We start from the raw sequence: 51,189 nt of genomic DNA, 5'->3' as shown, positions 1-51,189 counted from the left end.
GCGCAGGCGCCGCCTTTCCCGCGTCCGGAGCTGGGCACGTCGCCCAGGACAGTCACTGTTCAGGGCGCCTCCGGCGGGGGGGGGGGGGCGGGGGGGCGCCCCCCCCCCCGGGGGGGGGGGGGCCCCCCCCCCCCCCGGGGGGGGGGGGGGGCGCGGCGCCCCCCCCGGGGCTCGGCCCGGCTCGCGGCGCTGCGCGCCGCCTCGCCCGGGGCGCGAGCGCGGCTTTCGTTGCGCCCGGCGGAGCGAACGCGACTCTCGTCCCGCCAAGCGAGCGAGTGGCGCGGTGGGCCGGCCTCGTCGGGCGAGAGCGCCACTCGCTCAACTCGAGCAGCAGCGGACCGGCGGGCGAGTGGCGCGGCGCGCCGCCCTCGTTGGGCGAGTCATCCGGTCACCCACCGGACCGCAGGAAGGGGATCCGGCGCAGCTCGGAGCGGGTGAGCGCGAGCTGGTGGGCGACCTCGGCCGCGATCAGCTCGGCGTGCAGGTCGGCCGGCTCGGACGAGGCCAGCGACCGGTGCCGGGCGACGATCGACTCGAGGGCGTCGAGCAGTCGGTCGCCGATGGCGTCGCGGCGCTCCGACCTGGTCGGTCGGGAAGGGGTCGACGAGACGGGTGTGGGCAGGGTCGTCACGGGAGGGCTCCAGGAGGCGAGGGGCGGACGGGGTGGGCTGGACGCGGTGCGTCAGCGACAGGCCTCGTCGAACGCGCTCTCCCGGCGGGACGGCCAGAAGCGCTCCAGGTGCGAGCGCAGGGCGGCCATGTCCCGATGATGACGAGCCGATCCGGCGATGGCAACGTGGTTGCGGTCCGACCGTCGCGCTCCCGACCTGCTCGACGATCAACTCCGGGCGGTGCAGGACGTGGTGCTTGGTGTACCGGACGACTCGCCACCCCTGGTCGAGCAGCGCGGTGTGCCGTCCGATGTCCCGCAGCACCGAAGCCGGGTCGGCGTGCACCGCACCGTCGTACTCGATGCCGATCCGGTGCGAGGGGTAGGCGAGGCCAACCAGACGGCGGTGCGGGCCCGCTCGTCCTGGACCACCCACCGGACCTCGGGGACCGGCAACCCGGCCCGCACGACGACCAGCCGCAACCGCGTCCCCACCGGAGAACCCGCCCGCGCATCGGCGTACGCCAGTGCCGCGGCCACCCCGGCGTTGCCGCGCGCTCCGCGGTACCACGCGGCGAAGTTCAGCAGCGGGTCCGGGGCGGAGCGGTGGGCGTTGGCCAGCGCGTCCACGGCCACGACGCGGTCCTCCAACTCGCCGCGACGAGCGAGGTCGAACGCGGTCCGCAGGGGAGATGTCGTCCGGACGCCGTCCACCTCGACGATCTCGCCGGGGTCGAGGCGATCGCGCCACACCAGGAGTCCGGGGTGCCAGGGCGTCGGGGGTGACCACGCCGGCGGCGATCGCCGCCGAGCCGCGGAACGCCTCGGGCCAGCCCGTCGCACCCGTCACCCCGACGAGCTTCCCGGACGGTGGGCCGTCGCGAGGGCGTTCCGCGCAACTCGCGCTCGAACGGCACGTGAGCGGGGTCCAGCAGTGCCTCGGCCCCGCTCACGTGCCGTTCGACCGCTACCCGAGCGCCTGGTAGATCGCCGCGGTGTAGGCCGCGCTGCGGGTCGAGCCGATGATCCCCGGGCCCATGCCGTTCATCATGTAGGAGATCGTCACGCGCCGGTCCAGGTCCATGATGATCATCGAGCCGCCCCAGCCGCCCCAGAAGCAGATCCGGCCGTCGGGGATCCAGGGCAGGGTGTCGGCCTGCGGCAGTCCGTAGCCGATGCCCCAGCGCAGCGGGATGCCGAGCACCAGGTCGACGCCGTGGGCCTGCTCGTCGAAGATCAGGTCGATGGTGTCGGGGCCGAGCAGCCGCACGCCGTCGACCTCGCCGCCGAGGGCGAGCGCGGACAGCACCCGGGCCACCGAGCGGGCGTTGCCGTGGCCGTTGAGCCCGCCCATGTCGGCCTGGCGCCACGCCGGGGTGTTGGCGTACTCGGCGGTCACCGCCGGGCCGGTGAAGGTCTTGTAGACCGGGCTGTCCTTGCCCGCGGCCTCCAGGTCGAACGGGGCCGGCGGCGGCGGGACGACCTCGGCGACGCGGCCCCAGTCGGCCTCGACCGCGCCGATCTGGAAGTCCGCGCCCAGCGGACCGGCGATCTCCTCGGCGACGAACCGCCTCAGCGACTTCCCGGACACCCGCCGGACGACCTCGCCGATCAGGTGGCCGAAGTTGGCGGCGTGGTAGCCCGACGCGGTGCCCGGCTCCCACCACGGCGCCTGCGCGGCGTAGCGGGCGGTCGACTTGTCCCAGTCGTAGAGGTCCTCGACCGCGGCGGGAGCCTCCATGCCCGAGACCCCGGAGGTGTGCGACAGCAGGTGCCGCACCAGGACGCCCTCCTTGCCCGCGGCCGCGAACTCCGGCCAGTACCGGGCGACGGGCGCGTGCACGTCCAGCTGCCCGCGGTCGACCAGCATCAGCGCGGCCAGGCTGGTGACGGCCTTGGTCGAGGACCAGACGTTGGTGATCGTGTGCTCGTCCCAGGCGACGGTGCGCGCGGGGTCGCGGTAGCCGCCCCACAGGTCGACCACGACCTCGCCGTCGATGTCCAGCACCAGCGAGGCGCCCAGCTCCTCACCGGAGTCGATGTTGTCCTGCAGCACCGCGCGCACTGCGCGGAAGCGGTCGTCGCAGGTGCCCTGCAGCTCGGCCATGATCGGTCCTCCTCGTCGGGTGGTGCGCGGTCGGGACATCAGGCGCGTTCGGATCCGCGCAGCAGCGCGGCGATGGCCAGCTCGGCCTTCGCCGCGTCGGGCTGGTCGCCGGTGATGAGGTCGGCGTAGATGAACGACTCGGCGATCCGCACCACCAGGTAGGCCAGGTCGTGCAGGTCCAGCGCCGGGTCGAGGTGGCCGCGGTCGCGCTCCTGCTCCAGCAGCCGCTCGAAGGAGGCGACCACGTGCTGCTGCAGCGGGCTGGCCTTCGTCGTGATCAGCCGCAGGGCGCGTTCGGTGTCCCGGCGCAGGAACGCCCGGTAGTACGGGGCGTCGATGAGCGCCTGCGAGAACAGCCGCACGATCCGGCCGATCCGCTCCGGGCCGGTGCCGCCCGCGGCCGCCGCGGCGTCGCGCAGGGTGGGGTCGGCCAGCGAGGTCAGCACCGAGACGAGCAGCTGGTCGCGGTTGCCGACCCAGCGGAAGAGCGTGGTGCGGTCGACGCCGAGGGTCGCGGCGAGGCTCTGCGCGTCGATGCGCTCGCCGGCCATGAAGGTGCGCCGGGCGAGGCGGAGGGCGGTGGCGGCGCACGGGCGGGCGTCCGCATCGGTGTGAGCGGTCCCACTCATGTCGTGCACCATATGCACTGAGTGTTGCAACGAACAAGAGAAACGTTGCGTTGTCGATCGTGGACGCGCCGTAGGCGCGATCACACGTTCAGTCCACCGCTGGTTGACAGAGCGCAGTCGAGCACCACTTCCGGTGCAGTAGTACACCCGATCGGATTACGTTGTCGTCACGACACGGTAACGACCACCCGGAAGAATCAACGGGTGCCGTTCCTGCTCACCCCCCGCGGGCTCGCCCTGCTCACCACCATCGCCGGCGTGCTCTCGGCCTGGGCGCTGGTCGAGCAGTCGCAGGTGGCGATCCCGTTGAGCGTGGCGTTCGTGCTCGCCGCGTTCGGCTGGAGCCTGTCGCGGAACCACCCGGTGGCGGCCGCGCCCCCGACCCCCACCACCGGGCTGTGCACGGGCTGCCGCGCCGGCTGCGTCGAGTGCCGCGAGCGCATCGACTCACCGGCCTGACGCAGCGCCCGTTCCGAAACCTCCACGACCCCGTCCCGCCCGCCCGGCAGGATGATCGGATGGACGAGAGGAACGTTCCCGCCGAGACCGACGTGGTGGTGGTGGGCTCGGGCGCGGCCGGCCTCAGCGCGGCCCTGGCGGCCGCGGTCGGCGGTCTGCGGGTGGTGCTGCTGGAGGCCCAGGACCGCTGGGGCGGCACCACCGGGGTGTCCGGTGGGCAGGCCTGGGTGCCCGGCCACCACCGCGGTCCCGCCGAGGACCCCGAGGACGTGCTGGCCTACCTGCTGGCCCACACCAGCGGCCGCGACCCCGAGGTGCTGCGCGCGTTCGTCTTCGCCGCGCCGCGGATGGCGGCGTTCGTCGAGCGGCACTCCCCCGTCCGCTGGCAGGTGATGGACGCGGCCGACTCCTTCGCCGACGGGCGCGGCGGGCGGAACATCGACGTCGCCCCGGTCGCCACCGGTGAGCTGGGCAGCTGGGCGGAGATCGGGTGGCCGCCGCCGTACCCGCCGCTGCTGACTAACGCCGAGGTCGAGCGCCTCGGGCTGATGATCGGCGGCGAGCTGCCCGTCGACCTGCTGGCCGAGCGGGCGGCCGCCGGGCAGGTGGCGCTGGGCGCGGGGCTCGTCGTCGGGCTGCTGCACGGCTGCCGCGCGGCCGGCGCCTCGCTGCACCGCGGCCGACGCGTCACCGGTCTGCTCCCCCGCCCGGACGGCGGCGTGGGCGGGGTGCGCACCGCCGAGGGCGACGTCCGGGCGACCCGGGGCGTGGTCCTGGCCTGCGGCGGCTTCGAGCACGACCCGCGGCTGCGCCCCGATCTGCTCGGCGCCGCGCTCACCCACCCGGTGTCCCCGCCGGTCAACCACGGCGACGCGCTGCGCCTCGCCGCGTCCGCCGGGGCGGCCCCGGCGCACCTGGGCGAGAGCTGGTCGTGGCCCGTGCTCGCCGACCCCTACGCGCACTGGCCCGGCAGCGACGTCCCGCGCCCGCAGCTGGTGATCGCCGAGCGGATGCTGCCCCGGGCGATCTGGGTCAACCGCGACGGGCGCCGGTTCGTCGACGAGTCCAGCCACAACTGCGCGCTCGCCCTCACCGGGACCGACCCGGCCACCGGCGCCCCGCGCAACCTGCCCGCCTGGGCGGTCGTGGACGCGGGCTACCGCGAGCGCTACCCGCTGGCCGGCGCCGCTCCGGGCGCGCCGCTGCCGCCCTGGGTGCGCACCGCCGACACCCTGGCCGAGCTCGCCGAGCTGGCCGGCATCGACCCCGACGGCCTGGTCGCGACCGTCGCCCGGTTCAACGCGGCCGCGGCCGCCGGCGTCGACCCCGAGTTCGGCCGCGGCACCACCCCCTACGACCGCCTCGGCGGCGACCCGACCGCGCCGCACCCCAACCTCGGCCCGCTCGACCGCGGCCCGTTCCACGCCGTGCTCGTGCACGCCGGGCTGGTCGGGACCAAGGGCGGCCCGCGCACCGACGCCGCGGCGCGTGTACTCGACTGGGACGACCAACCGGTGCCCGGGCTCTACGCCGCGGGCAACGCCATGGCCGCGGTCATCGGCCCGGGCACGGTCTCCCCCGGCGCCACCATCGGCTCCGCCCTCACCTGGGGGTGGGTGGCCGGCACCGACCTGGCGGGCTGACCGCGTGATCAGGGCGGGCCACTAGCCGTGGTAGTCGACGACGACCACGCGGTCGGCGCAGCCCTGGCCCATCCGCGCCGACAGGATGTCGGCCAGCGCGCGGCGCATCCCCGCCGCGTCCCGCTCGGTGCGGATGCGGGTGCCGTCGAAGCGCTCCATCAGCACCGCCCGCTCGGCGCCGTGCACCATGACCGCGAACGGGACGGCCGCGTCCGGCACGTCGGCGATGCGCACCAGCACGTCGAGCGCGTCCAGCACGTCGCCGTGGTGGCGGGGCCACTCGGTGGGCCAGGCGGGCATCTCGCCGCGGCCGTCGCAGCCGTTGCAGGTGAACGCGGGGTCGGCCGCCCGCCGCTCGCGCCCGACGTCGTCGTCGCGGTGGCCGGTGCCCGCGCACCAGCGGCAGGTGCGCATGAGCTCCGGGTCGTCCTCGGGCCGGTAGCCCGACAGCACGCCGGTCCAGCGCCCGCCGATCTGGAACCAGTCCCACAGCCCGTCCGGGTTGTACCAGTGCGCCTCGCCGTCCGCGCCGGTGTGCAGCTCGACCTCGCGGCGGACGTCGTAGGGCGCGAGGGCCTCGGCCACCAGCCGGTCGACGTCGCCGTCGCGCGGGATGACCGCCAGCGCGTAGAAGTGCATGCCGATGCCGCCGACCGGTTCAGTCCGCCACAGCCAGCAGGCCGGTGCGCGGGTGGCAGTCGACGTACTCGAACCACTGCTCGTCCGGGTTGGCCACGGCCACCTCGTGGTAGAGCCGCAGCTCCAGCCCGTCGCGGCGGGCCGCGGCCAGCCTGCCGAACGCGCTGAAGATCGCCAGGTGCGTCGGGTGGGACTCCGACCAGCGCTCCAGGTCGGCCAGGCTGCGCCACCAGCCCACGCCGTAGCTGCGGTCGGTCGGTCGCCCGGCCGCGTCGACCACCCGCAGGTAGCGGTTGGCCAGGCAGCCGACGCCGCGGCCGCGGTCGCGCAGGAACTCCATGCCCTCGCGCAGCGCGGGCTCGATCTCCCCCAGGTAGGCCCGGCGCTCCTGGCCGCCGCTGTCGGTCCAGTCCTGCCCGGAGCGGATCAGGCAGACGCTGCCCCGCGGGCGGACGCGGACCCGGTCGCCGCGCCGCTCGACGTCCACGGGCCCGGGGTCGTGCAACGGGTCGACCTGCGAGGCGGGCATCCGGTCGCGCATGCCGCCCCAGTAGCCGTGCTCGCGCACCGGCCCGCTGAACCCGGCGGCCAGCACGGCCACCCCCTCCGGCCGGCTGCGCCTGCCGAAGATCGTCTCGTAGCGCTCGATCGCCGGGCGGACCACCTCGACCCAGCGCCCGTCGCCCGCTCCCCCGGACAGCCAGGCCTCGCGGTGGCGGGTGAACCAGCGGTCGAAGGCCGCGGTGTCGTCCCAGTAGCCGACGGCCACGACGTCGCGCGGGCCGCCCGGCTCGGGCCATGCGGGCACGGCGCGGTCGTGGTGGCGCGGGCCGTCCGGGGCGTTCATCGCCGCGTCGAGCCAGGCGGGCGAGCGGCCCTCCTGGGTGCCCAGGTACGCCATGACCAGCCGTCTGACCGAGGTGCGGTGTCGAGCCACGAACGAGGGGAACCTCGGTTCGTAGTCGTCGGGCACCCGCGGGTGCCGGACGCGCGGCACGCTCAGCTGCGGGGGGATGGCGGACTCCACGGGACCTCCAGCGGTGCTCGGGCAGGGGGCTGACTGCCGGCACGGACGCCGAGACTGCCACCCCTCCCGCGGCGGCGCGAGAGGGGTGGCGGGACGGACGAACGCCGGTGGGCCGGTCAGACCCCCAGTCGGTCGGCGAGCCGGGCCCGGTGCGACGACGGCGGGCCGAGCAGCAGCTGCGCGCTCTTGGCCCGCTTGTAGAACAGGTGCGCGTCGTGCTCCCAGGTGTAGCCGATGCCGCCGTGGTACTGGACCATGGCGACGGCCGCATCGAAGCAGGCCGGTCCGACGTAGGTCTGGGCCAGCGCCGCGGCCAGCGGCAGCTCGGCGCGGTCGTGGTCGGCGGTCCACGCGGCGTAGCGCAGCACCGAGACCGAGTGCTCCCACGCCGAGTAGACGTCGGCCAGCCCGTGCTTGACGGCCTGGTAGGAGCCGATCGGCCGGCCGAACTGCACCCGCACCTTCGCGTAGTCGACGGTCAGCTCCAGCGCCCGCGCCATGACGCCGACCTGCTCGGCGGCCAGCGCGACGGCGGCGAGGTCGGCGACCAGGTCGAGCGCGGCCGCCGGGTCGCTCGCGGCCAACCGCCGGGCCGGGGTGCCGGCGAAGGTCAGCCGGGCCATCGGGCGGGTGGGGTCGAGGGTGGTCAGCGCGGTGCGGGTGAACCCGTCGGCCCCGGCGTCGACGGCGAACCATCCGGGACCGTCGGATGTGCTCGCGTAGACCAGGACGACGTCGGCGACCGCACCGGCCGGCACGGGGGCCTTGGTGCCGTCGAGCCGCCAACCGCCGTCGCGCTCGGTCGCCGTGGTGGCGCCGCCCGACCGGTCCCACGCGGCGCCGCCCTCGGCCACGGCCACCGTCGCCACCCGCTCGCCACCGGCCAGCGCGGGCAGCAGCTCGGCCCGCGCGGCGGCGTCGTCGACAGCCAGCAGGGCGTCGGTGGCCAGCACGGCCGAGGCCAGGAACGGGGTCGGGGTGAGCGCCCGGCCCAGCTCCTCGAGCACCACCGAGCGCTCGACGTGCCCGCCACCCGCGCCGCCCAGGTCCTCGGGCACCACGAGCCCGAGCAGGCCGAGGTCGGCCAGCGACTTCCACAGCCCCGGGTCGTCGCCGCGCTCGGAGGCCATCACCTCGCGCACGGCCGCCGGGGACGAGCGGTCGGCCAGCAGCCTGCGGACCGCGGCCCGCAGGTCCTCCTGCTCGGCCTCGAGCACCAGCCTCATCGCGCGCCCCCCTGCGTGCCGACCCTCAGCTGCCGGAACGGGACGTCCCGGTCGACCTGCGGCTCCTTGGGCAGCCCGAGGATCCGCTCGCCGATGATGTTGTGCTGCACCTCGTTGGTGCCCCCGGCGATGCTGGACGCCGGGGCGGAGTTGATGCCCCGCGCGAGATCGGCTCCGTGGCCGTCCTCGGGGTCCCATGCCACGACGTCGGCCCCGGCCAGCTCGCCGGCCACGGCGATGGCCCGGCGCAGCTGCACCGCCGCGGCCAGCTTGGCCACCGAGCCGCGGGCGCCGGGCGGGTGCCCGGCCTGGGTCTCCTGGCGCATGCGGGCGTTGAGCAGCTCCAGGGCGCGCTCGTGGGCGTAGAGCTCGGCGAGCCGCTCGCGCTGGGCGGGGTCGGCGGTGGCGCCCTCGCGGCGGGCGAGCGCGAGCACGGCCTCGAAGCCCAGCGCGCTGCTGCGCGAGGGGCGCGACGCCCCGATCGACACGCGCTCGTGGCCGAGCATGGTCACCGCGGCCTGCCAGCCCCGGCCCACCTCGCCGATCACCGCGTCGGCCGGCAGGTGCACGTCGTCGAGGTAGACCTCGTTGAACGGAGACTTGCCCGACATGTCGCGCAGCGGGCGCACCGTCACGCCCGGCGCGTGCATGTCGAGGATGAACATCGTGATGCCGGCGTGCTTCACCTGGTCAGGGTCGGTGCGGGCGAGCACCGCGCCGTAGTCGGCCCACTGGGCGTTGGTCGTCCAGACCTTCTGGCCGTTGAGCACCCAACCGTCGTCGGTGCGCTCGGCCCTGGTCTGCAGGCTGGCGACGTCGGAGCCGGCGCCCGGCTCGGAGAACAGCTGGCACCACACCTCGTCGCCGCGCAGCAGCGGGGGCAGGTAGCGCTGCTTCTGCTCGGGGGTGCCCAGGTCGACCAGGGTGGGCCCGCACATGCCCATGCCGATCAGCAGCGGGTAGGTGGGCAGGTCGAGCTCGGCGGCCTCCTCGGCGAACACCTGCTGCTCGGCCGGCCCGAGACCCTGCCCGCCCACCTCCTTCGGCCAGGTGATGCCGGCGAACCCGGCCGCGAACAGCGCCGCCTGGTACTCCTTGGCCACCCGCAGGTAGTCCGCGGGCGGCAGGCCCGCGGTCGGGGGCGGCACGTTCGCGGCCAACCACTCCCGCACCCGGCTGCGGTACTCGCCGGAGCCCTTCTCCTCGACGACGGTCATGCGCGACGTCCTCCCACGATGTCGAGCGGCAACCCGGGCTCCGAATCTACTGATCGATCGTCCGGTAGGCGAGGGGTCGGCGTCAGGTCTGCAGGTCGCCCACCGCCGCGGCCAACGCGGCCAGCTCGTCGTCCCAGGTGCCGCGGGCGTCGACCGGGCGCAGCACGAACTTGGAGATGCCCCGCTCGACGAACGCCTCGACCCGCCCGCGCACCGCGTCGAGCCCGACCGGCAGCAGCTCGCGCGGGTCGACCCCGCGCGCCTTCGCGCGAGCCGCGGTCGCCGCGAGGCGCGCGTCGTCGGGTTCGGCGTGGGCGTAGCCGATGCTCATCCCGAAGTGCTCGGGGTCGACCTCCCGGCCGGCCGCGGCGGCCGCCTCGTCGATCAGCCGCTTGGCCTCGACGGCCTCGTCGACCGTGCAGAACGCACCCAGCCAGCCGTCGCCCAGGCGCCCGCAGCGACGCAGCGACGCCGGCGCGATCCCGGCCAGCCACGGCTCCAACGGCTGCTGCACCGGGCGCGGCTCGACCCGGACGCCGTCGACCTCCTCGCCGGCCCACCACCGCCGCAGCGCGGGCAGCGCCTCGTCCATCGCCCGCCCGCGCTCGGCGACCGGGACGCCGATCGCGTCGCGCTCGACGCCGTGCGCGAGGCCGGGCACGAACGTGAGCAGCAGCCGACCGCCGACCATGTGGTCGAGGGTCGCCAGCGACTTGGCCAGCCGCACGGGGTTGCGCCCCGGCAGCACCAGCGTCGCCCCCAGCCGTCGCCTCGGGTACCGGCCGGCCAGGGACGCCAGCGTGAGCAGCGGGTCGGGGGCGGGCGAGGTGAGCACCTCGGAGACCCACAGCGAGTCGAACCCGTGGCGGTCGACGGCGGCCAGCGCCGCCTCCGCGCCCTCGTCGGACGACTGGCCCAGACCGATGCCGATGCGAACCTTCACGGCCCCATCGTGCCCCGGCCCGCCGCGATCTCAGAGCGTGCCGCGGACCTGCTGGGCCAGCTCGATCGCCGTGGCCTCGTCCTCGCTGCCGCCCAGGTCCTCGGTGACGACCTGGAGGAAGCAGTCGCGGTCGCCGGCCACGAACTGGACTCCCCCACCGGGGCCCTCGCGCATGCCGTCCCCCAGCGAGCGCTCCTCGCCCACGGTCGCATCCCACGGCGGCAGCTGCCCGCCCGCCGCGGTACCGGGCCGGCCGATCTCCAGCGTGACCGAGTTGTAGGTGTCCGGGTTCTCCCACGCGCAGACGTTGCCGTTGATGCCGTCGTTCGGGACGCCGGTGACGCCCGGACCGAGGAGCGCCTCGACCTCCGCGGCGGGCAGCAGCGCGCAGACGTCCAGGCTCTCCTGCGGCGCACCGCCCTCGATGATGTCCTCGGCCTGCTGCTGGGCCTCGGCGAGATCGCCGGGGACCGACGGGCCACCGCCCTCGGGGGCCGCCGATCCGGTGACGGTCGAGCTGCAGCCCGCGAGCAGCAGCGCGGCCAGCGCCACCGGGACGAACACCCTGGACAGGGTCGAGCGCATGGGTCCTCCTGCGGACGGGCCGCCCGGCCGAGCGGTGCGGTCGGAGGATCACTCGCTCGACCCCACCACTTCGCAACACCCCGCGGCGAACCGGTGGCCGCGGGCTTCCGCGGCGCCGCGCCCTCCTCGCAGACCCAGGCGTGCCGCGCAGCCTCGGTGGGGTCGGCGCAGCCCGCCGGCGCGCCGCGACGACCGAGCCCGCGCTGCGAGACCCACCCAGCGCTGCGCCGTCCCCTCCCGGTCTCGGGCCCGTCGTCGCAGACCCAGGCGTGCTGCGCAGCGTTGGCTGGGTTGGCGCAGCCCGCCGGCGCGCTGCGAGGCCCCATCAGGGGCTGCGACGACGGGCGAGTTGGCGGAAGCGGCCACGGGGTCGTGCCGACGTCGGAAAGCTGACCGGATGCTGATCGTGCGACGCGGAGAACTGATCGCGGCCGGGTACGAGCCCGACGAGATCCGGCAACGGCTGCGGTCCGGAGAGCTGGTCAAGGTACGACCCGGGGCCTACGTGGGCGACGCCCTGCCCAGAGCACCCGAGCAGCGACATCGGCTGACGGTGCGGGCCGCGGTACCCGACCTGGCCGCGGAGACGGTGATCAGCCACGTCTCGGCCGCGGTGATGTGGAACGTGCCGACGTGGGGCATCGCGCTGGACCGGGTGCACGGCACGCGGCCCAGGCGGTCGGGTGCGCGGCGGGGGCGGGCCGTCCACCTGCACGCCGCACCACTCGAACCGCACGAGGTCGCCGTCGTCGACGGGATCGCCGTCACCTCACCCGCGCGCACGGTCGTCGACATCGCCCGCTCGGTGCCGTTCGAGCAGGCCGTCGTCCTGGCCGACCGCGCCTTGCACAGCGGTCTGGTGCACGCCGACGACCTCGCCGCCGCGCTCGCGAGCGCGGCGCACCGGCCCGGGAGCCCCGCCGCGCGCAGGGCCCTGCACTTCGCCGACGGTCGCAGCGAGAGCGTCGGCGAATCCCGCAGCCGGACTGCGATCGCCGCTGCCGGGCTGCCGGTGCCCGTCCTGCAGTGGGACGTCCGCACGCAGGCGGGCACCTGGCTCGGTCGTGCCGACTTCGGCTGGCCGGAGCGGGGTGCGGTGGGCGAGTTCGACGGTCGGATCAAGTACAGCCGCGAGCTGCACCCGCACGTCGAGGCGGGGGACGTCGTGTTCGCCGAGAAGCGCCGCGAGGACGCGCTGCGCGACGCCGGCCTGCGGGTCGTGCGCTGGATCTGGTCGGACCTCGACGACTTCACCTCGACCGCCGACCGCCTGCGCCGAGCCCTCGGCATCCCGACGTCCGGAGCCCGGACGCCGAGGTGACCACCTCGCAGCGCAGGGTGGGTCGTCGCAGACCGCAGGCGCGCTGCGACGACCCACCCAAGGCTGCGCAGCACACGTGGGTCTGCGAGGACGCGCCCGAAGCCGGGCCGCGAGCTCGCAGCGCAGGGTGGGTCACGCAGCGCAGGGTGGGTCGTCGCAGACCGCCGGCGGGCTGCGAGGTCCCAGCCGGATCTGCTACGCCGTCGCAGGGCTGCGCGGTCAGACGACTGAGAGCAGTCGGACGAGCAGGGAGGCGATCGTGCCGACGACGTAGGTCAGCGCGGTGTAGGTGGTGAAGGGGAACCGCCGGTACCGGCCCCGCACCGGGACCAGGAACCCCAGCGCCACCACCGCCATCACCACGGCGAACACGAGCCCGACGACCACCCGGTCGAACGCCGCGTACGCCAGCACGGCCAGCGCGAAGACCAGCGCGTTCACCACCAGGACGGCCAGCGCCCCGCGCCCCATCGGCTCCGCCGGGTTGCGGCGCTCCACCACCAGGACGGCGAGGTTCATCAGCAGCGCTCCGGCGAAGAACATGGTGTTGCCGGTGTAGAAGTCGTTGATGAACAGGCCCGCGCACAGGTCGCCGGTGGGCTCGTCGAAGTCGCAGTGGGTCTGCAGGGTGAACGAGCCGAGCTCGTGCACGCCGTTGCCGGTCGCGTAGAAGTAGGCGCCGACCACGAACAGCAGGAACGGTCCCAGCGACAGCGCTCGGAACCGGCGCGAGACCTCGTGGAGCATCAGGGCGAGCACCGCGGCGGTGATCGGGATGATCACGGTCATCTGCACCAGCTCGTGCAGCCGCAGGAAGCGCGCCGGCTCCAGGAACACCTCGGTGGTGAACGAGAACCGCTCCACCGACACCAGCACGACGGCCAGCGACGCGGCCGTGAACAGCCGGTTCATCCTGGTCATGACGGCGGTGCGGGACGGCATGGCGATCATGCTGGCAGCCCGTCCGGCGCGGGCCCCGAGCACGACGGCGACGGCGGCCGGACGGTGCAGCGGCGGCGGCCGAAAGCCGGCGTTGACCTCGACCGGACCTCAGCTCCTGGCGTCGGTCGCGACGGGATGGAGATCGGCATGGCGGATGTGCGGACAGTCGTGGTCACCGGGGCGACGGGGACGGTCGGCGGGCGGGTGCCGGCCCAGCTGGCCACCCAGATCGTGCGGGGCCAGCTGGCGATGGCCGAGTCGCCGGAGCCGATGAGCGCCGACGTGGCGCGGATCCCCGGCCGCCCCGCCCTCCCGTACGCGCGGTGGGCCCGCGACCACGCCGCCGACTTCCGGTGACCCCCGGTCGTCGGTGGGGTCGTCAGGACGCAGGCGACGGCGCCCCGAACACCGCGAGCGTGTTCTGGCCGCGGTCGGCGACCTGCACCGTCGCCCGCAGCACGACGTGGCGCAGCGGACCGCCCTCCCCCTCGATCCGCTCGTGGGCCAGCCGGGCGGCGGCCCGGCCCATCTCCCGGGTGGGCAGCCGGGCCGAGGCCACCGCCAGCGGCGAGACGTCCTCGGGCAGCGACTGGTCCATGCTGGCCAGCTCGATCGGGCCGGGGAACCCGCTGGCCATCGCCAGCAGGTCGGCGGCGGTCTGGGTCAGGGTGGGGCCGTTGCCGCAGATCAGCGCGGTGGGCGGGTCGGGGGCGTCGAGCAGCGAGCGCAGCCGGTGGCGGCGCACGGCGGCCTCGAGCCCGACGTACTCGCGCAGCGCGGAGCGCTCCGGCAGCTCGGGCAGGCCGCGCTCGCGCAGCGCGCGGTAGTGGCCGGAGAGGCGGTCGCGCACGCTGGTCACGTCGGCCTCGCTCCACAGCAGGGCGACGCTGTGGTGGCCGCGGTCGAGCATGGCCGCGGTGATGTCGTAGCCGACGGCGAAGTCGTCGAAGAGCACGGCGTCGGTGGGCAGGCCGGGGAAGTACCGGTCGACGACCACGACCGCGACGCCGGTCCGGCGCAGCTCCTCGACGGCCCCGGCGGCGGTGGACCGGTCGCGCGGGAACAGCACGACGCCGCGGCTGGTGCCCTCGGCGCTGCGCCGCAGCACCTCCTCCTCGTGGGCGATGCCGCGGGTGTGCTCGATGGCCAGCGCGTAGCCCAGTGCCGCGGTCTCCGCGGCCAGCCCGGACAGCAGGCCCGCCTCGTGCGCGCTGGACGAGTCGGGCCCGATGTAGGTGATCTCGCGGCGGCGCGACGGGGGCGAGGTCGCCGGGCGCTCGGCCACGAACGTGCCCCTCCCCCGGCGCCGCACCACGACGCCGTCGGCGACGAGCTCGTTGAGCGCGCGGATGGCGGTGGTGGTGGAGACGCCGAACCGCTCGACGATCTCGCGCTGGGTGATGAAGGGCTGGTCCGGCGAGAACTCGCCGCGGGCGATCGAGGCCAGCAGCTCGCCCTTGACCCAGGCGAAAAGGGCGACACCGGGGGGCGGCGCGAGCGGCAGGCGCCCGTCTGGAGCAGTCACCTGGTCCTCTCCTGTCGGCGCGAGCAGAGCATACGTCCGGGATCTTGCCGCAGGACTTGACGCATTAAAGGGCGAATCCTACCGTCGGCCGCACATCGACGCGAAGGGTTTAACTCCTCGGGTCGCGGGTCTCGACGGGGAGGGCCATGCACGACGATCGGGTTCTGGTCGAGCAGCGGATCGCGCGCATCCTGCGGGAACGCCTGCTGCCGGCGGTGCACGGCGAGCGCGCCCCGCTGCGGGTCGAGGTGTGGCATGCACCCGGTGAGCCGGTCGCCGCCGTCGAGGCGATCGGCGCGACGTACCGGCCGGTCGAAGCGGGCGAGGCGTGGGGCCCGGCGTGGGGCACCAGCTGGTTCCACCTCACCGGCACCGTCCCGACCGGCTGGGCGGGCCGCGCGGTGGAGGCCGTGGTCGACCTCGGTTTCCCCGCCGAGCGCGACGGCTTCTCCGCGGAGGGCCTGGTGCACCGCCCGGACGGCACCGCGGTCAAGGGGCTCAACCCGCGCAACACCTGGGTGCGCGTCGCCGACAAGGCCGAGGGCGACGAGCGGGTCGACCTCTACGTCGAGGCCGCGGCCAACCCCGAGCTGCACGAGGGCGTCGCCAGCTACCTCGGCGACGTCGAGACCGCGGGCGACCAGCCGCTCTACCGGGTGCGCCGGATCGAGCTGGCGGTGTTCGACGAGCAGGTCTGGGAGCTGGTGCGCGACGTCGAGGTGCTCGCCGGGCTCATGCACGAGCTCAGCCCCGACGAGCCGCGGCGCTGGAACATCCTGCGCGCGCTGGAGCGCGCCCTGGACGGCGCCCTCGACCTGCAGGACGTCCCCGGCTCGGCGGCCGCGGCCCGCGCGGTGCTCGCCCCGGCCCTGGCCGCTCCGGCGAACGCCAGCGCGCACCTGGTCAGCGCGGTCGGCCACGCGCACATCGACTCGGCGTGGCTGTGGCCGCTGCGCGAGACCGTGCGCAAGGTCGCCCGCACCGTCTCCAACGTCACCGCGCTCATGGACGACGACCCGGAGTTCGTCTTCGCGATGTCCTCGGCCCAGCAGTGGGCGTGGATGGAGGAGCACCGCCCCGACGTCTGGGCGCGGATGCGGGAGAAGGTGGCCACCGGCCAGCTGGTGCCGGTCGGCGGGATGTGGGTCGAGTCGGACACCAACATGCCCGGCGGCGAGGCGCTGGCCCGCCAGCTGGTGCACGGCAAGCGCTTCTTCCTCGACCGGTTCGGCATCGAGACCTCCGAGATCTGGCTGCCCGACTCATTCGGATACACCGCGGCGTTCCCGCAGCTGGTGCACCTGTCGCGGTCGCGCTGGTTCCTCACCCAGAAGATCTCCTGGAGCCAGTTCAACCGGTTCCCGCACCACACGTTCTGGTGGGAGGGCCTGGACGGGTCGCGGGTGTTCACCCACTTCCCGCCGGTGGACACCTACAACGCCGACCTGACCGGCCGCGAGATTGCCCACCTGGTGCGCAACTTCTCCGACAAGGGCGCGGCCAACCGGTCGCTGGTGCCGTTCGGGCACGGCGACGGCGGCGGCGGCCCCACCCGGGAGATGCTCGGGCGCGCCGCACGCCTGCGCGACCTGGAGGGCTCGGCCAGGGTACGCGTCGAGCCGCCCGCGCGGTTCTTCGAGCAGGCCCACGAGGACTACCCCGACGCCCCGGTCTGGGTCGGCGAGCTCTACCTGGAGCTGCACCGCGGCACCTACACCAGCCAGGCCGAGAACAAGCAGGGCAACCGGCGCGCCGAGCACCTGCTGCACGAGGCCGAGCTGTGGTCGGCCACCGCGGCGGTGCGCACCGGGCACCCGTACCCGCACGAGGAGCTGGACCGGATCTGGAAGACGGTGCTGCTGCACCAGTTCCACGACATCCTGCCCGGCTCGTCGATCGCCTGGGTGCACCGCGAGAGCCGGACCACCTACCGGCGGCTGTTCGCCGAGCTGGAGGAGATCGTCGGAGCCGCCCAGCGCGCGCTGGCCGGCGACCCCGACGGCGGCGGCGAGGTCGTGTTCAACGCCGCGCCGCACGCCCGCGACGGCGTCCCGGCCCGCGGCGCCCAGCCGGCCCGGACCACCGGGGAAGCGGTGTCCTGCACGTCCCGCGACGGCGGTTTCGTGCTGGACAACGGGTTGGTCCGGGCCACCGTCGACGCGCGCGGGCTGCTGGTCTCGGTGCTCGACCTGGGCACCGACCGGGAGGTCGTCGCGCCCGGCGCGGCGGCGAACCTGCTGCAGATCCACCCCGACCTGCCCGCGCACTGGGACGCCTGGGACGTCGACCACACCTACCGCCGCACCACCACCGACCTCACCGACCTGGACGCGATGGCGCGGGTCGACGAGCCGGGGGGCGCGGTCGGCGTGCAGGTCAGGCGCACGTTCGGCGCGTCGAGCGCCACCCAGACGATCGCCCTCGCACCCGGTGCGCGTCGCGTCGACCTCGACGTCGAGGTCGACTGGCACGAGACCGAGACCTTCCTCAAGGCCGCGTTCCCGCTCGACGTGCGCGCCGAGCGCTCCACGGCCGAGACCCAGTTCGGGTACCTGCACCGGCCGACCGACGTGAACACGTCCTGGGAGTTCGCCCGCTTCGAGATCTGCGCGCACCGGTTCCTGCACGTCGGCGAGCCCGGCTTCGGCGTCGCGCTGGTCAACGACTCGACCTACGGCCACGACGTCACGCGCACCGTGCGCCCCGACGGCGGCACGACCACGACCGTGCGGCTCTCGCTGCTGCGCGCGCCGCGCTACCCCGACCCGGAGACCGACCAGGGCGCGCACCGGATGCGCTACGCCCTGGTCCCGGCGGCCGACCTGCTCGACGCCACCCGCGAGGGCACCCGCATCAACCTGCCGCAGCGGCGGGTCCCCGGCGGCGCCACCGTCGAGCCGCTGGTGGGCGTCGACCACGCGGGCGTGGTCGTCTCGGCGGTCAAGCTGGCCGACGACGGCTCGGGCGACGTGGTGGTCCGGCTGTACGAGGCGCTGGGCGCCCGCGCGCGGGCCCGCCTCGAGCTGGGCTTCCCCGCCGCCGCGGTCGAGGTCACCGACCTGCTGGAACGACCGCTGCCCGGCGCCGACGACCCGGTCCTCGACGGCGGCGGGGTGGCGCTCGCGCTGCGCCCGTTCCAGGTGCTGACCCTGCGGTTCACCCGCTCCGACTGACCCCGACACCCCACGGCACATCGACCCGACGGAGGGCGAGATGGCAACTCAGGTGGACAGGCCCGCGAGATGGCGCGGGATGGTGGCCATGGCCGCGGCGGGGGTGCTGGCCGCCGGGCTCACCGCGTGCGGCAGCGATTCCGGCGACGGTGACGCGAACACGATCACGGTCAGCTACCGGCAGTGGGGCGACTCGCGGATCCAGGAGAACTACCTGACCGGGGTGAAGACCGAGTTCGAGAAGGCCAACCCCGGGGTCACGGTGCAGCTGGAGCCCGTGGTCGCCTCCGAGGACGACTACTTCACCAAGCTCCAGCTGCAGATGCGCTCGCCGCGGACCTCCCCGGACGTGGTCTACGAGGACACCTTCTTGATCAACTCCGACATCGAGGCCGGCTACCTGCGCCCGCTGGACGACCAGCTGGCCGACTGGCCGGAGTGGGAGCGGTTCACCGAGACCGCCAAGGGCGCGGGCAAGGCGCTGGACGGCAAGACCTACGGCATCCCGGACGGCACCGACACCCGCGGCCTTTGGTACAACAAAGAACTATTCGCCCAGGCCGGCCTGCCGGCCGACTGGCAGCCGCGCACCTGGGACGAGGTGCTGACCGCGGCCCGCGCGATCAAGGCCGCGCTGCCGGGCGTCATCCCGTTCAACATCTACGCGGGCAAGGCCGTCGGCGAGTCGGCGTCCATGCAGGGCTTCGAGATGCTGCTCTACGGCACCGGCGACACGCTCTACGACGACGCCAGCCAGAAGTGGGTGGTCGGCAGCAAGGGCTTCACCGACTCGCTGCAGTTCATCAAGACCGTCTACGACGAGGGCCTCGGCCCGTCGGCGCAGCAGGTGCTCGACCCGAACTGGAACAACACGGTCAACCAGCAGCTGCTGCCGCAGGGCAAGGTGGTTATCAGCCTGGACGGCTCGTGGATCTCGCAGAACTGGCTGGACACCGGGGCCGCGCCGTGGCCGCAGTGGAGCACGGTGCTGGGCAACGCGGCCTGGCCCACCCAGCAGGGCCAGGCGCCCGGCCGGGTGAGCATGTCCGGCGGCTGGACCTGGGCGATCCCGCAGAACTCCGACAACCCCGACATGGCGTGGCAGCTGATCGCCCTGCTCGGCGACAAGGACCGCCAGCTGAGGTGGGCCGTCGACAACGTGCAGATCCCGGTGCGCGACGACGTCGCGACCGACCCGAGCTACCTGCAGGCGAACCCGACCAACGAGTTCTTCGCCTCGCTGGTGCCGATCACCACCTACCGCCCGGCGTACGCGGTGTACCCGCGGATCTCCAACGAGATCCAGGTGGCCACCGAGACGGTGATCACCGGCGGTGACGTCGCGGCGGCCGCGCAGGCCTACGACGAGCAGGTCCGGGCCATCGCCGGCGACGCGGTGCAGCCCGCGCCGTGACGGCGTCGACCATAGGTCGCACGCAGGGTTCCGACCGCCGCATGGCGGCGGCCGGGACCCTGCTGCGGGGGCTGCCGCTGGTGCCGTCGGTGGTGCTGCTGGTCGCCTTCCTGGCCGGGCCGATCCTGTACTGCATCTACTCGGCCTTCACCGACATGGCGCTCACCGGCTCGTCGAGCACCGAGTTCGTCGGCTTCGACAACTTCGTGCGCGCCTTCACCAGCCCGGCGTTCGGCCAGTCGGTGGTCTACACGGTGATCTTCACGGTGGTCTCGGCGATCATCGGGCAGAACGTGCTGGGCATGCTGCTGGCGCTGCTGATGCGCTCGGGCGCGAAGGTGGTGCGGGCGCTGGTCAGCGCCATCGTGATCGGCGCCTGGGTGCTGCCCGAGGTGGTCGCGGGCTACCTGTGGGTGGCGTTCCTGGGCCCGGACGGCTCGCTCAACGGCTGGCTGATCGGGCTCGGGCTGCCCACCCAGAACTGGCTGTTCACCACCCCGATCCTGGCCGTGTCGCTGGCCAACATCTGGCGCGGGACGGCGTTCTCGATGCTCGTCTACTCCGCAGCGCTCTCCGAGGTGCCCAAGGAGATCGAGGAGGCCGCGGTCGTCGACGGCGCCGGCCCGTGGCGGAAGCTGGTGTCGGTGACGCTGCCGATGCTGCGCCGCACCATCGCCACCAACCTGATGCTGATCACCCTGCAGACGCTGTCGGTGTTCGGGCTGATCTGGACCATGACCAAGGGCGGGCCCAGCGACCGCAGCATGACCCTGCCGATCTACGCCTACCAGCAGGCCTTCCAGTTCTCCGACCTCGGCTACGGCACCGCGCTCGCCCTGGTGCTGCTGCTCATCGGCGGCGTGTTCTCGGTGGTCTACCTGCGGGCCCTGCGGCTGGAGGAGAACCCCTGATGACCGCGACCGATCTCCCCAGTCGGCCCCGCGCGGCGAAGGCCCCCGCGGCGCCGACCACGGCCCGGCCGCATCGGCGGTGGGTGGGCCGGAGCGTGGTGAACGCGGTGCTGCTGGTCATCGCGGCGGGCTACGTGGTCCCGCTGCTGTGGGTGCTGCTGGCCGCGTTCAACGGCACCGCGGGGCTGGGCGTCGACTGGCCCGCGCCGTGGACGCTGGACAACTTCCGGGCCGTGCTCGACGAGGACACCACCTACCGCCCGATGTGGAACGGGCTGGTGCTGTGCGGCAGCGCGACGATCATCACGATGGTCTGCTCGGTGCTGGCCGCGTACCCGCTCTCGCGCTACCGGTCGCGGTTCAAACGGCCGTTCCTGCTCACCGTGCTGTTCAGCACCGGGCTGCCGATCACCGCGATCATGGTGCCGGTCTACGGGCTGTTCGTGCAGCTCAACCTGATCGACACGACCAGCGGCACGATCCTGTTCATGGCCACCACGGCCCTGCCGATCGCCATCTGGCTGGCCAAGAACTTCATGGACGCCGTGCCGATCGAGCTGGAGGAGGCGGCCTGGACCGACGGCGCCTCGCCGATGAAGGCGCTCCGGCACGTGGTGCTGCCGCTGATGTGGCCGGGCCTGGCGGTGGTCGCGCTCTACACCTTCATCGGGCTGTGGGGGAACTTCTTCGTCCCGTTCATCCTGCTGCTGTCCAACGACCAGCTGCCGGCCTCGGTGAGCATCTACACCTTCTTCAGCCAGTACGGGCAGGTCGTCTACGGCGAGCTGGCCGCGTACTCGCTGCTGTACTCGCTGCCCGCGGTGCTGCTCTACCTGCTGCTCTCGCGCAGGCTCGGCGGCGCCTTCACCTTCGGCGGCGCGGTGAAGGGCTGACCCGCCGGTGGTCGCACCGACCTCGTCCCCCACCGCGCGGAGACCCCCGATCATGCCGCCGACCGCGGCGATCGCGCTCGGGGATAACGTCGGGGTACGAGGCGGGACCGGCTGGGACCCGCCGCAGGTGCCAGGAGAAGGATCGTTCCCCGTGACCGATTCGCGAACGTCGGACGCCGGTGCTCGAGGGCCGGGGTCGGCGATGCTGAGGCGGGGCACCGCCAGCGCCCGGCGGCGGCTGCGCAACGCGGTGGGAGCGCTGCTCACCCGGGCCGCCCCGGTGGCGCTGCGGCTGCTGCCGGCCATCTCCGTCGTCCCGCTGCGGCGCGACGGCATGGACCCGATCCCGCGCCTGGGCAGGCTACGGGAACGCTCGCCGGTCAGCCGCATCCCGGTGCCGCTGCGCGCGGGCGCGTGGCTGGTCACCGGCTACGAGCAGGCCCGCGAGGTGCTCGCCGCGCCGTCCACGACGTTCAGCACCGACTACCTCAACTTCGCCCGCGCGGTCGGCCTGCCCTCGCAGAACCACCCCGGCGGTCTGGGCTTCACCGACCCGCCCGAGCACACCCGGCTGCGCCGCGTGCTGACCCCGGAGTTCACCGGCAGGCGCCTGCAGCGGCTCGTGCCCCGCATCGAGGCGGTGGTCGCCGAGCAGCTCGACGCGCTGGCCGAGCAGTCCGGCCCGGTCGACCTCGTCTCGGCGTTCGCGTTCCCGGTGCCCTCGCTGGCCATCTGCGAGCTGCTCGGCGTCCCCTACGAGGAGCGCGCCGACTTCCAGCGGCTGAGCACGTCGCGGTTCGACCTGGCCGACGGGGCCAACGCGGCCGTCGGCGCGGTGGAGAGCGGCGTCGACTACCTGCTGCGGATCATCCGCCAGCAGCGGGTCGCCCCGGGCGACGGCCTGCTCGGGCGGCTGGTGCGCGACCACGGCGACGAGTTCACCGACCGCGAGCTCGCCGGGCTGGCCGACGGCCTGCTCACCGGCGGGCTGGAGACCACGGCCAGCACGATCGCCATGGGCGCGCTGCTGCTCATGCAGAACCCCGAGCTGTTCGAGCAGATCCGCACCGACGACGCCGCGGTGGAGCCGTTCGTCGAGGAGCTGCTGCGCTACCTCAGCGTGGTGCAGGTCGCGTTCCCGCGGGTCGCGCTGAAGCCGGTGCGGATCGGCGACCGGGAGGTCAAGCCGGGCGCGGTCGTGGTGTGCTCGCTCAGCGCGGCCAACCGCGATCCCGCGCTGCGCCCGGACGCCGACCGGTTCGACCCGTCCCTGCCCTCGACCCGCCACCTGGCCTTCGGCCACGGCATCCACCGCTGCGTCGGCGCCGAGCTCGGCAAGATCGAGCTGCGCGCGGCGCTGCCCGCGCTGGTGCGCCGGTTCCCGCACCTGCGGTTGGCGGCCGACGCGGGTTCGCTGCCGTTCCGGCGCAGTTCGATCGTGCACGGCATCGACAGCCTGCCGGTCCGGCTCGGGCCACCGGCCGGCTGAGCCGCAGCGGCCCCCGGTGCCCGATCCCGGGCGCTCTGCTGGGCTACCGTCGGAGCCCATGGGGCGAGTCGCGGACGGCGGCGCCCGCCGGGGCGCCGCCACCGACCCGGCGTCGCGCCACCGCGTGGCCACGGCCGCCTGGGTGGCGCTCGCGATCGGCGCCGCGATCGGCGCGGGCGCACTGGGCGGGGCGCTGGTCGGGTCGGGCCTCGGCGTCCGGATCGGGGCGACCGCCACCCGCGCGGGCGCCGACGTCGCCGCCGTCGTCTGCGTCGGGCTGACGCTCCTCGGCCTGCTGCTCCCGCTCGGCGCGGTCTCCCTGCCCGGCGCCGCCCTGCGCGACCTGGTGCGCGTGCAGCGCCGCGCCGACCGCGTCCTCGTCGCCGCGGCCGGTGCCTGGCTCGTGCTGCTCGTCGTCGGCGTCGCCCTGCGCGCGGCCGACGCGCTGGGCCGCCCGCCGCTGCAGCTCTCGGCCGGCGAGGTCACCGCATGGGCGACCCGGCTGGGTGCCGGGCGGGGCATGCTGCTGGCCGCCGTCTGCGCGGCCGCCGTCCTGGGCTGCGCCGTGGCCCGGGTGCGCCGCCACGACGCCGTCCCGGTGCGCGTGGCGGCGCTCGTCGCCGTGGTCGGGACCGTGCTGCCCGCGCTCACCGGGCACTCCGGCGCCGATCCCGACCACCAGCTCGCCGTCGTCGCCGTCGCGCTGCACGTGGGCGCGGCCGCGCTCTGGGTGGGCGGGCTGGCCGCGCTGCTGGTGCTGGTCGCCCGCCACCGCGCGCTGCTGGACAACACCCTGCCCCGCTTCTCCACGCTGGCCGCGGGCTGCCTGCTCGCGGTGGCCGCGTCCGGGGTGCTCAACGCCCTCACCCGGCTCGACGGCTGGGCGTCGCTGTGGAACACCGGCTACGGCGGGCTGGTCGTGGCCAAGACGGTCCTGCTGGGCGTGCTGGCCGGGCTCGGCGGGCTCACCCGCCGCAGGCTGCTGGCCGGCCGCACGCCGGTGCTGCGCTGGGCGGGCGCGGAGGTCGCGGTGATGGCCCTGGCCGTCGGCGTCGCCGCCGCCCTCAGCCAGACCCCGCCCCCCGACGGCTCCCACTCCGGGCACGGCGCGGCGCCCGCGGCCGGCCACGCCGACCACGCCGCCGCCGGCCCCACCGGCGAGCTGAACCTGTGGGCCGTGCAGTCGGGCGCGCTCGGCACCGTCGTCGTCGACACCCGGTACCGGCTCGTCTACCGCAACGACCGCGATTCCCCCCGGCCCCCCACGTCGACCTGCCTCGACGCCGCGTGCACCGGCACCTGGGCGCCCCTGCTGACCGACGGCCTGCCCGTCGTCGGGCGGGGAGTCGACCAGGCCCGCATCGGCGCCCTCGACCGCCCCGACGGCGGGCGGCAGGTCACCCTCGACGGCTGGCCCCTCTACCTGCGCGTCGGCGAGGCCCCCGGCCTGGCCACCACCGGCGCGAACGGCACCGACGGCGTCTGGTTCGCGATCTCCCCGACCGGCGCGAAGGCCGCTCCCGGGTGACCGGCCGGTCCTCGCCTTGGTCCTGAGTCGGACGGGGCCCTCACGCGGCCCCGATCTCCCCGGCGATGGCGTCCCCCAGCTCCCGCGTCGTCCCCCGCCCACCCAGGTCCGGCGTCAGCGGCGCCCGCGCGGGGCCCCGCGCCAGCACCCGCTCCACCGCGCCCAGCACGTCCGCCGCCGCCTCGGCGTGCCCCAGGTGCTCGAGCATCATCGCGCCGCACCAGATCTGCCCGATCGGGTCGGCGATGCCCTGGCCGCTGATGTCGGGCGCCGAGCCGTGCACCGGCTCGAACAGGCTCGGCTCCGCGCCGGTGGGGTTGATGTTGGCGCTGGGGGCGATGCCGATCGTGCCGGTGCAGGCGGGGCCGAGGTCGGAGAGGATGTCGCCGAACAGGTTGCTGGCCACGACCACGTCGAACCAGTCGGGGTGCAGCACGAAGTTCGCGGTGAGGATGTCGATGTGGAAGCGGTCGACGCGGACCTCGGGGTACCGCTTCGCCGCCACCTCCACCCGCTCGTCCCAGTACGGCATGGTGATCGAGATGCCGTTGCTCTTGGTCGCCGAGGTCAGGTGCTTCTTCGGGCGGGAGTCGGCCAGGTCGAAGGCGAACCGGAGGATGCGGTCGACGCCCGTGCGGGTCATCACCGTCTCCTGGACGACGAGCTCGCGGTCGGTCTCGGCGAACATCTTGCCGCCGATCGCGGAGTACTCGCCCTCGGTGTTCTCCCGGACCACGTAGAAGTCGATGTCGCCGGGGCCGCGGTCGGCCAGCGGGCTGCGCACGCCGGGCATCAGCCGGCACGGGCGCAGGTTGACGTACTGGTCGAAGTGGCGGCGGAACTGCAGCAGGCTGCCCCACAGCGACACGTGGTCGGGCACGACGGCGGGCCAGCCGACGGCGCCGAAGAAGATGGCGTCGTGCGGGTGCAGCCGGTCGTACCAGTCGTCGGGCAGCATGGCGCCGTGGCGCTGGTAGTAGGTGGCGCTGGCGAAGTCGAACGAGACGAACTCCAGGTCCAGGGAGTGCGCCCGGGCGACCGCCCGCAGCACCTTGAGCCCCTCCGGGACGACCTCGTTGCCGATGCCGTCGCCGGGGATCACCGCGATGGAGTGCCGGGTCATTCCCGGGAGTCAACCAGGCGCCGCCGTTCGGGCAACCCCTGCTCGGCCCACTCGCGCAGGGTGGCGGCCCGGATCTTGGTGCCGTTGGTGCCCGACGTGGTCGGCATGGCCTCGACGACCTCGACGCGGGCCGGCACCTTGAACCGGGCCAGCGTGGCCGCGCACCAGTCGCGCAGCTCGTCGGGGGTGGCGGTGGCGCCGTCGCGGAGCACCACGAACCCGACGGCCTGCGGGGTGCCCTCGGCCGACCGCGCGCCGACGACCTTCGCCGTGGCGACGTCGTCGTGCGCGGCGAGCCGCAGCTCGATCTCGGCCGGGGCGACCAGGAAGCCGCTCAGCCGCAGCACGTCGCCCATCCGGCAGACGAACTCGACGCCGCCGTCGGGGTGCCGCACGGCGAGGTCGCCGGTGCGGAACCAGCCGTCGGCGGTGAACGCCGCCGCGCCGGCCTCCGGGGAGCCGAGGTAGGCGTCGACGACGGTGGGCCCGGCGACGAGCAGTTCGCCCTGCTCGCCGTCGGGCAGCGGGTCGCCGGTCTCCGGGTCGCCGATCCGCACGCGGACGGCCGGTGAGGCCGGGGTGCCACCCCCGGTCCAGCGGCGCGGCGCCGGGGTGTCTGCGGGCCAGACCAGGGTCAGCGCGAACACCTCGGACGAGCCGTAGACGCCGCTGGCCAGCGCCCCGAACTCGGCGGCGGCCCACTCGGCGATCTCCTCGACGCGCCCGATGAAGTCGGCCAGCCCGACCCAGCGCAGGCGCGGCAGCGCCACCGGGGCCGCCCGCCAGGCGTCAAGCAGCCGGGAGACCATGTCGTCGCCGCCGACCACGTGGGTCGCCCCGTGCGCGGCCATCGCGGCCAGCGTCGCGGGCGGGTCGAAGACCGGCTCCAGCAGGCAGGCCGCACCCCCGGCGAGCGCGGCCACCGCGGTGGAGAAGCCGAAGACGCCCGACAGCGGCACCACCACCGTCACGACGTCGCCGGGGCCGATCCCGAGCCGCGCCGCGTCGGCGGCGCCGTGCTCGACGACCGCCCGCTCCCGGTGCGCGGCCAGCTTGGGCAGCCCGGTCGAGCCGGAGGTGGTGAACGCGACGGCCAGGTCGGTGCCGTCGCGGTCGGGGGCCGCGGCGGGGGTGGCGGCCGGGTCGACCAGCGCGGTGCCGCCGCCGACGTCGAAGGCCGCCGGATCCGGGGCCGCCCCGCCGGGTCCGGCGACCGGGACGACCAGCGGTGGCGGGCCGTCGACCTCGGCCACCGCCCGTCGCAACCGGGCGACGAGGTCGAGGTCGTGGAAGCCGGCCGCGACGGCCAGCACCCCCGGCGCCGCCCGGCGCAGCACGTGCGCGACCTCCTCGACGTTGTAGCGCGTGTTCAACCCGATGACGTGCGCGCCCAGGCCGCTCGCGGCGAACTGCCAGGCCAGCGCGTCCGACCAGTTGGGCAGCCAGACGCCGACGCAGTCGCCCGGGCCCACCCCGGCCGCGGCGAGCAGCGCGCGCACCGCCCCGGCGTGCTCGCGCAGCGCGGCCCGCGAGACGGGTCGGAAGCCGTCGTCGACGCGGTCCAGCGCCGCCGTCGCGTCCGGGTCGGCGGCGACGAGCCCGTCCAGCAGGCCGGTGAGGGTGCCGGTCACGTCGTCGTTGATCGCCATGCCTGCACACTCCCACCGGCACGACCCCGTGCCCAGCCCGTCGTGGTCACCCGGGCGCTGCTAGCGTCCCCGTGCGCACTGACCCGCCGGCCGCGGCCCTTGGTTAGGATCGCCTAACTTGTCGAGCCGATCGTCGGGGGAGTCGTCATCGCACGCGCACGCAGTTCCAGTCCTGTCCGCGATGACGGCTCCGGGCTGCGATCGGTCATCCTGCGCCGGCGCCGGGCGAGCGTGATCGGCGCCGCGCTCTGCTTCGTGGGCCACCAGGCGTGCGAGGCCACCGTCCCGTTGGCCATCGGCCTGGCCATCGACGCCTCGGTGGCCTCCGGCGAGCCCACCGCGCTGGTGCTCACCCTGGCCGGGTTGATCGCGCTGTTCGGCGTGCTGACCATGTGCTACCGCTGGTTCGCCCGGCTCGCCGGCGCTGCCGAGATCGACGAGGGCCACCACCTGCGCACGGAGCTCGCGGGGCGGGTGATGGGCGGGCGTGGCGTGCGGCGGCGCCATGGCGAGCTGCTGTCCATCGCCTCCTCCGACGCCGACCTGGCCGCGGGCGCGGTCGTCTGGGTGTCCGGGCTGGCCGGCGCGACGGCCGCGCTGGCCGTCAGCTCGGCGATCCTGCTGGGCATCGACCTGCGGCTGGGCGCCGGCCTGATCGTCACCGCGGCCGCGGTGACGTTCGCGCTCAACGCGCTCTCGCCATGGCTGTCGCGCCGGGTCGAGACCCAGCAGGAGACGCTGGCCGCCGCGTCGGCGCTGGCCACCGACCTGGTCACCGGCCTGCGCGTGCTGCACGGGCTGGGCGCCCAGCGCAACGCCGCCGCCCGCTACCGGGAGGTGAGCCGGCACGCCGAGCGGGCGGGCGTGCGCGCGGGAGCGGCCAAGGCGGTCCAGCTCGGGGCGACCGTGCTGGCCGGCGGCATCGTGCTGGCGGTGTCGGCGGCCGCGGCCGGGCTGCTCGCCCTGGACGGCGCCATCACCGTCGGCTCGTTCGTGGCCGCCGTCGGGGCCGCCCAGTTCATCTCCGAGCCGCTGGCCGGCATCGGCCTCCACCTGCAGATCGGGGCCTCGGCCAAGGCCAGCGCGGGTCGGGTCGCCGCGGTGCTGGCCGAGGCGCCCGACGAGCCCGGCGCGACCGCGGACGACGACGCCCCCCTCGAACTCGACCTGCGCGCCGGTGAGCTGGTCGGCGTCGTGGCCCGGCCGGCGGTGGTCGAGCGGGCCGTCGCCGCGCTGCGCGGTGATCCCGGCGCCCGCGGCGCCGTCCTGCGCGTCGACGGCGAGGCCGGCCCGGTGCACGTCGAGCCGCACCGGCCCGACCTGTTCGCCGGCACCATCGCCGACAACCTGGCCCTCGGGCGCCCCGCGGACGACGCCGCGCCACCGGATCCCGGGCCCGCGGTGGCGGCGGCCGGGGCCGCCGAGTTCGTCGACGCCCAGCCCCGGGGCCTGGCCGAGCCGGTGCGCGACCGCGGCCTGAGCCTGTCCGGCGGCCAGCGCCAGCGCCTGGCACTGGCCCGCGCCCTGCACGCCGACCCCCCGGTGCTCGTGCTCGTCGAGTCGACCACGGCCGTCGATTCGGTCACCGAGGAGATCGTCGCCGACGGCATCCGCAGCCTGCGGCACCCGGCCGGCGCCGGGCGCACCACCGTGGTGTTCACCACCAGCCCGGTCCTGCTCTCCCGCACCGACCGGGTCGTCGTGGTCGGCGAGGACGGCGCGTCCGTCACCGGCGGGCACCACGACCTGCTCGTCCGCGACGCCGGCTACCGGGCGGCGGTGCTCGGATGAGCGGCACCGACGGGGCGCAGCCCGCCCCGGGGGTCCGGCTGCCGCTGGCGACCGGGCGCGAGGTGCGCCGGGTGATCGGCACCTACGTGCGCGACCGGCGCGGCCCGGCCGTCGCCACCGTCGCGCTGGCCGCGCTGGCCTCGGCCGCGGGCCTGGTGGCGCCGTGGGCGGTGGGTCGGATCGTGGACACCGTGCTGACCGGCGGGGAGCCCGGCGCGGTGGTCGCCTCGGCCGTGCTGGTCGGTGCGGCCGGGCTGCTCGGCGCGGTGCTCACCGCGGTCAGCGCGGCGCTGGTCGTGCGGATCGGGCAGCACGTGCTGGCCCGCCTGCGCGAGCAGACCGTCTCGTCCGCCCTGCGCCTGCCCGCGGGCGAGCTGGAGGAGAGCGGGCGCGGCGACCTGCTCAGCCGGGTCGGCGACGACGTCGGCGTCGTCGCCGACGTGGTCACCCGACTGCTGGCGCCCCTGGTCGGGGCGCTGCTGACCGTCGCGCTGACGGTGGCCGGGCTGGTCGCCCTCGACCCGTGGCTGGCCGTGGCCGGGCTGACGGCCCTGCCGGTCTACGCGCTCTCGCTGCGCTGGTACCTCCCGCGGGCCGGGCGCCGGTACGCGGCCGAGCGGGCCGCGTTCGCCGACAGGGCGGAGGCCCTGGTGTCCACGTTGGACGGTCTGCGCACCGTGCGCGCCTACGGCGCCGAGACCGCGCACGCCGAGCGGATCACCGCCTCCTCGGCCCGGGCCCGCGACATCTCCCGCGACGTGCTCTGGTTCGGCACCGCGTGGGGCAAGTGGATGAACATCGCCGAGCTGGTCGGGCTGGCCTCGATCGTGGCGGTCGGGTTCGCGGTGGTGGCCGCGGGCACCGCGACCGTCGGCGAGGTGACCGCGGCGGCGCTGTACTTCCACCGCATGTTCAACCCGATCGGGATGATCATGATGAGCTTCGACGAGCTGCAGTCGGCGGTGGCCAGCCTGTCCCGGATCGTCGGCGTCGTCACCGCAGCGCCGGAACCGACCCCGGCCCCGGCCCAGCGGCCGACCGGCGAGGTCCTCGCCCGCGGCGTCAGCCACCGCTACGCGAGCGCCGAGGTCCTGCACGACGTCACGGTGGCGCTGGCCGCGGGCGAGCGGGTGGCGCTGGTCGGGCCGAGCGGCGCGGGCAAGTCGACGCTGGCCGTGCTGCTCGCCGGGCTGGCCGCGCCCAGCGCGGGCGAGGTGACCGTGGGCGGCACCCCCGTCGAGCGGTTCGGCTCGGCGAGCCCGAAACCGGTCGTGCTGGTCTCCCAGGAGGCGCACGTGTTCGCCGGCCCGCTGGCCGACGACCTGCGCCTGGCCCGCCCCGACGCCACCGACGACGAGATCGAGCGGGCGCTGAAGACCACCGGCGCCGACGCCTGGGTCGCCGCCCTGCCGCAGGGGGCGCGGACCGTCGTCGGCGAGCTCGGCCACAGCCTCACCCCCGAGCAGGCCGCGCAGGTCGCGCTGGCCCGCGCGCTGCTGGCCGACCCGGTGGTGGTGGTCCTCGACGAGGCCACCGCGGAGTCGGGCAGCCGCAGCGCGACCCGGCTGGAGGACGCCGCGGACGCCGTCCTGGACGGGCGGACCGGCCTGGTCGTGGCCCACCGGCTGCGCCAGGCCAGCCGCGCCGACCGGATCCTGGTGATGGCCGACGGCCGCGTCGTCGAAGCGGGCTCGCACGAGGAGCTGCTGGCCGCCGGTGGGCACTACGCCGAGCTCTGGGCGGCCTGGCAGGTGTGAACCCGACCGGTCGGGGCACGATGGTCGATGTGGAATTCCGCTACCTCGGCCGGTCCGGCCTGCAGATCTCCGAGATCACCTACGGCAACTGGCTCACCCACGGTTCCCAGGTCGAGAACGACGTCGCGACGCAGTGCGTGCGCGCGGCGCTCGACAACGGCATCACCAGCTTCGACACCGCCGACGTCTACGCCAACGGCCGCGCCGAGGAGGTGCTCGGGGCCGCGCTGAAGGGCGAGCGCCGCGAGTCGCTGGAGATCTTCACCAAGGTCTACTGGCCGGTCGGGCCCGACCCCAAGGGCAAGAACGACACCGGGCTCTCGCGCAAGCACATCATGGAGGGGATCGAGGGCAGCCTGCGCCGGCTGGGCACCGACTACGTCGACCTGTACCAGGCCCACCGCTACGACCTGTTCACCCCGCTCGAGGAGACGATGCAGGCCTTCGCCGACGTCGTCCGCGCGGGCAAGGCCCTCTACATCGGGGTCAGCGAGTGGACGCCCGACCAGATCCGCCGCGGCCACGCGCTGGCCACCGAGCTGGGCGTCTCCCTGGTGTCCAGCCAGCCGCAGTACTCGATGCTCTGGCGGATCATCGAGGACGAGGTCGTGCCGACCTGCGAGGAGCTCGGCCTGGGCCAGATCGTGTTCTCCCCCGTCGCCCAGGGCACGCTGACCGGGAAGTACCGCCCGGGCGAGCAGCCCCCGCAGGGCTCCCGGGCCACCGACGACAAGGGCGGCGCGAACATGATCAGCCGCTGGATGAAGGACGACGTGCTGGCCGGGGTGCAGCAGCTGCGTCCCATCGCCGACGACCTCGGCCTGACCATGGCCCAGCTGGCGGTGGCCTGGGTCCTGCAGAACCCGAACGTCTCCGCCGCGATCGTCGGGGCATCGAGTCCGGAGCAGGTGGCCGAGAACGCGAAGGCCGCCGGCGTGCGGATCCCGCCGGAGGCGATGACCCGGATCGAGGAGGCGCTCGGCGAGGTGGCGACGCGCGACGCGGCCCTCGTCGGCCGGGCCAACCCGCGCCGCCGCCCCGTCTGATCCCACCCCCCGCCCGATGTCAGGAAAGCCACCATCAGGACACCTGACGTCCTGATGGTGGCTTTCCTGACCGTGAGGACGTACCGGACGCGCGGCTGTCAGCAGGAGTGGGCGACCGGCGTCGCGTCGGCCCGGTCGAGCAGCTGCCGCCAGCCCTGCGGGGTGAGCGCGTAGTCGGCCACCGGGTCGAGGCCCGCGGCCGCGGCGTTGCCCGGCTCGGCAAGCCGCGGGTTGAGCACATCGCGCGGACCCTCGAAGGCGGCTGAGCCGGCGGTCAGCCGGGCCGCCGCGCGACCTCCGGGCTGGTCGTGTCCAGCGGCACCGCGGGCGAGCGGACCAGGCCCAGCTGCACGGTCTGCCGGCCGACCGTGGCGTCGAGCAGCCAGTCGGCGGCCACCCGGATCCGGTTGCCCGGCATCGACAGCAGGTGGTAGCCGCGGGTGACCGCGGCGGCGGGCAGCCCGGTCAGCGGCACGTGCAGCGGGTTCGCCGCGGCGTCGGTCCCGCCCAGCTCCACGACCCACCCGAGGTCGTGGTGGCGGTAGCGGCCGGCCTTCCCGTGCCCGAGGGAGGCCGCGACGTTGCGCCCGGCCAGCTTGCCCTGCCGCTGGGCGTGCTGCGCGGTCATCGCGGTGTACTGGCCGGGGCGGGTGCGGTCGGGGACGGCGGCGGCGTCCCCGCAGGCCAGGACGTTCGGGCAGCCGGGGACGAACAGGTCGTCGTCGACGACGAGCCTGCCCTTGGCCGTCTGCGCGCCGAGCGCCTCGACCAGCGGGTCGGGGCGGACGCCGACGCACCACGCGATGGTCCGGGTGGGCACCTGCTCACCGGTGGTCAGGCGCACCCAGCCGGGGCCGGCCTCGGCCACCGACTGCTCCGTGCGCACCTCGACCCCGCGGCGGCGCAGCACCGCGTCGGCCTCGCGCGAGAGCCGCTCGTCCAGCTCGGGGAGCACCCTCGGGGCGAGGTCGAGCAGCATCCACCGCGGCCGCACCCCCTCCAGCCCGGCGATCGAGCGGGCCAGCACGTCGGTGAACAGCACGCCCTGCGCGGCGACCTCGGTGCCGGTGTAGCCCGCACCGACCACCACGAACGTGCTGCGCGCCCGCCGCTCCGCCGGGTCGTCGGCGGCCGCGGCCAGCTCCATCTGGCGCACGATGTGGTCGCGCAGGTAGAGGGCTTCGGGGATGCCGCGGAACCCGTGCGCGTGCTCGGCCACCCCGGGCACCGGCAGCAGCTTGTTGACGCTGCCCACGGCGACGACCAGGCGGTCGTAGTCGATCCCGCCGCGGGTGCCTTCGGGGTCGGTCCAGGAGACCCGCTGCGCCCGGATGTCGACGGCGTCGACCTCGCCCAGCACCAGCCGCACGCCGGGCAGGGTCGCGGTCAGCGACACCGAGATGCGCCGCGGGTCGACGACGCCGGTCGCGACCTCGGGCAGCAGCGGCAGGTAGAGGAAGTAGTCGGTCGGGTTGACCAGGACGACCTCGGCGGCCTCGCGCAGCCGCTTCCGCATGGTCCGCACGGCGTGGTAGCCGGCGAAACCCGCCCCGATCACGACCACCCGGGGGCGCCCGTCCCCCTTCCACCCGTTCGCGGACACGACAGTCCCACCGCTGCTCGCCACGCCTCGTCTCTCTACCCGATCGCCGCCCGGACGACCAGGAGCGGGTTCCGACCGCGCCCCGCTCGCCGGTCGGTCAGCCCGGCGGCGCGAGCAGCTCCGCGACGTCGAACTCCTGCGTGAGCACCCCGAAGCGCAGCATCAGGTCCGACACCCGTTGCAGGTCGGGCGCCGCCAGCGCCGTAGGCCAGGCCCCGAGCGTCAGCTGCGCCACGATCTCCGGCTCGACCGTGGTGTACTCCGGCAGGGTCTGCTCGACGACCGACCGGTCGGCCATCTCGTACTGCGCCTTGCCCAGCGCGCGCTCGAACGCGGCGAGGGTGTTCGGGTTCTCCTGGGCGAACCGGGACGTGGTGGCGACGCCCGCGATGGGCAGCTCCGCCGTCGGCCCGGCGGCCACGTCCAGGACGCTCCGCGCGTCGAGCCGGCTCTTGGCCAGCGCGATGAACGGCTCCAGCAGGATGGCCGCGTCGATCTGGTCGTTCTGCAGGCCCGGGATCATGTCCGGGAAGGGCAGCTCGACGAACTCCACGGTCTCCGGGTCGACCCCGGCGTCCTGCATCGCCGAGCGGGCCATGATCTCGGTGATGCTGTTGAACGTGTTGGTGGCCACCCGCTTGCCCGCCAGGTCCTGCGGGGTGCGTACCACCGAGTCCGGCATCGTCACCAGCTGGAACGACTTCTCCGCCGTCTCGTAGCCGGGCTGCAGGACGCGGAAGTCGTCGATGCCCTGGGCCTGGGCCAGGATCACGGACGGCCAGCTGGTCCAGCTCAGATCGAGGTCGCCGGAGACCAGCTGCGGGATCGCCACCGCCCCGCCCTGGATCGTCACCAGCGTCACGTCGAGCCCCTCGGCGCCGAAGTGGCCCGCGCTCTGCGCGCGCTGCACGGCGGCGAGGTCGACGATCGGCAGCACCCCCACCTGCAGCTCGGTCTTCTCCAGGTTCCCGGGCTGCGCGGGCCCCGGAGCCGCCTGCTGCGGTTGGGCCTGCGACCCGCTCAACGCGCTGCACGCCGTGGTGATCAGGAACGCGGCGACGGCGAAGGGGATCAGCAGCGATCGCCTCGCCCGGGGAGCGGGGGCACCCGACCTGGTCATCGTGGACGTCCTCCTCGGGCGGCGGCGACCTGGGGGAAGTGGCGGACGAGCCGACGCCCGACGGCCTCGCCGACGAGGCCCCGACACGCGTCCCGCGCATCCTGGAGCACCCGATCGGGTGCTCGCAAGAACTCGTCCCACCGAGTGCGGTAACGCTTGTGCTGCGCCCCGGGCCAACCCGCCCCGGCCCGCGCCGGACGGGGATCAGGCGCCGCCCACCTGCTCCGCGACGAGGTCGGCGGGCAGCCCCAGGAACCGACCGAAGCGCTGCACCTCGGCGGCGAGGGCGGCGGATCCGTCGGGATCGACCGGCCCGAAGAGCGCGACGTGCACCGTGGTGGACCGGCGGGTGAGCGTGCGCTTCCAGGTGCCGACCGCCCGGCCGTCGACGACGACGGCGCGCTCGACCGGCTCGCCGGGGGCACCCGGGTGCGCGAGCACGACCCGGAGGTCCTGGTGGGCCACGATCGTCTCGTCGTACATCGCCAGCAGCAGCCCGGTGGGCCCGGCCGGCTCCGCGGCCGGCGCCACCTGCGGCTCCGCGTACCACGCGGTGCCGTCGTGGTCCTCGCGTTCCAGGGCGTCGCCGATCCGGTCGAGGGCCGCGCGGGTGTCGGCGACGGTGAGGCTCGACCAGGCGGCGAAGTCGCGCACCGTGGCCGGCCCGTGGCTGCGGAAGTAGCGCAGCGCGAGTTCGGCGACGGCCTCGTCGTGGGGGCGGTCGTCGGTCGGCGCGGTCGGGGCGCGGTCGTCGAGCAGCGCGTAGGTCTGCTGCTTGCCGCGCCGCGGCCCGCTGCACAGCACCTCCTCCAGCTCGGCGTGCATGAGCAGGTAGCCCAGCCGGAGCCCGTCGGCCTCGATGCCCTCGGCGCGCAGCCGCCGGGCCAGTTCGGCCCTGGTCTGCGGCCCGCCGCCCACCGCAGCGGCGACGACCCGCCGGCCGCGCGCCAGCAGCGCCGCGTCGAGCTCGAACTTCCGGTACCAGTACCGGTTGAGCGCGTGCACGCGCGGCCGGGTCAACCGCAGCAGCCAGCGGATGTCGGTCCGGGTCACCAGGTGCCAGGTGGGGCGCAGCAGGTGCGTCCGCAGGAGGTCCCCCCGGTCGAGCACCTCCTCGACCTCGGCGTCCGTGTACCCGGCGGTGCGCTGCGCCAGCGACCACTTCACCTCGGCGAACTCCTGGCCCTGCACGGCCCCCGACCAGGCCACGGCCTGCTCCGGACCCGCGAAGGGCTCACCGACCAGGCGCTGCTGCCGCAGCCGTCGACGCACGACGGCGAGCGGATCGAGGGTCACGGCGCACCGGCCCGCCACGTCATGCCCCGAGAGTGCCGCGCCGCCCGCGGGGCGTCATGGCCGGCATGGCGAGGTGGTGGTGCTCCGCCCGCCGGTTCAGCCGCGGAGCCGCGCGACGGCCTCCCGCAGCCCGCCGTAGGCCGCCAGCTCGGCGGCCACCGGAGCCAGCACCAGCTCGTCGGCGACCCCCGTCACCGCCGAGCGCAACCTCGACTCGACCGCCTCCCGCCGGCGCCGAGCGCCCACCCGCGCCGGCAGCCTGGCCAGCACGGCGACCAGCAACCCGGCCAGCAGCCCGCCGAGCAGCAGCGCCGTCGGCAGGGGCAGCTCGCCGATGTCCGGGGTCCCCGGCTCCGGCAGGCGCAACACGGTCAGCACGTAGAGCCCGGCCAGCCACAGGCCGCCGGCCAGCGCGAGCACGGCGAGCAGCACCTGCAGCAGCCCCACCGCGCGCCACCACACCGGTTTGCGCTCGAGCCCGAGGTCGGTGGTCGCGACGGCGCGGTCGAGGGCGTCGGGGAGGTCGGCGGAGCGGGACCGAGCGGCGGCGCGGACGGTGTCCGGCCACGGGTCGGGCAGGCCGTCGGCGGCCGAGTCGGCCAGCGCGCGCAGGGCGAGGTCGACCCGGGAGCGCTCCACGGCCGACGCCGCGGGCAGCGACGTCCGGGCGACCGGGGCGTCGCCGTTGGACTCCGCCGGGACCGGCCGCGCGCGGTCCAGGTGCAGCCGGCGCAGCGGATCGGGTCGGAACCGGCGCAGCCACCGCGTGTACGGCGACCCGGTGGCCGCCACCGCGCGGTGCACCGCGGCGCGCTGCACCGCGGCGCCGACGGCGGGGACTCCCGCGGCCGCGCTCAGGGCGGTCACCAGCTCGCGGGCCGTGCCCACGGGCAGCTCGGTGCGCGCCGGGCCGGCGACGACGTCGGCGAGATCGGCGGCCACGTCGTCCAGGTCGGCGGACACCCGGCGCAGCGCGGCGCGGTGCGCGGCGACCGCGCCGGTGAGCACGGCCTGCAGTTCGGCGCGGCCGCCGGGGGCGACCGCGGACGTCGCGAGCACCGGGACGTCGGGCAGGCCGTCGTCGGCGAGCAGGCGCCGGACGTCGGCGAGCGCGGCGGTCGCGTGCTCGGCCGGGAGCCGGTCGACCTGGTTGAGCACGACCACCATCACCTCGCCGTGGCGGGCGAGCGGGCGCAGGTAGCGGTCGTGCACGGCGGCGTCGGCGTACTTCTGCGGGTCGAGCACCCAGACCAGCACGTCGACCAGGGCGACCAGCCGGTCGACCTCCAGCCGGTGCGCCACCTCGGTGGAGTCGTGGTCGGGCAGGTCGAGCAGGACCAGCCCGTCGAGGTTCGTCCCGACGGCGGGCTCGACGAGGTGGCGGCGCGGGATCTCCAGCCAGTCGAGCAGCGGCCCGGCGCCCTCCCCGCCCCACACCGCGGCGTGGGCGACCCCCGTGGTCGGCCGGCGCACCCCGACGGTCGAGACGTCCGCCCCGGTCAGCGCGTTGAACAGGGACGACTTGCCGCTGCCGGTCGCCCCGGCCAGGGCGACGACGGTGTGCGCGCCGGACAGCCGAAGCCGCTCCCCCGCGCGCCGGGCCAGCGCCCGCGCCGGGGCCAGCCGGGCCTCGTCGAGGTGGCCCTCGCCGGTCTCCAGGACCCGGTCGAGCGCGCGGAGCCGGGCCGCCACGCCCTCCTCGGCGGTGGTGCGTGCGCGGTCGGCGGTGCGCAGCTTCATCGGGCCCGCTCCACCGCGGCGGCCGCCCGGTCGAGCGCGGTCGCGTCGTCGGGACGGGTCGCGTACCGCTCCAGCAGGCCGACGAACCGGGCCTCCTCGCGGCCCAGCAGCGCCGCGGCCCGGTCGAGCAGGTCGGCCCGGGCCTGGTCGGCCAGCGCCCGCACGGCCTGGTCGCCGAACATCGCCTCCAGCACCTTCTGCGACAGCACCGTGGTGCCCCCGGCCACCGCGACCTCGATGGGCGGCGCCATCACCGACGTCGTGGCGAACACCAGGATCATCACCAGCAGCCCGGTGGCGTTGACGCTGTACGCGGCGACGCGCGCCGTCGTGCGCCGTTCGCCCCCCTCGCGCCGGACGAGGTCGAGCACCGCGGCCTGCCAGTCGCGCACGGTGCGCTCGGCGTCGGCCCGGAACCCGGGCGACACCCGGTCGAGCCGCTCCTCCGCGGAGCGCAGCAGGGCGGCGCCCGCGGCGCTCGACCGCCAGGTCGTCGCGGCGCGCTCGGCGGCCTGCTCGGCGGCGCTGTCCACGAGCAGCGCCACCCCCGACTCCAGCGCGACGGTCAGGTCGCTGCCCGGGCGCGGCCTGCCCATCAGCGCCGCGGTGAACCGGTCCCGCCAGCGCCCGACCCTGTCCTGCAGGGTGCGCAGCAGCTCCCCGGTGCCGACGAACTCCTGCCAGCGGGCCAGCACCTCGCCGCGCAGCAGGACACCGTCGCGCATGCCGGTGTCCACCTCGGCGAGCGCCGACTCGTAGGCCGCGCGGACGTCGGTGCGCAGCCGGGTGGCCGCGTCGACCTGCGCCCTGGCCTGCGCGGCCAGGGCCGTGGTGCGCGGGCGGAGGCTGTCCAGCGCGCCGTCGAGGGTGCGCCGGACGACGGCGTCCCGCTGCGCGGCGTCCTTGGCCAGGTCGTCGAACCAGCCGCGGATCGGTCCGATCACCGCGTCGGGCAGCAACCCCTCCTCCAGGACGGTCTCGGGCACGACGAACAGCGGCGCGTCCCCGAGGCCGTGCTGGGCGAGCATCTCCCGCAGGTGCGCGGCGATGTCGTGCTCGGCGCCGGGCGGCACGCGGTCGAGCAGCACGGCCAGCGCCGTTCCGCGCGACGCCGCGGTCTCCAGCACGTCCCACGGCACGGCGTCGGCGTAGCGCGCGGCGGTGGTGACGAACAGCCACAGGTCGGCGGCGGCCAGCAGCTGCCCGGCCAGCCGGCGGTTCGCCGCGACGACCGAGTCGATGTCGGGGGCGTCGAGGAAGGCCAGCCCCGGCTCCAGCGCGCTGGACGGGACCAGCTGCAGCGTCTCGTGGTCGGTGCCGGCGCCGGTGGTGCGGGTGAGGTCGGGCAGCACGCGGGTGTCGGCGAACCAGGCCAGGTCGTCGGGGTGGCAGACCAGGACCGGGGAGCGGGTGGTCGGGCGCAGCACCCCGGACGGCGTGACCGCCGCCCGGACCAGGCTGTTGACCACCGTCGACTTGCCGGCGCCGGTGGAGCCGCCGACGACGGTCAGCAGCGGGGCGTCCAGGCGGCCCAGCCGCGGCAGGACGTAGTCGTCGAGCTGGTGCACGAGCTCGGCGCGGGCGTCGCGGGCCTGCGCGGCCCCGGGCACCTCCAAGGCGAACGGGGCGGCGCTGGCCGCCTCGCGCAGCGCGATCAGCGCCTGTGCGAGCGGGACGTCGGACTGCATGCCCTCACCTCGTCGATCGGGATCCTCCCGGCGTATGCCCGATCGGCAGGCGGTCGAACCGGATTCGACCCACTACCCACCGCCTGAGCAGCAGTTCGCGCGGCAACTCGGAATGTTCTGGAGGTACCGCTTGACAGGGTCTGCAGTCGCAGCAGTAGTATTGCTGCAGCAGGCACGACGATGAACGCCACAGGGACGGCGACCGGTCGAGACGCGCGGAGGGTGATCATCAGGACGGCCCCCGAACATCTGGATCATCCATAGGTTCTCTGTCGACGCGGGGCCCGGCCGGTCAGGTCGGGTCCCGCCTTCGTCGTCGGCCCCGGCCCGACAGCGCCCCACAGGGAGGGACCGCGGCACCGATGGGTGTGAGCAGACTCGACGACCAGGACTACCCCGCGTTCACCATGGGCCAGGCCGCCGAGGTCCTCGACGTCCAGGCCGCGTTCCTGCGCAGCCTCGACGCCGCGGGCGTCCTGCGCCCGCAGCGCTCCGGCGGTGGGCACCGCCGCTACTCCCGCCGCCAGCTCGTCCTCGCCGGCCGGCTGCGCGAGCTGCTCGACCAGGGGCTGACGCTCGAGGCGGCCACGCGGATCGTGGACCTGCAGGACCAGCTCGACACCGCCCGCTCCCGCATCGACGAGCTCGAAGCGAGCCAGGACGGCGCGTCCGGCCCACCGGGAAGGCACCCCCCGCCGGCTCCTGCGCGCAAGCCGCTGTAGACCACATGTTCGATAGGCGCTAGGGTCGGAGCCGTGCCCGGGCCGGAGAGGGGAAGCTCCGGCCCGGGCACACCTCGGGGTGGCGTCGGCGGCTCATCGGATCAGCCGGTGGCCACCAGGACCACGCCGACCAGCACCGCGCCGATGCCGAGGGCCTGCACGGCGCGCAGCCGCTCGCCGAGCACGGCGACGGCCACCACGACGGAGACGACGGGGTCGAGCGAACCCAGCGGTCCGACGGCGGCCAGCGGGCCGATCCCCACCGCGGCCACGATCGCCAGGTCACCGACCACGTCGACGAGGCCGATCGCCCCCGCGGTGGCCAGCAGCCGCGGGTGCGGCGCGAGGCAGGCGCGGGTGTGCCGGCTCGCCGCGAGCAGGGTCACCACCAGCGCCCCGACCTGCACCGCGAGGGCCACGGCGATCGCCGGCCCCAGGCCACCGGGATCGGCGGCACCGGCCGCGGTCGTGGCCAGGTCCAGCAGGACGAAGAAGCCGCCGAACCCCAGCGCGGCCAGCGCGGCGAGGACCACCGAGACCCGGGTGGAGGTCGCGTCGTCCTCCGGCACGCACCGGTCGTCGGCCGGGACGGGGTGCGCGCGGGCCGGGCTGGGCCGCACGAGCCTGCGGTGCTCACCCTCCCCCGCGCCGCTGGTGTCCGGACCGTCGCCGTCGCCGGTCGCGGCGACCACGAGCACCCCGACCACCACCGCCACCACGCCGACGACGGCGGGCCAGGCCAGCACCTGCCCGCCGAGCAGGCCGGCGACCACCGGGATCACCACCCCGGAGCCGGTCACCGGGGCGACGACGGCGGTGCGCCCGTACTGCAGCGCCGTGTAGAACAGCAGCAGGGCGACCGCGGCGAGGGCACCCGCGGCGAGGCCCCACCCGACCGCGGGCCGGCTCAGCGCCGGTCGCACGACCAGCGCGGCCGCCCCGAGCAGCAGCAGCCCGGTCAGCTGCGACCACAGCGCCACCGACGCCGTCGAGTAGCGCCGCACCGCCGAGCCGCTGAGGACGTCGCTGAGCCCGTAGGCCACGCTGGCGGCGAGCGCCAGCACCACACCGACCAGCATCCGCCGCTCCTCACCGGGACCGCTCGACGAGCGCGGTGGCCTGGAAGGCGGCGAGCGCGGTGCGCAGCGCCGCGAGGTCGCCGGTGGCGCCGGCGAGCAGCACCCCGCCCTGGTAGGCGGCCAGCAGGGCGCCGGCGGCGGCGTCCGGGTCGAGGTCGGCGGCGAGCTCGTCGTGCTGCCGCACCCGGTCCATGGCCGCGGCCAGCACAGCGCGCCAGCGGCCGAAACCGTCGGCCAGCGCGGCGCGGGCGGCGTCGTCCTGCTCGCCGAGCTCGTGGACCAGGGAGCCGATCGGGCAGCGCACCGGGTCGTCGGCGCCGTACCACTGCTCGGCCGCGGTGCACCACGCCCGCACGTCGGCGGCGGTGGAGACGGTCTCCAGCAGCGGGCGCTGGGCGTCGAGGACCCGCTCGACCTGCTGTGCGACGACCGCGGCGACCAGGTCGGACTTCCCGGCGAAGTAGAGGTAGAGCTGCCCGCGCCCGGTGCCCGAGCGGGTGCCGATCTGGTCGAGCGTGGTGGCCCGGACGCCCTGCCGGGCGAACAGCTCGCACGCCGCGTCGATCACCCGCTGCACCGTGGCCCGCCCCTTGGCCGTGCTCGGCTCGGTCCGCATCGCACGCTCCCTCGTTTGTACCGCGCAGTACATTTTTATGTATCACACAGTACATTCCCGGGCGGACGCGGTCCAGCGCGGGTCACCGGGCAGACCGCACCCGACATCGCCGGGTCGAGGCCGTCCTCGCCGCGGTGCCACCGGGTCGCGGTCATCGCGGCGGTGGTGCACGTCGTCGGGGTGCGGTTCGACTGACCGCGGCTCAGTGGCGCAGCGGGCGGAAGAACGCGCGGATGTCCTCGACGAGCAGTTGCGGCTCCTCCATCGCCGGGAAGTGCCCGCCGCGCGGCATCACGGCGACCTGCGGACGGGCGTAGGCGCGCTCGATCCAGCTCACCGGCGGCGGATCGCCCCCGGGCAGGAACAGCGCCAGCCGGGCGGGCGGCTCGATCCGCCGGCCCGCCGGCAGCGGCGCCGACTCCCCCGCGCCCGGCGGGACCGGCGGGACCGGGCAGGCGGGGTGCGGGCGCGACGCGAGCGCCCACTCCTTGTACAGCCGCACCGACGAGGCGATGGTCCCGGTGACCCAGTAGATCATCACGGTGGTCAGCAGGTCGTCCTTGGTGAAGCGCCGCTCGACGTCCCCGGCGCAGTCGCCCCACGAGCGCCACTTCTCCACGATCCAGCCGGCCAGCCCGGCCGGGGAGTCGGTGAGCCCGAAGGCCAGCGACTGCGGCCTGGTCCGTTGGACGTGCGCGTAGCCGCCCTCGGCCTCGGCGTTGCGCACCCGGGCCTCGACGAAGCGGCGCTCCTGCCCGGTCAGCTCGGCGGTGTCGACGTCGGGTTCGGCCCAGTGCCCGACGTGCACCCCGACCACGTGCTCGGGGTGCTCCAGCGCGAGCCGGTTGGTCACGAACGCGCCGATGTCGGTGCCGTGCGCGGCGAACCGCCGGTAGCCGAGCACCTCGCTCATCAACCGGACCCACAGCCGCGGTAGCCGCCGCGCGGTGCCGGGCCCGCGCGGGCGATCGCTGAACCCGAAGCCCGGCAGCGACGGGACCACCACGTCGAAGCTGTCGGCCGGGTCGGCGCCGAACCGGGCCGGGTCGGTCAGCATCGGGACCAGCGCGCCCGGTTCGGCGAAGGTGCTCGGCCAGCCGTGGGTCAGCACCAGCGGGAGCGGGTCGGGGCCGCGGCCGCGCTCGTGCACGAAGTGCACACCCACGCCGTCGATCCCGGCGCGGAACTGGGGCAGGCGGTTGAGCCGCTGCTCGGCCGCGCGCCAGTCGAATCGGTCCCGCCAGTAGCCGACCAGCTCCCGCAGGTAGGCCACGTCGGTGCCGTCCGCCCACCCCGCCCCCACGTCGTCCGGCCAGCGCGTGCGCTGCAACCGGATCGCCAGGTCGTCCAGCACGGCGTCGTCCACGGCGATCCGGAAGGGCCGGGCCCCGCCACCGCCCCCGTCAGCCGGACCCGTGGCGGGATCCACGGCGCGTCAGAGCGAGGCCAGCAGCGCCCGGCACGCCTGCTCGCACCGCCGGCACGCCTGCGCGCACACCTCGCAGTGCTGCATGCCCATCTCGCCGTGGCGCGCGCACTCGTCCCCGCAGGCCCGGCACGCGGTCGCGCACGCCTCCAGCAGGGCGCGGGTGAGGTCGGCGTCGGAGGCGGTGCGCCGGGACAGCACCCGCGCGGTCGTCCCGCACACGTCCGCGCAGTCGAGGTTGCGGCCGATGCACGTGCGCAGGTCGGCGACGGCCTCCTCGCTCAGGCAGGCGTCGGCGCAGGCCGTGCACGCCTGGGCGCAGTCGACGCACGCGCGGATGCACTCCGCCAGCGCTTCGCGGTCGAGGCTGCCGAGGTCGGCCGGGTAGGTCTCCAGCATCGCTGCGGCCTGGGTCATGGTGGTTCCTCCTCGGGAGTGGACTGGTCGGTTCACGCCGATCAGGCGGTCCGGCAGCTCGCCAGCCGACCGGAGCGGGGTGCCCGACGAGCCGGGATGCATGCACGCTCGGTCATCGGGCCGGGCGGGCGGCGTTTGAGCTCCCGCGAGCGGGGCAGCCACGCCCGCGTGCGCCGGAGCGCGACCGGGCAGCGCCCGACCGACGGGGCCGCCGTGTGCCGCAGGCGCACGGTGCTGCTCGGCGCGCTCGCCGCCGCCGCGACCGCCTGCACCCCGACGACACCAGGAGGGCCACCGGACATGGGCACGTCGACGACCCGAGCGGGGAGCGGACCCCGGCTGGCCGCCCGGCCACCGGCCACCCCGCCCATCGCGGACGACCCGCAGCCGGGCGTGCGCGTCCTGGACCTCGGCCCGGGGCCGGAGGTGCTGCTGCGCGTGCCACCCGGGCTCGACGACGGCACCCCGGCGCGGCTGGTCCTGAGCCTGCACGGGGCAGGCGGGGACGCGACGGCCGGGCTCGCCCCGCTCGCGCCCGTCGCCGACGCGCACCGGCTCCTGCTGCTCGCCCCGGGCTCGCGGGGCAGCACCTGGGACGCGGTGCGGGGCGGGTGGGGACCCGACGTCCGCCGGGTCGACGACGCGGTGGCCCAGGTGCTCGCGGCCTTCCCCGTCGACCCCGCCCGGCTCGCGATCAGCGGGTTCTCCGACGGCGCCTCCTACGCGCTGTCGCTCGGGTTGGCCAACGCCGACCTGTTCACCCACGTCCTGGCGTTCTCCCCCGGGTTCGTCGTGCCGGTGCCCCGGACCGGCACCCCGAGCGTCTACATCTCCCACGGCCGCGCCGACCGGGTCCTGCCCATCGACCGCACGACCCGGCGCATCGTGGCGTCGCTGCGGTCCGCGGACATCCCGGTCGAGGTGCGCGAGTTCGACGGCCCGCACGTCGTCCCCGCCGCCATCGCCGAGGAGGCCGCGCGGCACCTCGGCGCCTGATCGGCCCAGGCCCGTCCGGTTGCCGCGGCCCGTGCTGTTAGAGCGGCCCGGTCGGGGGTACGCCCACCATTGCTGGTTCCGGTCGGCCATCCGGGCAGGGCAGCGCGGGGTGAGCAGCGGTGCCGCACCGTTCCGGCCCGGCTCGCACCCGTTCGACCCGCCCGACCCGCGACAACCGCCGAACGTCCCCGGAGGCAGTCCGTGCTCCTGATCCCGCTCCTGATCCCGTTCCTCCTCCTGACGTTCCTGCTGTTCATGGAACGCGTGGAGGACGTGCTGCTCGGTCAGCACCCGGACGAGGAGGAGGCGGTGCGGCTCCAGCGGGCGCCGGAGGCCGGCCAGGTCCGGGCGCCGGCGCGACCGGTCGAGCGCGTCCGGCACCACGGGGACGCGGGCAGGCGGCGATCGTCGACGACCTCCGGCCGGAGCGAGCACGCGCCGCGCACCGGACGGCTGCACCACGCCCGCGACCGCGCGGTCCGTCGGTCCCCGGTGCGGCGCGTCGACGAGGTCGGTCTAGAGCTGCACCGGAGATCGGCCTGACGCCCCACCGGGACGTGGCCGCCGAGACTGCGCGGAGCCGCTGCGATACCTTCCGCACCGCCTGAACAGGCCACGGGGGGAGCGGCAGTGGACGGCGAGCCGATCGATGCCGACGACCTCCCCGATGCCGCGCCTCCTGCCGACCCGATCCTCGTCGGCTGCCTGGAGCTACGCCTCCCGCGCCGTCCCGATGATCACCGGCGCTGACCGGCGCAGCGCGCGCCACCGGTTCTACGCCGCGCCTGCCACCACGCCCGTCGAGCTCTCACTCCCTCCCCGTCTCGAGAGCTGGGACGCCAAGAGCCACCCAGCGCAGCTGGGCCTCACCGACTTCCTCGACCACGCCGAGCTCGACCTGAGCGCACACCTCCGCGCGGAGCCGCCGTGGACGCTGGAGCTGGCGGTCGGCCTGCCGACGACGGTCCCGCTGCTCGACCACCACGACCTCGACAACTACCTGTACCCCCTGGCCCGCAGGCTGGGCGGGCGGCGCCTGGTCGCCGCACGCGCCACCAAGGCGTTCGGCCCGCGATCCACCGCCCGCCTCGACACCGCCCGCCCGAGCCCTCCCCCCGATCACCTCTCCGTGCACCACCTGCGCACGACCGCGTCCGCCCAGACCACCGCCTACAAGCGGCAGATCCACACCCAGCTGGTCGCGGCCGGGGCGAGCTGCCCGCCGCCGGGCACGGCGCTCTCGGCGGTCATCGGCTTCCGCCACAGCCCGCGCCGCAACTGGCTCGGACTCTGGAAACCGACCCTCGACGCCCTCGGCCCGCTGATCGGGGAGGGCTCCCGGCCGTGGAGCCCGCGGGACGGGGCGATCGTCGAGCTGGTGCTGACCTCGACGGTCGATCCCGCGCTCGGCTGGGACGTCGAGATCTGCGCCGCGGCCGTCCCGATCCGGCCGACCAGGCCATCAGATCGCCGCGCCGGTGGCTCCGGGGGCCTCAGCGGCTGACCCGCGACCGCCGCACCCGTCCGCGGCGAGCAGCCCGCCTGGCCGCAATCATGTCCGATTCTCAGGACCGGCTCAGCTCCAGCGTGGAGGATGGAGGAGCCGGCGGGTGAGAGAACCCCGAGCCGTCGGCGGAGGAGGACCCGATGTCGGCGATCGGTTCGGTGCTGGGCCTGGTCCTGCTGCTGTTCGGGCTGGTGATGGTGGCCCGGTTGATCGTCGACTGGGTCGGCGTCATCGGCGGCTCCCGGGCGGAGTGGCTGGTCGGCGCGCAGCGGGTGACCCACGCGATCACCGAGCCGGTGATCGCGCCGGTGCGCCGCGTGCTGCCCGCGGTCGGCGCCGGCGGGGTCAGGATCGACCTGGCCTTCACGGTGGTCTTCATCGCCGTCTGGCTGCTGCGGTCGGTCGCCCTCTCCCTCTGACCGCCGGGGCCGAGCCGAGGACAATCGTCCGGGTCCGGTTCGTCGTCCGACCGCGCGGAGGATCACCATGGCCAGCTCGCCCACCGGAGCCGACGGGCCCGAGCGGGAGGTCCTCGACGCCGAGGACGCCCGCTACCGCGCCATGCTCGCGGCCGACACCGCGGCGCTCGGTGCCCTGCTCGACGAGCAGCTGACCTACACCCACTCCAGCGGGACGCGCGACACCCGCGAGTCCCTGCTGCGGAAGATCGCCGACGGGGCGCTGGTCTACCGGGAGATCGCGCACCCCGTCGACCAGGTCGCGATCGTCGGGGACACCGCCGTCGTGGCCGGGAAGATGATCGGCTCGGTCGTGCTGGACGGCGCCCCGCTCCAGCTCGACAACAGCACGCTGTCGGTCTGGGTGCGGCAGCAGGGCACATGGCGACTGCTCGGCTTCCAGCCCACCCCGTTGGGAGCCCGCAAGCCCGAGTAGCCGACGGCCGGCGCGCGGGGGGTCAGCGCGCGGCCAGGCGCTCCAGCCCGTCGAGGACGAGGTCCAACCCGAACTCGAACTCGGCCTGGTCGTCGCACCAGCCGAGGGTGGTCTCCCCGTCGTGCGACGCGGCCGACAGCACGGCCACCACGTTCGGGAACTGCTGGGCGAGCTGCTGCATCATCTCCGCGGCGTCCGGGTCGGGCGCGCCCCCGTCGGCGGCCTGGAACAGCTCCAGGGTGAAGCCGAGTGCCCGGCTGCCGAGGGCGTGCAGGCCGTGGTGGACGAGGTCGGGAGACAGCCCACCGCTCAGCAGCTGGCCGGTCAGCGCGTCGAAGTAGCGCATCGCGGCGGGGGTCATGGTGCTGCGCGACCCCACGACGCCGGGCGCCCAGGGGTGGTTGAGCATGACCTCGCGGGCGGCGAGGATCCGCCCGCGCACGACGGCCTTCCACCCGTCGGCGGGTGGGGGTGGGTCGGCGGGAGGGGTCGCGTCCAGCCCGACCGCGGTGTTGATCTCGGTCACCACGGCCTCCGCCATGCCGTCGAGGAGCTGGTCCTTGCCCGGGACGTGGTGGTAGAGCGACATCGCCTCGACCTCGAGCTCCTGGGCGAGGTTGCGCATGGTCACCGCGGTGATGCCGCGCGCGTCGGCGATCCGCACCGCCGTCCGCAGGACCCGCTGCTTGGTCAGGGGCACGCGGGGGCGGGGTTCGGCGTCGGGCTGCGCCGCCATGCACCCCTCCTCTCGCTCCTGCCGACCCTACTTCGCCACCCCGTCCTCGATCGTGCGCCGCTGCCCGTTGACCAACCTTACGACGTACGGCTACCTTACGCGGTAAGGACGCCTTACACCGTAAGACTGGCGCGGCATCCCGCCGCATCGGCCCGACCGCCCGGAGGACCGCCCATGACGACCGCCACGACCACCGCCGCACCGACCGGCACCGGGCCGGGGCACGCCCCCGGCGCCGCCCTCGGTGCCGGCCTGGCCTACCTCGGGGTCGCCCTCGCCGGGATGACCGGCTTCCTGGTGATCCGCGCCCAGCTCTACGTCCCGGGCGACGCCGCGGCCACCGCGGCCAACCTGGTCGACAACGAGGGCCTCGCGCGCCTCGGGGTCGCCGCCGACCTCGCCCTGGTCCTCACCCAGGCGGTGGCCGCGCTGTACTTCCTCGCGCTCCTGCGACCGGTGAACCGCGTCGCCGCAGCGGCCGTGGCCGCGTTCGGCCTGGTGAACTCCGTCGTCGTGCTGGTGGGGACGGCGTTCACGGCGACCGCGCTGGAGGTCGCGGTGCAGGGTGCGACCACCCCCGGCGGTGACGCCGCGGTCACCGCGCTGCTGCTCTACGACCTCAACGACGCCGTGTGGGGCGTGGGCAACCTCTTCTTCGGCCTGTGGCTGATGCCCATGGGCTGGGCGGTCCGGCGCAGTGCCACCATGCCCAGCGCACTCGGCTGGATCCTGGTGATCGGCGGCGTCGGCTACGTCCTGAGCGCCTTCGCCGCCCTCGTGTTCCCCGCCCTGCCCGCCGCCGTCGCGCAGGTCCTCGTGCTGCCTGCGACCGTCGGCGAGTTCTGGATGATCGGCTACCTGCTGCTGCGCGGGCGCTCGGCCGCCGGCCGCGACCGCGGGGACGCCGCCGGCTGAACCGGGCGACAACGGCGTGCGCATCTTGGCGCAACCGGCCCGAGATGCACAGGTCGTCGAACAGATCGATATGAATTCGCGGCCTGGCGGACCGCCGCCGCCCGACTCCACGCCGCCCACTTCCGTCTACCGCTCAACGGTGTTGTCAGCATTGGTCCGGTCGGCGTAGTCGTCGCCGACCGGACCTGGTCGGCGCGGCTGCCAGCGAACTCTCAGCCAGGACCCCGGCATTTCCTCAGGGATCTCTCAATGTCCACGCGGGCCGACCCGACTGCCGGACCCAACTTTCGTGGCGCTATCGTCCGAATTCCATGAATGCGGGGAGCCGGTCGCACAGCATTCTCTCGGCTCGCCACAGGAAGCTCCCAGGAATGGGTCCTGGACGAGAGGACAGCATGCCGATCTGTGCCTGGCCGACGACGGGCGTCGCCGCGTGAGCACGGTGTTCATCCCGCGCTCCCGCACGTCGAGCAGCCGATCCCGGCCCTCGTGGGCGGCCCGGCTGCGCGCCCGGTACCGGGGCATGCGCCCGCGCACCCGGTGGCTCAACCTCGCGCTGCTGGTCGCCCTGGCCGCGGCGATCTGGCTGGCCGTGCAGGCCGTGGGCGGGCCGCAGGCCCCGCCACCGGAGGTGCGGACGGTCGCGGTGGTCCGGGGTCCGGTCACCTCGACCGTCACCGGCAGCGGCAACGCCGAGTCGGCGCAGAGCACCCCGGTGAACTTCGCCGTGTCGGGGACCGTCACCGCGGTCAACGTGCAGCCCGGCGACACCGTCACGACCGGTCAGGTGCTGGCCACGATCGACGACGGGAGCGCCCGGGCCGCCCTGCGCACCGCGCAGGCCCAGTACGACAACGCGGCCGCCGCGCTGGCGCAGGCCGAGGCCGGGCCCACCGAGGTCGGCAAGCAGCAGGACGCGCTGGCGATCACCCAGGCCCAGCAGGCGCTGGACAACGCCAGGGTCTCGGTCGACGCGGCCAAGGCGCAGCTGGCCCTCGACGACGAGTCGACCCGCACGGCGATCGAGAACGCCGAGGAGCAGCTCGACAACGACCGGGAGTCGACCGGACAGGCCGTCGCCGACGCCAAGGCCAAGCTGGCCACGGACACGACCGCCCAGAACGCGCTGGTGAGCGCGGCGGAGGCCGACGAGCGGACGGCGTGCTCCGGTTCGGCGGCCGCCCCCGCCGGCGACGACGCCGGTACCGGCACCTCCGCCGGGTCCAGCTGCGCCACGGCGAAGCGGGCGACCACGACCGCGAAGAACACCCGGACGTCGACGCTGCAGGCCGACCGGCAGGCCATCACCACCGCGGAGCAGACCCGGGAGTCGACCCTCGACAAGGACGAGCAGGCGATCACCACCGCCGAGCAGACCCGGGAGACGACCCTGCTCGCCGACGAGAACGCGGTCACCACCGCGGAGCAGTCGGTGACCACCGCCGAGGGCAACCTGACCAGCGCGCAGCTCACCGCCCAGGCCAACCTGAACCCGCAGACCCCCGCCCAGATCGCCCAGGCCCGGGCCAACGTGGACAGCGCGCAGGTCACCGTGGACACCGCGCAGGCCGACCTCGACGCCACCGTGCTGGTCGCGCCGCAGGACGGCGTGGTGCTGGCGGTCAGCGGCGAGGTGGGCCTGTCCAGCAGCGCCTCCGGGTCGGGCGCCGGCGCCGCGTCGGCGGCGACCGGATCCGGTGGCGCTTCCGGTGGTGGCTCGGGCGGCGGTTCCGGCGCCACCGCGTCCACCGCGTCCACCGCGGCCGGCTCGGCGGGCGAGGGCTTCATCGTCATCGCCAACCTCAGCGCGCTCGCGGTGACCGCGAACGTCCCGGAAGCGGACGCGGCGACGGTCGAGCTCGGCCAGCCGGCCACCGTCACGTTCCCCGGCACCGGGACCACCGCCGCCGGGACGGTCACCCGGGTCGACCCGCAGAGCACGGTGGTCAACAACGTCGTGCTCTACCCGATCACGATCTCGCTGGAGACCGCCCCGCCCGGGGTCGGGGTCGGGTCCACCGCCGAGCTCTCGATCACCACCGGGACCGCGCAGAACGTGCTGAAGGTGCCCACCCAGGCGGTCACCACCACGGGCGACCGGCACACCGTCACGGTCCTGCGCGACGGTGTCGAGACGGTCGTGCCGGTGCAGATCGGGGTCTCGGGCACCACCGACACCGAGATCACCAGCGGCGTGGCCGTCGGCGACCAGCTGGTGCTGCCCGGCACCGGCCCGACCACGGGCACCGGATGAGGCGCCCGGTCATCGAGCTCCGGGCGGTGTCCAAGACCTACGGCCGCGACGACGTCGTCGTGCGCGCGGTCGACCGGGTCGACCTGGTCGTCGAACGCGGCGACTACGTCGCGGTGATGGGCGCGTCGGGCTCGGGCAAGTCGACCCTGATGAACATCCTCGGCTGCCTCGACACCCCGACCAGCGGCCGGTACTCGCTCGACGGGGTCGACACCCGCCGCCTCGACGAGCGCCGCCAGTCGATGATCCGCAACCGGAAGATCGGCTTCGTCTTCCAGTCGTTCAACCTGATCCCCCGCACGTCCGCGGTGAGCAACGTCGAGCTGCCGCTGGCCTACGCCGGGGTCCGCGGCGGCGAACGGCGGCGCCGCGCGTTGACCGCGCTGGAGCGGGTCGGGCTGGCCGAGCGCATCCACCACAAGCCGTCGGAGCTCTCCGGTGGGCAGCAGCAGCGGGTGGCGATCGCCAGGGCGCTCGCCACCGACCCCGTCCGGCTGCTGGCCGACGAGCCGACCCGCGCGCGTGACAGCCAC

At 75.1% G+C, this 51,189-nt stretch carries 47 protein-coding genes; 22 read left to right on the top strand and 25 right to left on the bottom strand.

Annotated features, from left to right (window positions below; genetic code table 11):
- Positions 1 to 380: 380 nt before the first annotated feature.
- From KDL28_RS42205 to KDL28_RS26630, 4 genes are all read right to left on the bottom strand, one after another.
- A complete protein-coding gene (locus KDL28_RS42205) occupies positions 381 to 935 on the bottom strand; it encodes a putative endonuclease domain-containing protein (RefSeq protein WP_372497077.1) in 555 nt (184 codons plus the stop codon).
- Entirely contained in the window at positions 839 to 1,363 is a 525-nt protein-coding gene (locus tag KDL28_RS26640; protein ID WP_252442756.1) for a hypothetical protein, read from the bottom strand. Before KDL28_RS26640 ends, KDL28_RS42205 begins: the two co-directional genes overlap by 97 nt.
- Before the next feature lie 214 nt (positions 1,364 to 1,577).
- Positions 1,578 to 2,717: a serine hydrolase domain-containing protein gene (locus tag KDL28_RS26635; RefSeq protein WP_252442754.1), complete on the bottom strand. Its 1,140-nt coding sequence runs from the start codon at positions 2,715 to 2,717 to the stop codon at positions 1,578 to 1,580.
- 38 nt (positions 2,718 to 2,755) lie between these two features.
- Positions 2,756 to 3,346, bottom strand: a complete 591-nt coding sequence (locus KDL28_RS26630; protein WP_252442752.1) for a QsdR family transcriptional regulator — start codon at positions 3,344 to 3,346, stop codon at positions 2,756 to 2,758.
- A 204-nt stretch (positions 3,347 to 3,550) separates the two neighbouring features.
- On the opposite strand from KDL28_RS26630, the gene KDL28_RS26625 reads away from it, so the two are divergent.
- Both KDL28_RS26625 and KDL28_RS26620 read left to right on the top strand, forming a co-directional pair.
- A complete protein-coding gene (locus KDL28_RS26625) occupies positions 3,551 to 3,805 on the top strand; it encodes a hypothetical protein (protein WP_252442750.1) in 255 nt (84 codons plus the stop codon).
- A gap of 59 nt (positions 3,806 to 3,864) precedes the next feature.
- The gene (locus tag KDL28_RS26620) at positions 3,865 to 5,448 is read left to right on the top strand and encodes an FAD-dependent oxidoreductase (protein ID WP_252442748.1); all 1,584 of its coding nucleotides are present in this window, start codon (positions 3,865 to 3,867) and stop codon (positions 5,446 to 5,448) included.
- Between the two features lie 21 nt (positions 5,449 to 5,469).
- On the opposite strand, the gene KDL28_RS26615 is transcribed toward KDL28_RS26620, so the two are convergent.
- From KDL28_RS26615 to KDL28_RS26590, 6 genes are all read right to left on the bottom strand, one after another.
- On the bottom strand, positions 5,470 to 6,087 hold the full coding sequence (locus tag KDL28_RS26615) for a hypothetical protein (RefSeq protein WP_252442746.1): 618 nt from the start codon (positions 6,085 to 6,087) through the stop codon (positions 5,470 to 5,472).
- 19 nt (positions 6,088 to 6,106) lie between these two features.
- Entirely contained in the window at positions 6,107 to 7,114 is a 1,008-nt protein-coding gene (locus KDL28_RS26610; protein WP_252442744.1) for a phenylacetaldoxime dehydratase family protein, read from the bottom strand.
- A gap of 116 nt (positions 7,115 to 7,230) precedes the next feature.
- Positions 7,231 to 8,340 carry an acyl-CoA dehydrogenase family protein gene (locus tag KDL28_RS26605; protein WP_252442741.1) on the bottom strand — a complete coding sequence of 370 codons (1,110 nt, stop codon included), beginning with the start codon at positions 8,338 to 8,340 and terminating at the stop codon, positions 7,231 to 7,233.
- Entirely contained in the window at positions 8,337 to 9,557 is a 1,221-nt protein-coding gene (locus tag KDL28_RS26600; RefSeq protein WP_252442735.1) for an acyl-CoA dehydrogenase family protein, read from the bottom strand. The genes KDL28_RS26605 and KDL28_RS26600 overlap by 4 nt, the downstream gene beginning before the upstream one ends.
- 82 nt (positions 9,558 to 9,639) lie before the next feature.
- Positions 9,640 to 10,500 carry an LLM class flavin-dependent oxidoreductase gene (locus KDL28_RS26595; RefSeq protein WP_252442733.1) on the bottom strand — a complete coding sequence of 287 codons (861 nt, stop codon included), beginning with the start codon at positions 10,498 to 10,500 and terminating at the stop codon, positions 9,640 to 9,642.
- A gap of 30 nt (positions 10,501 to 10,530) precedes the next feature.
- Positions 10,531 to 11,085: a DUF3558 family protein gene (locus KDL28_RS26590; RefSeq protein WP_252442731.1), complete on the bottom strand. Its 555-nt coding sequence runs from the start codon at positions 11,083 to 11,085 to the stop codon at positions 10,531 to 10,533.
- A gap of 397 nt (positions 11,086 to 11,482) precedes the next feature.
- On the opposite strand from KDL28_RS26590, the gene KDL28_RS26585 reads away from it, so the two are divergent.
- Positions 11,483 to 12,406: a type IV toxin-antitoxin system AbiEi family antitoxin domain-containing protein gene (locus KDL28_RS26585; protein WP_252442729.1), complete on the top strand. Its 924-nt coding sequence runs from the start codon at positions 11,483 to 11,485 to the stop codon at positions 12,404 to 12,406.
- A gap of 219 nt (positions 12,407 to 12,625) precedes the next feature.
- On the opposite strand, the gene KDL28_RS26580 is transcribed toward KDL28_RS26585, so the two are convergent.
- Positions 12,626 to 13,348, bottom strand: coding sequence for a hypothetical protein (locus tag KDL28_RS26580; protein ID WP_252442727.1), 723 nt, complete (start codon positions 13,346 to 13,348; stop codon positions 12,626 to 12,628).
- Positions 13,349 to 13,495: 147 nt separating this feature from the next.
- On the opposite strand from KDL28_RS26580, the gene KDL28_RS26575 reads away from it, so the two are divergent.
- Complete coding sequence (locus tag KDL28_RS26575; protein ID WP_252442725.1) at positions 13,496 to 13,705, top strand: L-threonylcarbamoyladenylate synthase; 210 nt, start codon at positions 13,496 to 13,498, stop codon at positions 13,703 to 13,705.
- Positions 13,706 to 13,727: 22 nt separating this feature from the next.
- Here the strand turns inward: KDL28_RS26575 and KDL28_RS26570 are convergent, their stop codons facing one another.
- On the bottom strand, positions 13,728 to 14,873 hold the full coding sequence (locus KDL28_RS26570) for a GntR family transcriptional regulator (protein ID WP_252442723.1): 1,146 nt from the start codon (positions 14,871 to 14,873) through the stop codon (positions 13,728 to 13,730).
- A gap of 146 nt (positions 14,874 to 15,019) precedes the next feature.
- Between KDL28_RS26570 and KDL28_RS26565 the strand changes: the two genes are divergently transcribed.
- The 6 genes from KDL28_RS26565 to KDL28_RS41160 all read left to right on the top strand — a co-directional run bounded on the left by KDL28_RS26565 (position 15,020) and on the right by KDL28_RS41160 (position 24,281).
- A complete protein-coding gene (locus KDL28_RS26565) occupies positions 15,020 to 18,046 on the top strand; it encodes an alpha-mannosidase (protein WP_252442721.1) in 3,027 nt (1,008 codons plus the stop codon).
- 40 nt (positions 18,047 to 18,086) lie between these two features.
- Positions 18,087 to 19,460: an ABC transporter substrate-binding protein gene (locus tag KDL28_RS26560; RefSeq protein WP_252442719.1), complete on the top strand. Its 1,374-nt coding sequence runs from the start codon at positions 18,087 to 18,089 to the stop codon at positions 19,458 to 19,460.
- A 41-nt stretch (positions 19,461 to 19,501) separates the two neighbouring features.
- Positions 19,502 to 20,371, top strand: a complete 870-nt coding sequence (locus tag KDL28_RS26555) for a carbohydrate ABC transporter permease (protein WP_252442717.1) — start codon at positions 19,502 to 19,504, stop codon at positions 20,369 to 20,371.
- Positions 20,371 to 21,264 (top strand): carbohydrate ABC transporter permease, encoded by an 894-nt coding sequence (locus KDL28_RS26550; protein WP_252442714.1) that lies wholly within the window; start codon positions 20,371 to 20,373, stop codon positions 21,262 to 21,264. The genes KDL28_RS26555 and KDL28_RS26550 overlap by 1 nt, the downstream gene beginning before the upstream one ends.
- Positions 21,265 to 21,466: 202 nt before the next feature.
- Entirely contained in the window at positions 21,467 to 22,753 is a 1,287-nt protein-coding gene (locus KDL28_RS26545; RefSeq protein WP_252442708.1) for a cytochrome P450, read from the top strand.
- A gap of 58 nt (positions 22,754 to 22,811) precedes the next feature.
- Positions 22,812 to 24,281, top strand: a complete 1,470-nt coding sequence (locus KDL28_RS41160) for a CopD family protein (protein ID WP_305882245.1) — start codon at positions 22,812 to 22,814, stop codon at positions 24,279 to 24,281.
- Positions 24,282 to 24,321: 40 nt separating this feature from the next.
- Here the strand turns inward: KDL28_RS41160 and KDL28_RS26535 are convergent, their stop codons facing one another.
- On the bottom strand, positions 24,322 to 25,404 hold the full coding sequence (locus tag KDL28_RS26535) for a tartrate dehydrogenase (RefSeq protein ID WP_252442706.1): 1,083 nt from the start codon (positions 25,402 to 25,404) through the stop codon (positions 24,322 to 24,324).
- Complete coding sequence (locus tag KDL28_RS26530) at positions 25,401 to 27,053, bottom strand: AMP-binding protein (protein WP_252442704.1); 1,653 nt, start codon at positions 27,051 to 27,053, stop codon at positions 25,401 to 25,403. The genes KDL28_RS26535 and KDL28_RS26530 overlap by 4 nt, the downstream gene beginning before the upstream one ends.
- 231 nt (positions 27,054 to 27,284) lie before the next feature.
- On the opposite strand from KDL28_RS26530, the gene KDL28_RS26525 reads away from it, so the two are divergent.
- From KDL28_RS26525 to KDL28_RS26515, 3 genes are read left to right on the top strand one after another with little or no spacing between them, the layout of a single operon-like run.
- Positions 27,285 to 28,844: an ABC transporter transmembrane domain-containing protein gene (locus KDL28_RS26525; protein WP_252442702.1), complete on the top strand. Its 1,560-nt coding sequence runs from the start codon at positions 27,285 to 27,287 to the stop codon at positions 28,842 to 28,844.
- Entirely contained in the window at positions 28,841 to 30,601 is a 1,761-nt protein-coding gene (locus tag KDL28_RS26520; protein WP_252442700.1) for an ABC transporter ATP-binding protein, read from the top strand. Before KDL28_RS26525 ends, KDL28_RS26520 begins: the two co-directional genes overlap by 4 nt.
- 29 nt (positions 30,602 to 30,630) lie before the next feature.
- Positions 30,631 to 31,647 carry an aldo/keto reductase family protein gene (locus KDL28_RS26515; protein WP_252442762.1) on the top strand — a complete coding sequence of 339 codons (1,017 nt, stop codon included), beginning with the start codon at positions 30,631 to 30,633 and terminating at the stop codon, positions 31,645 to 31,647.
- A 98-nt stretch (positions 31,648 to 31,745) separates the two neighbouring features.
- Here KDL28_RS26515 and KDL28_RS26510 read toward each other — a convergent pair whose 3' ends face one another.
- From KDL28_RS26510 to KDL28_RS26485, 6 genes are all read right to left on the bottom strand, one after another.
- Entirely contained in the window at positions 31,746 to 31,886 is a 141-nt protein-coding gene (locus tag KDL28_RS26510) for a hypothetical protein (protein ID WP_252442698.1), read from the bottom strand.
- A gap of 35 nt (positions 31,887 to 31,921) precedes the next feature.
- Positions 31,922 to 33,250 (bottom strand): NAD(P)/FAD-dependent oxidoreductase, encoded by a 1,329-nt coding sequence (locus KDL28_RS26505; protein WP_308216068.1) that lies wholly within the window; start codon positions 33,248 to 33,250, stop codon positions 31,922 to 31,924.
- A gap of 97 nt (positions 33,251 to 33,347) precedes the next feature.
- On the bottom strand, positions 33,348 to 34,370 hold the full coding sequence (locus KDL28_RS26500) for an ABC transporter substrate-binding protein (RefSeq protein ID WP_252442696.1): 1,023 nt from the start codon (positions 34,368 to 34,370) through the stop codon (positions 33,348 to 33,350).
- A 204-nt stretch (positions 34,371 to 34,574) separates the two neighbouring features.
- Positions 34,575 to 35,666, bottom strand: coding sequence for a winged helix DNA-binding domain-containing protein (locus tag KDL28_RS26495; protein ID WP_252442694.1), 1,092 nt, complete (start codon positions 35,664 to 35,666; stop codon positions 34,575 to 34,577).
- Between the two features lie 96 nt (positions 35,667 to 35,762).
- Positions 35,763 to 37,406 carry a GTPase gene (locus KDL28_RS26490; protein ID WP_252442692.1) on the bottom strand — a complete coding sequence of 548 codons (1,644 nt, stop codon included), beginning with the start codon at positions 37,404 to 37,406 and terminating at the stop codon, positions 35,763 to 35,765.
- The gene (locus KDL28_RS26485; protein WP_252442689.1) at positions 37,403 to 39,094 is read right to left on the bottom strand and encodes a dynamin family protein; all 1,692 of its coding nucleotides are present in this window, start codon (positions 39,092 to 39,094) and stop codon (positions 37,403 to 37,405) included. Before KDL28_RS26485 ends, KDL28_RS26490 begins: the two co-directional genes overlap by 4 nt.
- Positions 39,095 to 39,456: 362 nt before the next feature.
- Here KDL28_RS26485 and KDL28_RS26480 point away from each other — a divergent pair, with 362 nt between their 5' ends.
- Positions 39,457 to 39,816: a helix-turn-helix domain-containing protein gene (locus KDL28_RS26480; RefSeq protein WP_252442686.1), complete on the top strand. Its 360-nt coding sequence runs from the start codon at positions 39,457 to 39,459 to the stop codon at positions 39,814 to 39,816.
- 101 nt (positions 39,817 to 39,917) lie between these two features.
- Here the strand turns inward: KDL28_RS26480 and KDL28_RS26475 are convergent, their stop codons facing one another.
- The 4 genes from KDL28_RS26475 to KDL28_RS26460 all read right to left on the bottom strand — a co-directional run bounded on the left by KDL28_RS26475 (position 39,918) and on the right by KDL28_RS26460 (position 43,354).
- Complete coding sequence (locus tag KDL28_RS26475; RefSeq protein ID WP_252442684.1) at positions 39,918 to 40,895, bottom strand: EamA family transporter; 978 nt, start codon at positions 40,893 to 40,895, stop codon at positions 39,918 to 39,920.
- Between the two features lie 10 nt (positions 40,896 to 40,905).
- The gene (locus tag KDL28_RS26470) at positions 40,906 to 41,511 is read right to left on the bottom strand and encodes a TetR/AcrR family transcriptional regulator (protein WP_252442678.1); all 606 of its coding nucleotides are present in this window, start codon (positions 41,509 to 41,511) and stop codon (positions 40,906 to 40,908) included.
- Positions 41,512 to 41,713: 202 nt separating this feature from the next.
- Positions 41,714 to 42,940 carry an epoxide hydrolase family protein gene (locus KDL28_RS26465; RefSeq protein WP_308216067.1) on the bottom strand — a complete coding sequence of 409 codons (1,227 nt, stop codon included), beginning with the start codon at positions 42,938 to 42,940 and terminating at the stop codon, positions 41,714 to 41,716.
- A gap of 6 nt (positions 42,941 to 42,946) precedes the next feature.
- Positions 42,947 to 43,354 (bottom strand): four-helix bundle copper-binding protein, encoded by a 408-nt coding sequence (locus KDL28_RS26460; protein WP_252442674.1) that lies wholly within the window; start codon positions 43,352 to 43,354, stop codon positions 42,947 to 42,949.
- 168 nt (positions 43,355 to 43,522) lie between these two features.
- Here KDL28_RS26460 and KDL28_RS26455 point away from each other — a divergent pair, with 168 nt between their 5' ends.
- The 5 genes from KDL28_RS26455 to KDL28_RS26435 all read left to right on the top strand — a co-directional run bounded on the left by KDL28_RS26455 (position 43,523) and on the right by KDL28_RS26435 (position 46,751).
- Positions 43,523 to 44,350: an alpha/beta hydrolase gene (locus tag KDL28_RS26455; RefSeq protein ID WP_252442672.1), complete on the top strand. Its 828-nt coding sequence runs from the start codon at positions 43,523 to 43,525 to the stop codon at positions 44,348 to 44,350.
- 201 nt (positions 44,351 to 44,551) lie between these two features.
- Entirely contained in the window at positions 44,552 to 44,893 is a 342-nt protein-coding gene (locus KDL28_RS26450) for a hypothetical protein (RefSeq protein ID WP_252442670.1), read from the top strand.
- A gap of 190 nt (positions 44,894 to 45,083) precedes the next feature.
- The gene (locus tag KDL28_RS26445; protein ID WP_252442668.1) at positions 45,084 to 45,854 is read left to right on the top strand and encodes a hypothetical protein; all 771 of its coding nucleotides are present in this window, start codon (positions 45,084 to 45,086) and stop codon (positions 45,852 to 45,854) included.
- 143 nt (positions 45,855 to 45,997) lie between these two features.
- A complete protein-coding gene (locus KDL28_RS26440; RefSeq protein WP_252442666.1) occupies positions 45,998 to 46,276 on the top strand; it encodes a YggT family protein in 279 nt (92 codons plus the stop codon).
- A gap of 67 nt (positions 46,277 to 46,343) precedes the next feature.
- On the top strand, positions 46,344 to 46,751 hold the full coding sequence (locus KDL28_RS26435; RefSeq protein ID WP_252442663.1) for a nuclear transport factor 2 family protein: 408 nt from the start codon (positions 46,344 to 46,346) through the stop codon (positions 46,749 to 46,751).
- 22 nt (positions 46,752 to 46,773) lie between these two features.
- Here the strand turns inward: KDL28_RS26435 and KDL28_RS26430 are convergent, their stop codons facing one another.
- Complete coding sequence (locus tag KDL28_RS26430) at positions 46,774 to 47,487, bottom strand: TetR/AcrR family transcriptional regulator (protein ID WP_252442661.1); 714 nt, start codon at positions 47,485 to 47,487, stop codon at positions 46,774 to 46,776.
- A 174-nt stretch (positions 47,488 to 47,661) separates the two neighbouring features.
- On the opposite strand from KDL28_RS26430, the gene KDL28_RS26425 reads away from it, so the two are divergent.
- From KDL28_RS26425 to KDL28_RS26415, 3 genes are all read left to right on the top strand, one after another.
- Positions 47,662 to 48,402, top strand: a complete 741-nt coding sequence (locus KDL28_RS26425; protein WP_252442659.1) for a DUF4386 domain-containing protein — start codon at positions 47,662 to 47,664, stop codon at positions 48,400 to 48,402.
- A 433-nt stretch (positions 48,403 to 48,835) separates the two neighbouring features.
- Complete coding sequence (locus KDL28_RS26420; protein ID WP_252442657.1) at positions 48,836 to 50,656, top strand: permuted SH3 domain-containing protein; 1,821 nt, start codon at positions 48,836 to 48,838, stop codon at positions 50,654 to 50,656.
- Positions 50,653 to 51,189 (top strand): ABC transporter ATP-binding protein (locus KDL28_RS26415; protein ID WP_252442651.1); only part of this gene is annotated, 537 nt, incomplete at its 3' end. The genes KDL28_RS26420 and KDL28_RS26415, both read left to right, overlap by 4 nt.

The organism is Pseudonocardia humida (genome assembly GCF_023898865.1).
In the GTDB taxonomy this organism is placed as follows: Bacteria; Actinomycetota; Actinomycetes; order Mycobacteriales; family Pseudonocardiaceae; genus Pseudonocardia; species Pseudonocardia humida.
This window is presented reverse-complemented; position numbering and strand designations above follow the sequence as displayed.

Bases quoted from the DNA above. Each gene is read 5' to 3' on its own strand.
- KDL28_RS26635 (WP_252442754.1), bottom strand. From the start codon at position 2,717: ATGGCCGAGCTGCAGGGCACCTGCGACGACCGCTTCCGCGCAGTGCGC.
- KDL28_RS26630 (WP_252442752.1), bottom strand. From the start codon at position 3,346: ATGAGTGGGACCGCTCACACCGATGCGGACGCCCGCCCGTGCGCCGCC.
- KDL28_RS26620 (WP_252442748.1), top strand. From the start codon at position 3,865: ATGGACGAGAGGAACGTTCCCGCCGAGACCGACGTGGTGGTGGTGGGC.
- KDL28_RS26615 (WP_252442746.1), bottom strand. From the start codon at position 6,087: ATGCACTTCTACGCGCTGGCGGTCATCCCGCGCGACGGCGACGTCGAC.
- KDL28_RS26605 (WP_252442741.1), bottom strand. From the start codon at position 8,340: ATGAGGCTGGTGCTCGAGGCCGAGCAGGAGGACCTGCGGGCCGCGGTC.
- KDL28_RS26600 (WP_252442735.1), bottom strand. From the start codon at position 9,557: ATGACCGTCGTCGAGGAGAAGGGCTCCGGCGAGTACCGCAGCCGGGTG.
- KDL28_RS26590 (WP_252442731.1), bottom strand. From the start codon at position 11,085: ATGCGCTCGACCCTGTCCAGGGTGTTCGTCCCGGTGGCGCTGGCCGCG.
- KDL28_RS26585 (WP_252442729.1), top strand. From the start codon at position 11,483: ATGCTGATCGTGCGACGCGGAGAACTGATCGCGGCCGGGTACGAGCCC.
- KDL28_RS26580 (WP_252442727.1), bottom strand. From the start codon at position 13,348: ATGCCGTCCCGCACCGCCGTCATGACCAGGATGAACCGGCTGTTCACG.
- KDL28_RS26575 (WP_252442725.1), top strand. From the start codon at position 13,496: ATGGCGGATGTGCGGACAGTCGTGGTCACCGGGGCGACGGGGACGGTC.
- KDL28_RS26565 (WP_252442721.1), top strand. From the start codon at position 15,020: ATGCACGACGATCGGGTTCTGGTCGAGCAGCGGATCGCGCGCATCCTG.
- KDL28_RS26560 (WP_252442719.1), top strand. From the start codon at position 18,087: ATGGCAACTCAGGTGGACAGGCCCGCGAGATGGCGCGGGATGGTGGCC.
- KDL28_RS26555 (WP_252442717.1), top strand. From the start codon at position 19,502: ATGGCGGCGGCCGGGACCCTGCTGCGGGGGCTGCCGCTGGTGCCGTCG.
- KDL28_RS26550 (WP_252442714.1), top strand. From the start codon at position 20,371: ATGACCGCGACCGATCTCCCCAGTCGGCCCCGCGCGGCGAAGGCCCCC.
- KDL28_RS26545 (WP_252442708.1), top strand. From the start codon at position 21,467: ATGCTGAGGCGGGGCACCGCCAGCGCCCGGCGGCGGCTGCGCAACGCG.
- KDL28_RS41160 (WP_305882245.1), top strand. From the start codon at position 22,812: ATGGGGCGAGTCGCGGACGGCGGCGCCCGCCGGGGCGCCGCCACCGAC.
- KDL28_RS26535 (WP_252442706.1), bottom strand. From the start codon at position 25,404: ATGACCCGGCACTCCATCGCGGTGATCCCCGGCGACGGCATCGGCAAC.
- KDL28_RS26530 (WP_252442704.1), bottom strand. From the start codon at position 27,053: ATGGCGATCAACGACGACGTGACCGGCACCCTCACCGGCCTGCTGGAC.
- KDL28_RS26520 (WP_252442700.1), top strand. From the start codon at position 28,841: ATGAGCGGCACCGACGGGGCGCAGCCCGCCCCGGGGGTCCGGCTGCCG.
- KDL28_RS26500 (WP_252442696.1), bottom strand. From the start codon at position 34,370: ATGACCAGGTCGGGTGCCCCCGCTCCCCGGGCGAGGCGATCGCTGCTG.
- KDL28_RS26490 (WP_252442692.1), bottom strand. From the start codon at position 37,406: ATGAAGCTGCGCACCGCCGACCGCGCACGCACCACCGCCGAGGAGGGC.
- KDL28_RS26485 (WP_252442689.1), bottom strand. From the start codon at position 39,094: ATGCAGTCCGACGTCCCGCTCGCACAGGCGCTGATCGCGCTGCGCGAG.
- KDL28_RS26480 (WP_252442686.1), top strand. From the start codon at position 39,457: ATGGGTGTGAGCAGACTCGACGACCAGGACTACCCCGCGTTCACCATG.
- KDL28_RS26475 (WP_252442684.1), bottom strand. From the start codon at position 40,895: ATGCTGGTCGGTGTGGTGCTGGCGCTCGCCGCCAGCGTGGCCTACGGG.
- KDL28_RS26470 (WP_252442678.1), bottom strand. From the start codon at position 41,511: ATGCGGACCGAGCCGAGCACGGCCAAGGGGCGGGCCACGGTGCAGCGG.
- KDL28_RS26460 (WP_252442674.1), bottom strand. From the start codon at position 43,354: ATGACCCAGGCCGCAGCGATGCTGGAGACCTACCCGGCCGACCTCGGC.
- KDL28_RS26445 (WP_252442668.1), top strand. From the start codon at position 45,084: ATGATCACCGGCGCTGACCGGCGCAGCGCGCGCCACCGGTTCTACGCC.
- KDL28_RS26440 (WP_252442666.1), top strand. From the start codon at position 45,998: ATGTCGGCGATCGGTTCGGTGCTGGGCCTGGTCCTGCTGCTGTTCGGG.
- KDL28_RS26435 (WP_252442663.1), top strand. From the start codon at position 46,344: ATGGCCAGCTCGCCCACCGGAGCCGACGGGCCCGAGCGGGAGGTCCTC.
- KDL28_RS26430 (WP_252442661.1), bottom strand. From the start codon at position 47,487: ATGGCGGCGCAGCCCGACGCCGAACCCCGCCCCCGCGTGCCCCTGACC.
- KDL28_RS26425 (WP_252442659.1), top strand. From the start codon at position 47,662: ATGACGACCGCCACGACCACCGCCGCACCGACCGGCACCGGGCCGGGG.